The sequence below is a fragment of the Cupriavidus pampae genome (genome assembly GCF_914271485.1).
GTDB classification, from domain to species: domain Bacteria; phylum Pseudomonadota; class Gammaproteobacteria; order Burkholderiales; family Burkholderiaceae; genus Cupriavidus; species Cupriavidus pampae.
On record NZ_CAJZAG010000013.1, the window covers coordinates 115,344 to 171,563 of the forward strand.

54 protein-coding genes (2 of these 54 running past the window's edge) are annotated in these 56,220 nt (G+C 64.3%); 33 read left to right on the top strand and 21 right to left on the bottom strand.

Features of this window, described 5'->3' with window-relative positions:
* Positions 1–498, top strand: partial view of a gamma-glutamyltransferase family protein gene (locus tag LDO41_RS28810; RefSeq protein ID WP_223994508.1) — the final stretch only. The gene continues 1,104 nt to the left of window position 1, outside the view; the window shows 498 of its 1,602 coding nt (coding positions 1,105–1,602); the start codon falls outside the window, past its left edge; the stop codon is at positions 496–498.
* A 20-nt stretch (positions 499–518) separates the two neighbouring features.
* Here LDO41_RS28810 and LDO41_RS28815 read toward each other — a convergent pair whose 3' ends face one another.
* Complete coding sequence (locus LDO41_RS28815) at positions 519–989, bottom strand: Lrp/AsnC family transcriptional regulator (protein WP_223994510.1); 471 nt, start codon at positions 987–989, stop codon at positions 519–521.
* A 160-nt stretch (positions 990–1,149) separates the two neighbouring features.
* On the opposite strand from LDO41_RS28815, the gene LDO41_RS28820 reads away from it, so the two are divergent.
* The gene (locus tag LDO41_RS28820; RefSeq protein ID WP_223994512.1) at positions 1,150–2,073 is read left to right on the top strand and encodes a DMT family transporter; all 924 of its coding nucleotides are present in this window, start codon (positions 1,150–1,152) and stop codon (positions 2,071–2,073) included.
* 27 nt (positions 2,074–2,100) lie between these two features.
* On the opposite strand, the gene LDO41_RS28825 is transcribed toward LDO41_RS28820, so the two are convergent.
* Entirely contained in the window at positions 2,101–3,699 is a 1,599-nt protein-coding gene (locus tag LDO41_RS28825; protein WP_223994513.1) for a GDSL-type esterase/lipase family protein, read from the bottom strand.
* A 191-nt stretch (positions 3,700–3,890) separates the two neighbouring features.
* On the bottom strand, positions 3,891–5,699 hold the full coding sequence (locus LDO41_RS28830) for a phospholipid carrier-dependent glycosyltransferase (RefSeq protein ID WP_455423744.1): 1,809 nt from the start codon (positions 5,697–5,699) through the stop codon (positions 3,891–3,893).
* Positions 5,700–5,860: 161 nt separating this feature from the next.
* Between LDO41_RS28830 and LDO41_RS28835 the strand changes: the two genes are divergently transcribed.
* Genes LDO41_RS28835 through LDO41_RS28845 form a run of 3 tightly spaced genes read left to right on the top strand, consistent with a single transcriptional unit; the run spans position 5,861 to position 8,627 of the window.
* On the top strand, positions 5,861–6,541 hold the full coding sequence (locus tag LDO41_RS28835; protein ID WP_223994515.1) for a response regulator: 681 nt from the start codon (positions 5,861–5,863) through the stop codon (positions 6,539–6,541).
* A complete protein-coding gene (locus tag LDO41_RS28840) occupies positions 6,538–7,959 on the top strand; it encodes an ATP-binding protein (RefSeq protein WP_223994517.1) in 1,422 nt (473 codons plus the stop codon). Before LDO41_RS28835 ends, LDO41_RS28840 begins: the two co-directional genes overlap by 4 nt.
* A gap of 17 nt (positions 7,960–7,976) precedes the next feature.
* Entirely contained in the window at positions 7,977–8,627 is a 651-nt protein-coding gene (locus LDO41_RS28845) for a DUF2459 domain-containing protein (RefSeq protein ID WP_223994519.1), read from the top strand.
* Here LDO41_RS28845 and LDO41_RS28850 read toward each other — a convergent pair.
* Both LDO41_RS28850 and LDO41_RS28855 read right to left on the bottom strand, forming a co-directional pair.
* Positions 8,624–8,776, bottom strand: coding sequence for a hypothetical protein (locus tag LDO41_RS28850; protein WP_223994521.1), 153 nt, complete (start codon positions 8,774–8,776; stop codon positions 8,624–8,626). The two genes, LDO41_RS28845 and LDO41_RS28850, sit on opposite strands and share 4 nt — an antisense overlap.
* Positions 8,777–9,020: 244 nt before the next feature.
* The gene (locus LDO41_RS28855; protein WP_223994522.1) at positions 9,021–10,085 is read right to left on the bottom strand and encodes a porin; all 1,065 of its coding nucleotides are present in this window, start codon (positions 10,083–10,085) and stop codon (positions 9,021–9,023) included.
* 423 nt (positions 10,086–10,508) lie between these two features.
* Here LDO41_RS28855 and LDO41_RS28860 point away from each other — a divergent pair, with 423 nt between their 5' ends.
* Positions 10,509–12,827, top strand: coding sequence for a penicillin-binding protein 1A (locus tag LDO41_RS28860; RefSeq protein WP_223994524.1), 2,319 nt, complete (start codon positions 10,509–10,511; stop codon positions 12,825–12,827).
* On the opposite strand, the gene LDO41_RS28865 is transcribed toward LDO41_RS28860, so the two are convergent.
* On the bottom strand, positions 12,828–13,655 hold the full coding sequence (locus LDO41_RS28865) for an EAL domain-containing protein (protein ID WP_223994525.1): 828 nt from the start codon (positions 13,653–13,655) through the stop codon (positions 12,828–12,830).
* Positions 13,656–14,132: 477 nt separating this feature from the next.
* Here LDO41_RS28865 and LDO41_RS28870 point away from each other — a divergent pair, with 477 nt between their 5' ends.
* The 10 genes from LDO41_RS28870 to LDO41_RS28915 all read left to right on the top strand — a co-directional run bounded on the left by LDO41_RS28870 (position 14,133) and on the right by LDO41_RS28915 (position 25,094).
* Positions 14,133–15,173 (top strand): substrate-binding domain-containing protein, encoded by a 1,041-nt coding sequence (locus tag LDO41_RS28870; RefSeq protein ID WP_223994526.1) that lies wholly within the window; start codon positions 14,133–14,135, stop codon positions 15,171–15,173.
* Positions 15,174–15,196: 23 nt separating this feature from the next.
* Positions 15,197–16,222 (top strand): ABC transporter substrate-binding protein, encoded by a 1,026-nt coding sequence (locus LDO41_RS28875; RefSeq protein WP_223994527.1) that lies wholly within the window; start codon positions 15,197–15,199, stop codon positions 16,220–16,222.
* A 79-nt stretch (positions 16,223–16,301) separates the two neighbouring features.
* Positions 16,302–17,120, top strand: a complete 819-nt coding sequence (locus LDO41_RS28880; RefSeq protein WP_223994528.1) for an ABC transporter permease — start codon at positions 16,302–16,304, stop codon at positions 17,118–17,120.
* Between the two features lie 11 nt (positions 17,121–17,131).
* The gene (locus LDO41_RS28885) at positions 17,132–18,055 is read left to right on the top strand and encodes an ABC transporter permease (RefSeq protein ID WP_223994529.1); all 924 of its coding nucleotides are present in this window, start codon (positions 17,132–17,134) and stop codon (positions 18,053–18,055) included.
* Positions 18,048–19,127, top strand: coding sequence for an ABC transporter ATP-binding protein (locus tag LDO41_RS28890; RefSeq protein WP_223994530.1), 1,080 nt, complete (start codon positions 18,048–18,050; stop codon positions 19,125–19,127). The genes LDO41_RS28885 and LDO41_RS28890 overlap by 8 nt, the downstream gene beginning before the upstream one ends.
* An 11-nt stretch (positions 19,128–19,138) precedes the next feature.
* A complete protein-coding gene (locus LDO41_RS28895) occupies positions 19,139–19,999 on the top strand; it encodes a phosphodiesterase (protein ID WP_223994532.1) in 861 nt (286 codons plus the stop codon).
* 117 nt (positions 20,000–20,116) lie between these two features.
* Complete coding sequence (pepE, locus tag LDO41_RS28900; RefSeq protein ID WP_223994534.1) at positions 20,117–20,812, top strand: dipeptidase PepE; 696 nt, start codon at positions 20,117–20,119, stop codon at positions 20,810–20,812.
* 288 nt (positions 20,813–21,100) lie between these two features.
* Complete coding sequence (locus LDO41_RS28905) at positions 21,101–21,733, top strand: response regulator transcription factor (protein WP_223994535.1); 633 nt, start codon at positions 21,101–21,103, stop codon at positions 21,731–21,733.
* A gap of 30 nt (positions 21,734–21,763) precedes the next feature.
* The gene (locus tag LDO41_RS28910) at positions 21,764–23,545 is read left to right on the top strand and encodes an ATP-binding response regulator (RefSeq protein WP_223994536.1); all 1,782 of its coding nucleotides are present in this window, start codon (positions 21,764–21,766) and stop codon (positions 23,543–23,545) included.
* Between the two features lie 109 nt (positions 23,546–23,654).
* Complete coding sequence (locus LDO41_RS28915; RefSeq protein WP_223994537.1) at positions 23,655–25,094, top strand: aldehyde dehydrogenase family protein; 1,440 nt, start codon at positions 23,655–23,657, stop codon at positions 25,092–25,094.
* Positions 25,095–25,164: 70 nt separating this feature from the next.
* Here the strand turns inward: LDO41_RS28915 and LDO41_RS28920 are convergent, their stop codons facing one another.
* From LDO41_RS28920 to LDO41_RS28935, 4 genes are all read right to left on the bottom strand, one after another.
* Positions 25,165–25,332 carry a hypothetical protein gene (locus LDO41_RS28920; RefSeq protein ID WP_223994538.1) on the bottom strand — a complete coding sequence of 56 codons (168 nt, stop codon included), beginning with the start codon at positions 25,330–25,332 and terminating at the stop codon, positions 25,165–25,167.
* Positions 25,333–25,759: 427 nt separating this feature from the next.
* Positions 25,760–26,875 carry an NADH:flavin oxidoreductase/NADH oxidase gene (locus LDO41_RS28925; protein ID WP_223994539.1) on the bottom strand — a complete coding sequence of 372 codons (1,116 nt, stop codon included), beginning with the start codon at positions 26,873–26,875 and terminating at the stop codon, positions 25,760–25,762.
* 109 nt (positions 26,876–26,984) lie between these two features.
* Positions 26,985–28,226 carry a YbfB/YjiJ family MFS transporter gene (locus LDO41_RS28930; RefSeq protein ID WP_223994540.1) on the bottom strand — a complete coding sequence of 414 codons (1,242 nt, stop codon included), beginning with the start codon at positions 28,224–28,226 and terminating at the stop codon, positions 26,985–26,987.
* Between the two features lie 116 nt (positions 28,227–28,342).
* Positions 28,343–28,942, bottom strand: coding sequence for a TetR/AcrR family transcriptional regulator (locus LDO41_RS28935; protein ID WP_223994541.1), 600 nt, complete (start codon positions 28,940–28,942; stop codon positions 28,343–28,345).
* Between the two features lie 301 nt (positions 28,943–29,243).
* Between LDO41_RS28935 and LDO41_RS28940 the strand changes: the two genes are divergently transcribed.
* Positions 29,244–30,968, top strand: coding sequence for a glycoside hydrolase family 19 protein (locus LDO41_RS28940; protein WP_290370926.1), 1,725 nt, complete (start codon positions 29,244–29,246; stop codon positions 30,966–30,968).
* A 31-nt stretch (positions 30,969–30,999) separates the two neighbouring features.
* Here the strand turns inward: LDO41_RS28940 and LDO41_RS28945 are convergent, their stop codons facing one another.
* Entirely contained in the window at positions 31,000–31,614 is a 615-nt protein-coding gene (locus LDO41_RS28945) for a YceI family protein (protein WP_223994542.1), read from the bottom strand.
* 84 nt (positions 31,615–31,698) lie between these two features.
* Positions 31,699–32,259, bottom strand: a complete 561-nt coding sequence (locus tag LDO41_RS28950) for a TetR/AcrR family transcriptional regulator (protein ID WP_223994544.1) — start codon at positions 32,257–32,259, stop codon at positions 31,699–31,701.
* A gap of 104 nt (positions 32,260–32,363) precedes the next feature.
* Between LDO41_RS28950 and LDO41_RS28955 the strand changes: the two genes are divergently transcribed.
* A complete protein-coding gene (locus tag LDO41_RS28955) occupies positions 32,364–33,290 on the top strand; it encodes an MBL fold metallo-hydrolase (RefSeq protein ID WP_223994547.1) in 927 nt (308 codons plus the stop codon).
* 167 nt (positions 33,291–33,457) lie between these two features.
* The gene (locus tag LDO41_RS28960; RefSeq protein WP_223994549.1) at positions 33,458–34,165 is read left to right on the top strand and encodes a PTS sugar transporter subunit IIA; all 708 of its coding nucleotides are present in this window, start codon (positions 33,458–33,460) and stop codon (positions 34,163–34,165) included.
* Between the two features lie 18 nt (positions 34,166–34,183).
* Here the strand turns inward: LDO41_RS28960 and LDO41_RS28965 are convergent, their stop codons facing one another.
* Positions 34,184–34,759: a TetR/AcrR family transcriptional regulator gene (locus LDO41_RS28965; protein WP_223994550.1), complete on the bottom strand. Its 576-nt coding sequence runs from the start codon at positions 34,757–34,759 to the stop codon at positions 34,184–34,186.
* 130 nt (positions 34,760–34,889) lie between these two features.
* Between LDO41_RS28965 and LDO41_RS28970 the strand changes: the two genes are divergently transcribed.
* The 4 genes from LDO41_RS28970 (at position 34,890) to LDO41_RS28985 (ending at position 38,922) form a co-directional block, all read left to right on the top strand.
* Positions 34,890–36,368 carry an amidase gene (locus LDO41_RS28970; RefSeq protein ID WP_223994551.1) on the top strand — a complete coding sequence of 493 codons (1,479 nt, stop codon included), beginning with the start codon at positions 34,890–34,892 and terminating at the stop codon, positions 36,366–36,368.
* Between the two features lie 70 nt (positions 36,369–36,438).
* Positions 36,439–37,470 (top strand): alpha/beta fold hydrolase, encoded by a 1,032-nt coding sequence (locus LDO41_RS28975; RefSeq protein WP_223994552.1) that lies wholly within the window; start codon positions 36,439–36,441, stop codon positions 37,468–37,470.
* 111 nt (positions 37,471–37,581) lie between these two features.
* On the top strand, positions 37,582–37,977 hold the full coding sequence (locus LDO41_RS28980) for a hypothetical protein (protein WP_223994553.1): 396 nt from the start codon (positions 37,582–37,584) through the stop codon (positions 37,975–37,977).
* Positions 37,978–38,016: 39 nt separating this feature from the next.
* Positions 38,017–38,922, top strand: coding sequence for a YihY/virulence factor BrkB family protein (locus tag LDO41_RS28985; protein ID WP_223994554.1), 906 nt, complete (start codon positions 38,017–38,019; stop codon positions 38,920–38,922).
* A gap of 40 nt (positions 38,923–38,962) precedes the next feature.
* Here LDO41_RS28985 and LDO41_RS28990 read toward each other — a convergent pair whose 3' ends face one another.
* Together LDO41_RS28990 and LDO41_RS28995 are read right to left on the bottom strand one after the other, a co-directional pair.
* Positions 38,963–39,742 (bottom strand): anti-sigma factor family protein, encoded by a 780-nt coding sequence (locus LDO41_RS28990; RefSeq protein WP_223994555.1) that lies wholly within the window; start codon positions 39,740–39,742, stop codon positions 38,963–38,965.
* Positions 39,729–40,328, bottom strand: coding sequence for an RNA polymerase sigma factor (locus LDO41_RS28995; protein ID WP_223994556.1), 600 nt, complete (start codon positions 40,326–40,328; stop codon positions 39,729–39,731). Before LDO41_RS28995 ends, LDO41_RS28990 begins: the two co-directional genes overlap by 14 nt.
* A 238-nt stretch (positions 40,329–40,566) precedes the next feature.
* Here LDO41_RS28995 and LDO41_RS29000 point away from each other — a divergent pair, with 238 nt between their 5' ends.
* Together LDO41_RS29000 and LDO41_RS29005 are read left to right on the top strand one after the other, a co-directional pair.
* On the top strand, positions 40,567–41,451 hold the full coding sequence (locus LDO41_RS29000) for a metallophosphoesterase family protein (protein WP_223994558.1): 885 nt from the start codon (positions 40,567–40,569) through the stop codon (positions 41,449–41,451).
* A gap of 11 nt (positions 41,452–41,462) precedes the next feature.
* A complete protein-coding gene (locus tag LDO41_RS29005; protein ID WP_377743776.1) occupies positions 41,463–41,843 on the top strand; it encodes a cupredoxin domain-containing protein in 381 nt (126 codons plus the stop codon).
* A 3-nt stretch (positions 41,844–41,846) separates the two neighbouring features.
* Here LDO41_RS29005 and LDO41_RS29010 read toward each other — a convergent pair whose 3' ends face one another.
* The gene (locus LDO41_RS29010; protein ID WP_223994560.1) at positions 41,847–42,746 is read right to left on the bottom strand and encodes a LysR family transcriptional regulator; all 900 of its coding nucleotides are present in this window, start codon (positions 42,744–42,746) and stop codon (positions 41,847–41,849) included.
* A gap of 102 nt (positions 42,747–42,848) precedes the next feature.
* On the opposite strand from LDO41_RS29010, the gene LDO41_RS29015 reads away from it, so the two are divergent.
* From LDO41_RS29015 to LDO41_RS29040, 6 genes are all read left to right on the top strand, one after another.
* Positions 42,849–43,262, top strand: a complete 414-nt coding sequence (locus LDO41_RS29015; RefSeq protein WP_223994562.1) for a DoxX family protein — start codon at positions 42,849–42,851, stop codon at positions 43,260–43,262.
* Positions 43,259–44,305, top strand: coding sequence for a porin (locus LDO41_RS29020; protein WP_223994564.1), 1,047 nt, complete (start codon positions 43,259–43,261; stop codon positions 44,303–44,305). Before LDO41_RS29015 ends, LDO41_RS29020 begins: the two co-directional genes overlap by 4 nt.
* A 54-nt stretch (positions 44,306–44,359) precedes the next feature.
* Positions 44,360–44,863: a hypothetical protein gene (locus tag LDO41_RS29025; RefSeq protein ID WP_223994566.1), complete on the top strand. Its 504-nt coding sequence runs from the start codon at positions 44,360–44,362 to the stop codon at positions 44,861–44,863.
* A 43-nt stretch (positions 44,864–44,906) separates the two neighbouring features.
* Entirely contained in the window at positions 44,907–46,571 is a 1,665-nt protein-coding gene (locus tag LDO41_RS29030; protein ID WP_223994568.1) for an ABC-F family ATP-binding cassette domain-containing protein, read from the top strand.
* Positions 46,572–46,749: 178 nt separating this feature from the next.
* Entirely contained in the window at positions 46,750–47,682 is a 933-nt protein-coding gene (locus LDO41_RS29035) for an MBL fold metallo-hydrolase (protein WP_223994570.1), read from the top strand.
* 51 nt (positions 47,683–47,733) lie between these two features.
* A complete protein-coding gene (locus LDO41_RS29040) occupies positions 47,734–49,230 on the top strand; it encodes an MFS transporter (protein ID WP_377743787.1) in 1,497 nt (498 codons plus the stop codon).
* Positions 49,231–49,242: 12 nt separating this feature from the next.
* On the opposite strand, the gene LDO41_RS29045 is transcribed toward LDO41_RS29040, so the two are convergent.
* Genes LDO41_RS29045 through LDO41_RS29065 form a run of 5 tightly spaced genes read right to left on the bottom strand, consistent with a single transcriptional unit; the run spans position 49,243 to position 54,283 of the window.
* Entirely contained in the window at positions 49,243–50,211 is a 969-nt protein-coding gene (locus tag LDO41_RS29045) for a tripartite tricarboxylate transporter substrate binding protein (RefSeq protein WP_223994574.1), read from the bottom strand.
* A 44-nt stretch (positions 50,212–50,255) separates the two neighbouring features.
* Positions 50,256–51,143, bottom strand: coding sequence for an amidohydrolase family protein (locus LDO41_RS29050; RefSeq protein WP_223994576.1), 888 nt, complete (start codon positions 51,141–51,143; stop codon positions 50,256–50,258).
* The gene (locus LDO41_RS29055; RefSeq protein WP_223994578.1) at positions 51,136–52,341 is read right to left on the bottom strand and encodes a CaiB/BaiF CoA transferase family protein; all 1,206 of its coding nucleotides are present in this window, start codon (positions 52,339–52,341) and stop codon (positions 51,136–51,138) included. Before LDO41_RS29055 ends, LDO41_RS29050 begins: the two co-directional genes overlap by 8 nt.
* A 23-nt stretch (positions 52,342–52,364) precedes the next feature.
* Positions 52,365–53,363 (bottom strand): tripartite tricarboxylate transporter substrate binding protein, encoded by a 999-nt coding sequence (locus LDO41_RS29060; RefSeq protein WP_223994580.1) that lies wholly within the window; start codon positions 53,361–53,363, stop codon positions 52,365–52,367.
* Between the two features lie 41 nt (positions 53,364–53,404).
* A complete protein-coding gene (locus LDO41_RS29065) occupies positions 53,405–54,283 on the bottom strand; it encodes an HpcH/HpaI aldolase/citrate lyase family protein (protein WP_223994581.1) in 879 nt (292 codons plus the stop codon).
* Between the two features lie 106 nt (positions 54,284–54,389).
* Between LDO41_RS29065 and LDO41_RS29070 the strand changes: the two genes are divergently transcribed.
* Positions 54,390–55,271: a LysR family transcriptional regulator gene (locus LDO41_RS29070; protein WP_223994583.1), complete on the top strand. Its 882-nt coding sequence runs from the start codon at positions 54,390–54,392 to the stop codon at positions 55,269–55,271.
* 11 nt (positions 55,272–55,282) lie between these two features.
* Positions 55,283–56,220, top strand: the 5' portion of a protein-coding gene (locus tag LDO41_RS29075) for a LysR family transcriptional regulator (protein ID WP_223994585.1). The gene runs 7 nt beyond the window's last position; only the first 938 of its 945 coding nucleotides appear in the window; the start codon lies at positions 55,283–55,285; its stop codon lies off the right edge, out of view.

Consider the following 56,220-nt stretch of genomic DNA (forward strand, 5'->3'; position numbering starts at 1 on the left):
CAGTCGAACTTCAAAGGCTTCGGCTCGGGCGTGGTGGTGCCGAATACCGGCATCGCGCTGCATAACCGTGGCTGGGGCTTCAACCTCACGCCGGGTCACGCCAATCAGGTGGCACCGGGCAAGCGACCGTTCCACACCATCATCCCGGGCTTCCTGACGCGCAACGGCGCGCCGCTCGCTTCGTTCGGCGTGATGGGCGGCTCGATGCAGGCACAGGGCCACGTGCAGATGACCAGCCGCTTCGCGGACTTCGGCCAGAATCCGCAGGCCGCCAACGACGCACCGCGCTGGCGCGTGCTCGACGACAACATCGGCGTATCGGTAGAAACCCATGTGCCGCGTGAAACGCTGGAAGGCCTGCGCGCGCGCGGCCATTCGGTCGAGACGGCCGCGGCCGACAGCCTCGACTTCGGCGGTGCCCAACTGGCGATGAAGATGGAACACGGCTATGCCGCCGCGTCCGACTATCGCAAGGATGGCTATCCGGTCGGGTTCTAAAGGGGCTACCGCGCTGCCGCTCAGCCGAGCGGCAGCGCGGTGCTGTACAACACCTGCTTGAGCGCAAAGCTCGAGCGGATATTCGACACGCCCGGAATCTTGGTGATGTGGTCGATGATCAAACGCTCCAGTGCCTCCACATCGGGCACGATCACACGCAGCAGATAGTCGGCGTCGCCCGACATCAGATAGCACTCCATTACCTGCGGCAGCGCCGCGACGCGCCGCTCGAACGCATCGAGCGTTTCGCGTCGCTGCTTGTCCAGCGAGATCTGGATAAACACCACCACCTTGAGTCCCAGCCGACGCGCATCCAGCAGCGTGACGCGCCGCGAGATCACGCCCTGCTTCTCGAGATTCTTCACGCGCGCGAGGCACGGTGACGGCGACAGGTTCACGCGGCTCGCCAGCTCCACGTTGGTCAGGCTGCCGTCGCGCTGCAGTTCGCCGAGAATCCGGATGTCAGTGGCGTCGAGGTCGATGTCCAGCATGTTGCGCTTCCGAAATGGGGTTGATCGGCATTCTATGCTGGAATCGCGGTTTTATGCGGCCCAATGCGGTCAATGCTGCGGTGCAAGGAACCATAGACTCTAGCTACGGGATTTCCCCTAGCGATGCCTTCACCAAGCACCATCGATCCGGAGCCGCATCATGTCCGCCCCCATCGCCTCCGCCGCTGCCGGCGCGGGTATCCGCAAGTTTCTGCCGCTGATTGGCGCCGTTATCGTCTGGGGTGGCAACTGGCCCGTGATGAAGTACGGGCTCTCGCACGTCAGCCCGCTGTGGTTCGCCACGGTGCGTTTCGGTTCGGCGGCGCTGCTGAGTGTGCTGGTGTTGGGGGCGCTCGGACGACTGCGCATGCCGACGCGTGCCGAATGGCCGCTGGTGCTTGGTGTGGGTCTGCTGCAGATGGCAGCCTTCACGGCGCTGGCACTGTGGGCATTGCAGTACGTCGCCCCCGGCCGCGCATCGGTGGTGGCCTATGCCACCGCGATCTGGGTCATCCCGCTGGCCTCGCTGGTGCTCGGCGAACGGCCATCACGGATGCAATGGGTGTCCACGGCGCTCAGCTATGCGGGCATCGCGGTGATCGTACTGCCGGCCGTCACGCATTGGGAATTGCATACCATCGTCGGGCTCGCAATGCTGCTCGGCGCATCACTGGCGTGGGCCGTCAGCATCATCCAGTTGCGCGCGCATCGCAACGTTCGCCTCGGTGCCGACATGATTCCATGGCAGACGGCGATCGCCACGGTACCGCTGCTGCTGCTCGCCCTGTTGCGCGATGGCATGCCCGAACTCAGCGCGTTCGTCGATATCTGGCCGGCCATCGCCTACACCGGCCCGCTCGCCACCGCGCTGACCTTTATCCTCGTGCTCAATATCACGCAGACGCTGCCGCCCGCCGCTACCTCGATCGCGATGCTTGGCGTGCCCGTGATCGGCCTCATGGTCTCGGCCGCGGTCTGGCATGAGCGCCTCTCGGGCGACCTGTCGATCGGCCTCGCGTTGATCGCGCTCGGCGTGGTCACGACCGCGCTGGCACCACGCTTCGAGCGCGCGTTGCGGGCCTGAGGCACTCATGCGCCTGTAGCGAGGCGCTTACCGGCAGCAGGTCCCCGTGTACCAGACCGGCGTGCCGGCCACGTTGTAGATGACCATATTCCCGTCGTTCTGCACGTAGAGATACGAGCCCGGTTGTCCCGACGTATTGCTCTGCCACACCGTGCGGCCGCTTGGATCGAACGCCACCAGATTGCCATCGCTCTGCAACAGCACCTGCACCGCGTTGGCCGTGACGGTGCCGGTCGACCAGATCGGCGTGCTGGGGCCGTCGTACAACACCAGATTGCCGTCCATTTGCATGTTCAGCGTAAAGCGTCCATCGCACGACACCAGCGTTTGGCCCCTCGTGAGCCCCATGCCCGGCGCGAACTGACCGCATTGCGTGGGTGCCTTGACAGGCGGCAGCGTATTGCCATTGAACTGCGTGAGATCGATGGCATTGGCAATCGCCTGCAACCCGGCCGTGTTCGGATGCAGATGGTCGCCGCTATCGAAGTCCGCGCGCAGCCTGGTCGGATTGGCCGGGTCATGCACGGCGGCATCTTGATCGACGATCGCGTCGCAGCCGCTGGTCGCGCCGCGAATGAAGCTGTTCACCTGCTGGCGAATGGTCTCCTGGGCTGCGGTCCACGCCGAGTACTTCTCGTACGGCGTGAGCGTGGAGCACAACACCTTGAGCCCCCCGTCATGCGCCTCGCGCACGATCTGCTGCAGTCCACCGGTCAGTTGCGCGGTCGAGGGTGGCGGCGTATGCGACGTCAGGTCATTGATCGGATCGTCGGAAATGATCACCCACTTGACGCCGGGTCGCTGCACCACGTCGCGCTGGAAGCGCGACACGCCCGCATTGCCGGAGCCGTCCGCCAGCAACTGGTTGCCAGTGATGCCGGTGTTGACCACGCCGATGGTCTTGCCGGCCTGCGCCAGACGCACCGCGAGGTCATTGGGCCAACGCGTGTTCGTATTCGCGGCAGAGGCCAGACCGTCCGTGATCGATGCACCAAAGGTCGCAATGGCACCGGTGGCCGAGGCGTTCTGCACATCGAGCCCGCTGACGAAGAAGTAGGTCTGCCCCGCCACCGGGTTGGTCTTGACGTTGGGCATGCTGAGGCTGCCGCTCACGTTGCCCGTCGATACGTAGTAGTCCTGCAGCGCAAAGCTGTGGCCGGCAGTGTCCGGCACCGAAGCGCCGGGCAGGTACACGCTGATGGCGACATCGGCGAGCGCGGGGATGGTCATGCTGACCGCATCGCTGATCACCTCCTGGCCCGGCGGCACGGTCACCGTGTTCACACCGTTGAAGGTCAGCGCGCGGTCGGTCCCGCTCGCGATGGTCGAGCCATTGGCGCGCAGCGCGATATGGGCGGCACCGATCACGAGCGGCTGCGTACTGTACAGATTCGAGAGATGCACGCGCGCGGCGGTCCCGCCAATACTCGTATGCAGGATCTGCCGGATCGTCTGGTTGTTGAAGCCCGGATTGTCGAGGCGCTGCGTGGCCACGCCCCAGGTACCGACCCACGAGGGGGCCGGATCGGCAGCGTGCGCGCCATGTCCGTGAATGGCAGCCGCCAGAGGCAGCACCAGCCCGATGCCGCGTAATGTGCGAACGAGGTTGTCAGCGAGATTCGTCACCGTTGTTGTCCTTGTAGATGGGAACGTGCGCCCCGGCCTGGCCGGAGCGCGCTAACGGTAAGCGAATTCGATACACGCGGGAGCCCGCGATACGTTCCGATACGTTCCTGACGTGCGAAAGCCCGTCGAATCGTGCCAAGTGAAAGCGCGATGTGGGTCTCGGCCCGGAACCTTTGCTGCCAGTCCTACTGCTAAGGCCGGTTGGACACCACGACGCGCTTGTAGTCGCGCGCCACCACATACATCGGCATCTTGCCCGCCAGCTGTTGATAGGTGTCGGGCGACATCACCGCGAGCGCGGGGCCGTCATCGTTCCAGGCGGCCTCGAACGCGGCAAGCGTCGGCATCCAGCGCGAGGGCTCCACCGACACGCCAAAGCCAAGTTCATCGGCTTCCGCCACCATGGTGAGCGGATGGCGCACGTAGAACGGTAGCGTATGGTCGAGCGTGCGCACGCCATACAGGGGCATTTCCGGCGTGAGCTTGCGTGCCACGACTGGCGCGATATCGGCGCCGGACAGCGGACGCCCGACCGTGTCATAACCGAGCAGCGCAACGGTAAAAGCCACGTACATGGCAAGCCCGTACGTGACCATGCTCGCGGTCAGCCGCTCACGCGCGGCGAGCCAGCGAGCGAGCACGACGCCCGCGAACATCAGCGCGAACGTGATCGCCACCCAGATCGCATACGTGCGATAGAACAGATTCGGAATATTGTTGGCGGTCAGCGAGCCGACGATCGGGCTCGCCATCAGGCAGAGCGCGGCAATCGCGCCGGCCACCGTCAGCTGGCGCCGCCATGCGCGCGCGTCCATGCGATCGAGCACCACGGCCGCAAGAATGGCCAGCGCTGGCACCACCGGCACGATATAGCCGGGCAGCTTCGAGCGCGAGATGCTGAAGAATACGAAGATGGCAATCGCCCAGACACCGGCAAGAAGTAGCGGGCGGAACGAATGGGGACGAGCCGAATTGGGACGAACCGAATGGGGACCAACCGATTGCGGGCCTGCCGTTTGAAACGACGTGCCCGTCGGGCCGGACCTCAACGCCCGCCACATGCGCGGAAACAGCCCCGCCCACGGCAGCATGCCGCCGACGATCAGCGGCACGAAATACAGCAGCGGCCCCGAGCGCGAGTGCACATTCGACGTATAGCGCTCCCAGTGCTCGTGGATAAAGAAGAAATGCAGAAATTCCGGGTTGCGCCGCGCGATCAGCCAGAACCACGGCACGGTGACGAGCAGTAGCACACACAAACCCGCGCCCCAGTGCAGCCGGCGCCAGAGTGTGCCATCGCGCGCCACCAGCGAGTAGCACACCAGCACGAGGCCCGGCAGCGCAATGCCGACCAGGCCCTTGGTCAGCACGGCCACACCCATGGTCGCCCAGCACGCCAGCATCCAGCGGCGGCGTTCCGCGACCGTCGCATCAGGATGCATCGCCATCAGCATGGTGGCCAGCGTGCAGGACATCGCGCCGGCCAGTGTCATATCCAGCGTGTTGAAATGCGCGGCCGTGCTCCACATCGGCGCGCCCAATAACACGATGGCCGCCAGCCAGCCCGCGCGCGCGCCAAACCAGCGCCACGTGGCCAGCATCGTCATGCCAATGCCGAGCAGACCCGACAACGCCACGCACAGCCGCGCCTGCCACTCACCCACGCCAAACATGGCATAGGCCACCGCCGTGACCCACATGTGGAACGGTGGTTTCTCGAAGTACTTGAGCGCGTTATAGCGTATTGTGACCCAATCGCCAGTGGCCAGCATCTCGCGCGAGATCTCGGCGTAACGGCCTTCGTCGGGACCGATCAGATGGCGCATGGCCAGCGTGCCGAACCACACCACGAGCACCGCCGCCACCGCCGTGGCGATCCACCACAGGGTGCGCCGATCGACGCGCTCCCACGGCCGCGCGGCCGGAACCGACAGCGGGACGGGGTGCGACAGCAGATCGGCTGACTGGGCCGGGTCCGAAGTTGATGCCGGATGCGCCATGAAAATGCTCGTAGAGGCATCCGCTTGCGATGTGCGTGCGCACGGATGCGATGATTGCGAGAGCGCAGCATAGGAGCCTAACCTTAGCGACACATTAAGCGCGATCAAACTGGTAGGCTTACATCCGTTTGAAGTTGCAGTTCCTTACATTTATTGGAGAAATGAGAATCCTCATCGTCGAAGACGACCCCATGCTCGGGGACGGCCTGCAACGCGGTCTGAAACTGACCGGGCATGTCGTCGACTGGTTCAGCACCGCGGCCGCCGCCGACCACGCGGTCGGGGTCATGGAGTACGACGCCATCGTGCTGGACCTCGGGCTCGACGAGGATGACGGCGGCACGCTGCTGGCGCGCTGGCGTGCCAGCCACCGGACGACGCCCGTCATCGTGCTGACCGCGCGCGATGCGGTGGAGAGCCGCATCGATCTGCTCGACACCGGCGCCGACGACTACCTCGTCAAGCCCGTGTCGATCGACGAACTGGCGGCGCGCCTGCGCGCGGTCACACGGCGCGCGGCCGGCCAGGCGGAACCGGTCTGGCGGCACGGCCCGCTCGAGTTCCACCCGGCCTCGCGCCAGGCCACCTGGAACGGTGAGCCCATCGAGTTGACTAGCCGCGAAGCGTTGCTGCTCGAACTGCTGCTGGCCCATCCCAATCGCGTGCTGACGCGCGACTTCCTGCGCGACAAGCTCTACGCCTGGGACAAGTCCGCGGAGAGCAATACGCTCGAGGTCCATATCCACCATCTGCGCCGCAAGCTACATCCCGCCATCGTGCGCACGCTGCGCGGGGCCGGCTATTCACTGGGCTCGCTCGAGGCGATCGGGGCCGACGCATGACGCTGCAGCGCCGGCTGATTCTGTCGGTAATGCTTGCGGCGACGCTCGCCTGGGTGCTGACTAGCGCGATCATCTACGTCAGCGCGCGCGACGAGATCAACGAGCTCTACGACACCGACATGGTGCGCATGGCGCAGCAGATGCAGGCCGTGCTGCCGATCGTCAATATCGAGGCGCTGCCGCGCCCCGCGCCACCCTCCCCGACGCCCGGCGACGAAGACCTTGGCGACCTCGGCAGTGCGGGCCTCGGCGAACTCGCCATCGCGGCATGGCGGCCTGGTGGCGAGCCGCTGCATATCGACCCCGACGGCGATCGCCTGCCGCGCGCGCCAAACGTGAAGGGCTTTACCGAGGCCACCATCGATGGCGTGCTCTGGCGGCTGTACTACCTCAACGACGGCACGGTCGGCTGGCGCGTGTGCGTGGGGCAGGTGCTCGCCGAACGCGAGGAACTGATCTTCACGTATATCCAGGCGCAGGTGCTGCCGTGGGTGTTGGGCATACCGTTGCTCACGCTGCTGCTGGTATGGGCCGTGCGACGCGCGCTGCTGCCAGTGCGCACACTGTCGTCGCAACTGGCCACGCGCGCGCCTGACGATCCGACTCCGCTCGACATGTCGCCAGTGCCGGGCGAACTGGTGCCGCTGGTCGCGGCGATGAACCAGCTGCTCTCGCGCGTCACCGCGCTGCTCGAGCACGAGCGACGGCTGACTGCCGACGCCGCGCACGAACTACGCACGCCGCTCGCTGCGCTCAAGGCGCAATGGGACGTCGCGCGCCGCTCGCCCGACGATGCCGAGCGGACGCAGGCCAGCACCAAGGTCGAAGCAGGCATCGATCGACTGACGCGGCTTGTGAATCAGTTGCTGACCTTGAGCCGGCTCGAGGAGACGACGCAATTGAGCGTGGCGCCGGGCCATGCACTGCCGGCGCGCTGGCCCGAGATCGCCAATCAGGCGCTCTCGGACTGTCTGGCGCTGGCGGGCAGCCGCGATGTCGACGTCGAGCTGACGTGGCCGACCGAGCCTGCGGCGCCGTTGCCCGTGATCGGAGACCCCGCGCTGCTCGGTATCATGCTGCGCAATCTGCTCGATAACGCGATGCGCTACAGCCCGCCCCATACGCTCGTGACGGTCGCGTTTCTGCCGGACCGTATCGAAGTCATGGACCATGGGCCCGGGGTATCTGCCGAGATCCTGCCGCGCCTCGGCGATCGGTTCTTCCGCGAGGCGGGACGACGCGAGCAAGGCACCGGCCTCGGCATCTCGATCGCGCGACGCGTGGCCGCGCTGCATGGCCTGCGCATCGAGTTCGCCAATCGTCGGGCGCTGGGCCGGGGACCGACCGGACTGATTGCCACGGTGCGCGGCGACGAGGCGACCCAACCTCGCGCTCAGCCTCGTCCACGTTCAGGTTGAGCGAGGTGAACAGCGGCATGGCACGGGCTCTTCATTTCGTTGTCGCCAGCGGGCTGGTGGCCGCGATCGCGGGCTGCGCGGGTGCCCCCGCGGCGGCACCGCAGGGCCCGGTCACGACCACCATCGATGTGGTCGAGCGCGACTGGCATACCGATATCTGCGTGCGCACCGACGATGCGGGACCCGCCATCGTGGCGTTTGCGGCCGGCTACGATGGCTCGCGTTTCCTGTGCTTCGGCTTTGGCGATCGGCGCTATGTCCTATCGCGCCAACGCGATGCGTGGACTTTGCTGTCCGCCCTGATTCCGGGCGACGGTGCGATCCTGCTGACGGTATTGCGGGACACCCCCGCCGCGGCATTCGGCGCCGACAACGTGGTGCGATTGGGCATCGATAACGACGGACTCCAGCGGCTGCGCGCGTTCCTCGTCAAGTCGGTGCAGACGGACGCCGCCGGCGCGCCCATCAAACTCGGCGAAGGTCCGTACGAAGGCGGATTGTTCCTGGGCGCGACGGCCACCTACGCAGGCTTCTATACCTGCAACACGTGGACGGCGGAAGGCCTGCGCACGGCGGGCGTGCCGGTCTACGGGCCCGTGCTGTTCGCCAGCGGCGTCATGAAACAAGTGCGCGCCCTGGCGGACAGTGCCGCCACGGCATCACGCTAGCAAGGTCCGGGGCTGCAAACCGTGGTGCTGCTGCCCGCTGGCGGCGTGACGACAGTCGTGCGATTGGGCGGTTGCGGATCGCTGCTGCTGAAGGACACGCAGCCGGCAAGTGCAACGGGGACCAGCAACAGCACTAGAAATCTGGACATGGTTTCGCTCCCACAGGGTTCGGTTGTCGGCAAGCGGCGCTCATCGGCGTCTTTGTAGAAAGTATAGGCAGGCGACTTTTGGTTCCGCCATCGGCCCTTCTCCTACAAACGCCACGCCACATACACCGCCCCCCACAACGAAACAAGCCGCCTAGGGGCGGCTTGAGTGCGGCTTGAGTGCGGCTTGTTTGCGATGCCAACACGCGCGGGTGCGGACGTTGCCGCCGCCCCCGCGCGCCTGTCATCAGAAGCGGTGACGCAGACCCACCAGCACGCCGGTCTGGTTCGCACCCGCCACAGCGGTACCCGCGCCGGACAGACCCAGGCTCGAGCCGTCCTTGTTCTTGGTGTAACCCACGTTCACGTACGCATCGGTACGCTTCGAGAACGCGTAGTCGGCCGACAGCACGAACATCCACGGATCCGCACCGCTGTTGTGGGTGTCGGTGTAGTACGCCGAGCCGGTCAGCGACAGCGCCGGCGAAATGCGATACAGACCGCCGAGCCAGTACACGTTGTTACGCGTGGTCGCGGCCGTTGCGCTCGCGGTGCCGTCGTCACGCATCCAGCGATAGCCGGCGAACACCTTGGCCACCGTGAAGTCGTACGAAGCGCCAACTGCCAGGCGCTTGGCCGAGCGGTCGGACAGCGCGGCGGTCGCGCCCTGGAACTGGTCGTAGGCGATGCCCACCGACGCCGGACCCGTGGCGTAGGACAGGCCAGCGCCGAAATTGCGCGCGGCCTTGGGGCTGCCCGGGATTTCGCCGTTGTTGTCGCGGCCCGTGCTGTAGAAGCCCGTGCCGGTCAGGCCGCCGAACTTGCCCGTGTACTTGATAGCGTTGTCGGCACGGCCGTTGAACTGCGAGTCAACCGAGTTCAGCGAGTAGCGCGGGCCCACGCCCATCGGGTCATAAGCACCGAACAGGTCGTACAGCGCGTTCTGCTGGCGGCCGAGCGTAACGGCGCCGAACGTGCCTTGCAGGCCGACGAAAGCCTGACGGCCGAACAGACGGCCACCCTGGCCCGACACGCCGGTGTCGATATCGAAGCCGGACTCGAGCTGGAAGATGGCCTTCAGACCACCGCCCAGATCTTCGGTACCGCGCAGACCCCAGCGCGAGCCCGACATGTTGCCGGAGGTCACACGGGCCACGGTCTTGCCATTGCCGCCGGGCACGTGGGTCGCGACTTCCACGCCTGCATCGGCAATGCCGTACAACGTCACATTGGTGGCCGACTGTGCCAGGGCACCACCGGAAATGGCGCAGGTACCCGCTGCGGCCGTCAGAGCAAGGAGAGCTTTCTTCACTGGATTTCTCATTCTGTTAATACGAGGAGTGACCCTGGGTCCGGGTCCTGCACGCGGGGCTCGCAGCGGCCGAAGCCGGTGCCCGCGCGGGACCACATGTATGAGGGACGGGCGGATTGTTACAAACGTTTGTGAAAGCGATGTGTCGATGAAGGCGCCGGATTACCCCCCAAACGAGGCATATGCGACACAAACTGCGCTGGAAACTCCTAATTGCGATAAATCGTGACCGGCGATTTGGTAGGATTCGGGGTTTTCTTTTCGGCGGCATGATGCGAGCGGGGGTTTTCCACGCGCGCGGGCGCCAGCCAGCACATGCGCCTGGATCAGTTCAAGACCGTTGCTTTGTCCCGCTTTGCGTTCCTTCAGCGCCTGCGTCTTCCCGCAGTTGGGCTCCATTTCCGCCCCACCCGGCGTGGCATCATGCTCGCCGGTGCAGCAGTGCCGGCGGCATTCCTGCTCTATGTGCTGGTGCTCCTTCCGTTTACGCCGGGAATCAGCGACATCCGCAAGGCCAAGTCCGAGCAGCCCGCGCGCGTGTTGTCCGAGGATGGCAAGGAGATTGCCGTCTACCGCTGGGCCAATCGGGACTGGGTCAAGCTGGCCGATATCTCGCCCAATGTCGTCAATGCGCTGATCGCTACCGAGGACCATCGCTTCTACGACCATCACGGGCTCGATTGGCGGCGCACGGCTTCGGCCGCGCTGCATACCTTCTCCGGCGATCGCCAGGGCGGATCCACCATCACGCAGCAGCTCGCGCGCAATCGCTACCCCGATGAGATCGGCCGTGCGCCGACGATGACGCGCAAGCTCAAGGAAGCGATTACCGCGTTCAAGATCGAGGCGCTCTATTCGAAGGACGAAATCCTGGAAACGTACCTGAACACGGTGCCGTTTCTGTACAACGCCTTCGGCATCGAAATGGCCGCGCGTACGTACTTCGACAAACCGGCGGGCAAGCTCGATGTACTCGAGGCCGCCACGCTGATCGGCATGCTCAAGGGCAACAGCTATTACAACCCGGTGCTGAATCCCGAGCGCGCGCTCGACCGCCGCAATATCGTGCTGGCACAGATGGTCAAGCGTGGACGGCTCGAGGCGTCGAAGCTCGATGCGCTCAAGCGACGGCCGTTGCGGATCGACTTCGAGCGTCAGATCGAAGCACCCGGGCCCGCGCCACACTTTGCACAGCAACTGCGCAAATGGCTGATCGCATGGGCCGATCGCAACGACTACAACCTGTATACGGACGGACTCGTCGTCCATACGACGATCGATGCGCGGCTGCAGACGCTGGCCACGCAGGCGGTGGCGCATCAGGGCAATCAACTGCAATCGATCGCCAATGCCGCGTGGGGACCGCGCGCGGGCTGGGGCGAGAATCGCGCGCTGGTGCAATCGTTCGTGCGGGAGTCGACCGAGTTCCGCACGGCCGTGGCAGCGGGCCAGCCCGAGGATGCGGTGCTCAAGCGCCTGCTCGCGGACAACGCATTCATGCAGGCGTTACGCCAGCAAAAGACGCGTGTGCAGGCCGGGTTTCTGGCGATCGAGCCGAATACTGGTGCGATTCGCGCGTGGGTGGGCAGCCGCGACTTTACGGTCGATGCATTCGATCACGTGCAGCAGGCGCGGCGACAGCCGGGCTCCACGTTCAAGCCGTTTGTCTACGGCGCGGCGTTTGCCGCCGGCGAGACGCCCGACGATACGCTCGTGGACCAGCCGGTGGAGATGACGCTGGCCGGTGGCGAGATCTGGCGGCCGACCGACGAGTCGGCGCCGACGGGCCGGCCGATGAGCCTGCGCGATGGGCTGGTGTACTCGAAGAACACGATTACGGCGCAACTGGTGCAACGGGTGGGACCGGATCGCGTGGCCCGCCTCGCTCGCGCGATGGGCGTGCGTGACAGTCATCTGGATGCGGTGCCCTCGCTGGCGCTGGGCACGAGTCCGGTGACGCTCAAGGAGATGGTCAGCGCGTACGGCACCATCGCCAATGGCGGCCAATACGTGGCGCCGTCGATGGTCACGCGTATCGAGGACAGCGAGGGCAACGTGCTTGCGCAATTCCGCGCTCCACGCCCCGAACGCGCGCTGTCGGCCACCGCTACGGCTACGCTGCTCGACGTGATGCGTGACGTGATCGACCGTGGTACCGGCACGGCGATTCGGACGCGCTACGGCATTCGCGCCGATGTGGCCGGCAAGACTGGCACCACACAGGACAATGCGGATGGCTGGTTCATCCTGATGCATCCGCAACTGGTGGCGGGGGCATGGGTGGGCTTCAACGATAGCCGCGTAACGCTGCGCAGCGATTACTGGGGTCAGGGCGCGCGCAGCGCGCTGCCGATCGTCGGGGATTTCTACCAGCGCGCCCTACGCGCCCGCGCCATCGACGGGCGCGCGCGCTTTGCCGAGCCTGAGGACACGGGCTGGTTCTCGTCGATGACCGGACAGGTGCGTGGGTGGTTCCAACGCTTGTTCGCGTCGCGGTCTGGTACGAAGGAAGACACGCCGCAGGCGCCGCGCCCCAGCCCACGGCGGCCGGTGCTGCCGGACACCGAAGCCGACGCGATGCCACCGCCCGCCCCGGCCTCCAACGTCGCGGTGGACCCGCCGAGCGCGCCGGACATCAGCGAGGTGGTTGAAGCCGTGCCCGCCTCGGACACCGCACCGACGCCACCGGCCGCTGCACCGACAGAAGCCGCCTCGCACCCAGAAGGCGCCGCCAGCCTCTGATCAACCCGTCCGCGCCCGGCAAGGCGCCGACGGCGGCTCGGGGACCGCTTCGCCGGGCAACACCGCAATCGGGCGCAACCGCAGCGCCCGCAGCGACGCCTCGGACAACGTCAACGGTGGCTCATCGGTAGGCCGCGCCAGCAGATAACCCTGCGCAAGATCGAATCCAATATCGCGGCAGGCGAGCAAATCGGCCTCGCTCTCGATCCCCTCCGCAATCAGCGCCGTATGGCTAAGCGTCGCCAGCCGCCGCAAGGCCCGCAGCGCCTCGAGCTTGAACGGCGATTCCGCGGCCCCATCCACGACCTCACGCGCCACCTTGATGTAATCGGGCTTCAGCGCAATCCACTGCCCAAGATTCGCGTGCCCCGTGCCATAGTCATCGAGCGCAAATTGCACCCCGCGGCTGCGAATACTCGCAATGGCGCTGGCCAGCGTGTCGAGCGGGCCCAATGGCGCCTGCTCGGTCAGCTCCACCACGATGCGCGTGGAGGGCATCCCCTGACTGTCCAGGAACGCCCGCACCTCATGACGGCTGGCATCGATCTCACGGATCGAATCGGCGCTGTAGTTGATGAATAGCTTGCCTGGCAACCGCGCCCGCATAAACGCGGCGATCGAAATGCGCGACGCCAGTCGTTCCAGCCGCACCAGGCAGCCAGCCCGCGCGGCTTCGCGAAATAGCGCCAACGGGCTCTCGAGCGGCGTACCGGCCGGGCCGCGAATCAACGCCTCATAGCCAAGCACCTCGCCGGTAGACAGCGAGCCGATCGGCTGAAATACGGGCCGCAGGCGTTGTTGTTCCAGACATTCCGCAATGCTGGGCATGAGGGCTCGCGAGAAGTCTTGCATCCGTACTGGACATGGATCGGCGGTGGACAAATGCCACTCCCACTGTAGGCTATCGGCCTTCCGCCCACGCGACTTCATCCCTCGGGTGGGGGGTAAACCTGATTTCGTCACTCATATCGCGCATAAGCGCGGCACGAAGTTCGCACGATCGGCGCAGCGACACGCCCAAACCTTCCATGCGGCATCGCAACAAACACCCGGTGGCGGCCTCGCCAGCCGTCATAGCACTGTCACATAACGCCACCACAATCCGCTTCAACCAGAAAACAGGCGCAGGGCCGAGCCGCGATTTACGCATTGCAGCACAGGAATTCCTTGACGCCTGATTTTTCGGGGCTTGAATGAAAACGATTTCATTGGCATCGGACCCACGTGACCACTGACCCCACGCAACCTCCGTCGACCTCTGCGTCCTCTGTGTCGCCCACGTCGCGCCCCGCAGGCGAAAGCCATGTGACGCTGGCCGACGTGGCCGAGGCCGCGCGGGTCTCGCTGGCCACCGCATCCCGCGTCTTCAGCCACCCGCAACTGGTGCGTGAGTCCACCGCCCGACGCGTGCGCGAGGCCGCGCAGCGCCTGAGTTTCCGCCCCAACCTGCTCGGCGCCAAGCTGCGCTCGCAACAGACCCGCATCCTCGGCGTGATGTTGCCCACGCTGGAAAACGCCGTGTTCGCCGAATGCTGGCATGGCATCGAGCAAGCTGCCATGGCCGAAGGCTACTCGCTGATGCTGGTCACCAGCGGCTACGAAGCCGAGCGCGAACGCGAGCGCGTCGAATATCTGCTGCGCCATCGCGTCGACGGCCTTGTGCTGACCGTGGCCGACGCCACGCGCAGCGCGGTGCTCGATCAGCTCGACGCGGAAGGTGTGCCCTACGTGCTGGCCTATAACCAGGCCGCCGAAGATGGCATGCGCCACTCGGTTTCCGTCGACAACCGCACCAGCGCCAGCGAGGGCGTGCGCGCGCTGATCGCGGCCGGACACCAGCGCATTGCCGTGGTCTCGGGCGCATTCATGGCCTCCGACCGCGCGCGGCAGCGCTATGCCGGCTACGAGGACGCGATGCATGCGCATGGTCTGCAACCGCTGCCAGCGGTCAACCTGCCCTCGCATATCGCCAGCCCCGCCGTGCATGCCGGCGCGCAGATTGGCGCCCTGATGCGCGCGCCGGCAGCGCCCACCGCGTTCTTCTGCACCAATGATCTGCTGGCCATCGGCCTGATCTCCGAACTCAAACGGCTGGGCCTGCGCGTGCCGCGCGATGTCTCGGTGCTCGGCTACGACGGCATCGCGCTCGGCGCGCTCGTCGAACCGCCGCTGGCCACCGTCGTGCAGCCCAACGCCGATATCGGCACGCAGGCGGTCAAGCACCTGCTGGCCCGCCTGCATACCGTCGCCGGCCGCACGGCCGCCCCCGTCACGCTGCTGCCCCATGGCCTGCGCGTGACCGGCACCGTGGCCGCCCCCCCAGACACCACGACCAACCTGCCCTAACCACTCAACCGAGGGAGCTTCCCATGTCTACCAAGTCCTCCTGGCAACGCCCGCTGCGCTGGCTCGCCATGGCGCTGACCGCCGCCGCCTTCAGCCAGGGCGTCGCCGCGCAGACGGCCATCTGCTACAACTGCCCGCCCGAATGGGCCGACTGGGCCGCGCAAATTCGCGCCATCAAGGAAAAGACCGGCGTCACGGTCCCGCTCGACAACAAGAACTCGGGCCAGTCGCTGGCTCAGCTCGTCGCGGAAAAGGCCAGCCCGGTCGCCGATGTGACCTACCTCGGCGTGACCTTCGGCATCCAGGCCAAGGCTGCCGGCGTAACCGCGCCGTACAAGCCCGCGCACTGGGAAGACATCCCCGACGGCCTCAAGGATCCGCAGGGCAACTGGTTCGCGATCCATTCGGGCACGCTCGGCTTCATGGTCAACGTCGACGCGCTGCGCGGCAAGCCCGTACCGCAGTCGTGGGCGGATCTGCTCAAGCCCGAGTACAAGGGCCTGATCGGTTATCTCGACCCGGCCAGCGCGTTCGTCGGCTACGTCGGTGCCGTCGCGGTGAACCAGGCCATGGGCGGCACGCTCGACAACTTCGGTCCCGCGTTCAAGTTCTTCAAGGACCTGCAGAAGAACCAGCCGATCGTGCCGAAGCAGACCGCGTATGCGCGCGTGCTGTCGGGTGAGATCCCCATCCTGCTGGACTACGACTTCAACGCCTACCGCGCCCGCTACAAGGATCAGGCCAACGTCGCCTTCGTGATTCCGAAGGAAGGCACGCTCGTGGTGCCGTACGTGATGAGCCTGGTCAACAAGGCACCGCATGAAGCCGAAGGCAAGAAGGTGCTGGACTTCGTGCTGTCCGACGCCGGCCAGGCACTGTGGGCCAACGCGTATCTGCGCCCGGTACGCGCCAGCGCCGCGGTGCCCAAGGACGTCGCCGCGCGCTTCCTGCCCGCCGCCGACTACGCGCGCGCCAAGCCGGTCGACTTCGGCAAGATGGCCGACGTGCAGAAGGCATTCAGCGAGCAGTACCTGAAGGAAGTTCGATAAGCCCCACCCCCGCGCCTTACCTCACGCTTTATCCCGCGCCTCTCTCCTTGTCGGGGAGAGGCGCCCCAAAGTCACTGCCATGACTCAGCGTTCCCGTACCTTATTCCTGTTCGCGATGCCGGCCCTCGTGGTCTTCCTCGCGTTCTTCTGCCTGCCGATGGCGCGACTGATCGCGGTCAGTCTCACCGGCCAGGACGGCGCCTCGGTCTACTGGATCGTGCTGACCAGCCCGCGCTATCTGCATAGCCTGATGGTGACCGTGCTGCTGTCCGCCTCCGTGACCCTCGTCACGCTCGCGATCGCCGGCGTGGCCGGCACCTTTCTGCAGCGCCACACCGTGCCCGGCAAAGCCATCCTCGTCGCCATGCTGACGTTCCCGCTCGCGTTCCCCGGTGTCGTGATCGGCTTTATGGTAATCATGCTCGGCGGCCGCAATGGCCTGCTCGCCACCATCGGCGACGCGCTGGCGGGCGAACGCTGGACCTTTGCCTATGGCCTCGCCGGCCTGTTCGTCGGCTACCTGTATTTCTCGATTCCGCGCGTGATTCTGACGGTGATGGCCGCGGTCGAAAAACTCGACGCCTCGCTCGAAGAAGCCGCGCGCTCGCTCGGCGCGGGCCCATGGCGCGTGGTGCGTGACGTGATGCTGCCCGCGCTGATGCCCGCCATGCTGTCGAGCGGCGCCATCTGCTTCGCCACCAGCATGGGCGCGTTCGGCACCGCGTTCACACTGGCCACGCAGCTCGACGTGCTGCCGCTGACGATCTACAACGAGTTCACCAACTACGCCAACTTCGGCATGGCCGCCGCGCTGTCGATCGTGCTGGGCGTGGTCACGTGGGCGCTGCTCACGGTGGCGCGCTGGTTCTCCGGCGACGCGGTCGCCGCCACGGCCTGAGGAGACGACCCATGGCAACCCCCCGTCGCTCCACGCAATACTGGATGCAACTCGCGCTGACGCTCGTGTTGTGCCTGTTCATGACGATTCCCGTCGTGATGTCGGTCCTCGCGGGCCTGACCAACAATATCTTTATCGGGCTCTCGAGCGGCCTTACCACACGCTGGCTGGTCGAAGTCTGGTCGCTCTATCGCGACACCATCTTCCTCTCGCTCGGTATCGCGCTGGTCTGCCTGGCCTGCACACTCGTGCTCGGCGTACCCGCCGCGTACTACATGGCCCTGCGGCGCAATCGCCTGACGCGCGTGATCGAGGAACTGCTGATGCTGCCGGTCGCGGTGCCGGGCCTGGCCACCGCGCTCGGGCTCATCCTGCTCTATGGCGGCTGGCAGGGACTGCGCACGAGCTGGGTGTTCATCCTGATCGGGCACGTACTGTTCACGCTGCCGTTCATGGTGCGCTCGGTGCTGGCGATCCTCTCGGCGATCGATATCCGCACGCTCGAAGATGCGGCCGCCAGCCTCGGCGCTACCCGCCTGCAACGCTTCTTCACGGTGGTGCTGCCGAACTGCCGCCAGGGCATTCTCGCGGGCGCCCTGATGGTCGTCACGCTCTCGGTCGGTGAATTCAACCTGACCTGGATGCTGCATACCCCGACCACCAAGACATTGCCGGTAGGCCTTGCCGACAGCTACGCCTCGATGCGCCTCGAGATCGGTTCGGCCTACACCATCATCTTCTTCGGCATGATCATTCCGCTGCTGGTCGTCATGCAGATGATGAGCGCGGCCGGCGCCCGCGCGCGCCGTCATCTTGCCGAACCCGCTACCGAACCTGTGACCGCATCCGCCGCCATGACACCGCTTGCGACGAGCGCGGTGAACCATCACGCGAACCATAACGCGGACGAAAACGCTGAGACCCGCCATGCATGAACCCACGACCATCCGCCTGCGCCAGTGCGCCAAGACCTTTGCCGACGGCACGCGCGCGCTGCATCCGCTCGACCTCGATATCGGCGCGGCCGAAACCGTGGTGCTGCTTGGGCCCTCGGGCTGCGGCAAAACGACGACGCTGCGCATCATTGCCGGGTTGGAACAACCCGATGCCGGCGGCGAGGTCTGGTTTGGCGACCATCGCGTGACCGACCTGCCGATCGAACGCCGCGGCGTCGGCATGGTGTTCCAGAGTTACGCGCTGTTTCCGAACATGACCGTCGCCGGGAACATCGGCTACGGCCTCCGTGTACGCAAGATCGACTCCGCCACGCGTAAACGCCGCATCGACGACATGCTCGGGATGATGCATCTGGAGGCCCTGGCCGATCGTCGCATCGACCAACTGTCGGGTGGCCAGCGCCAGCGTGTGGCACTTGCACGCGCCATCGCCGTGCAACCGCGTGTGCTGCTGCTCGACGAACCGCTCACCGCGCTCGACGCCAAGCTGCGCGACGCGTTGCGCGCCGATATCAATCAATTGCTGCGCAGCCTCCATATCACCGCGATCTACGTCACGCACGATCAGGCAGAGGCGATGGCGCTCGGCGATCGCATCATCGTGATGGACAAGGGTTGCATCGCCCAGTCGGGCACGCCGCAGGATATCTATCGCGCGCCCGCCAACGCGTTTGTCGCGGACTTTATCGGCACCATGAACCATCTGCCTGCCGCAGCCGAGGGCAACCTCTGGCGCGTGCCGGGCGGTGCGGTGCCGATGGCGGCTTCTGACACCGCCGCCAACATACCCTCCAACATATCCTCCAACAGCAGGGCCGATCTGATGTTCCGCCCCGAGGACATCGCGCTCGTGCATCCCGACGATGCCCACCTGCAGGGCAGCGTGATCACCGCGCTGTTCCTCGGCAACCACACGCGCCTGCTCGTCGACGTGGGCGCCGGTGCGCCGCTGATCGCCGATACCTCGCGCCGCGATGGCTGGCAACCCGGCCAGCGCGTCGGCCTGCGCATCGATACCAGTCACCTGATTGCCCTGCCCAAGGCAGCGTAAAAGAACCCCGCATGTCCGCATCTCTCAACCAAGCCGCGCCGTACTTGCTGGCGCAGATCACCGACCTCCATATCAAGGCCGGCGGCAAGCTGTCCTATCGCATGGTCGACACCGCCGGGGCGCTCCACCGCTGCATCGATTCGCTGCTGGCGGCGCCGCAGCGCGCCGACGCGGTGGTCATCACCGGCGATCTCGTCGACTTCGGCAGCGAGGACGAATACCGCTTTCTGCGTGACATCCTCGCGCGCCTGCCCATGCCGTACTGGCTGATGCCCGGCAATCACGATCATCGCGCCACGCTGCGCCGCGTGTTTGCCGACCACGACTACCTGAACATGCATGGCAACGGCGATGCGCCCGTGCACTTCACCGCCGACGCCGGCCCGCTGCGGCTGGTCTCGTTCGACTGCACGGTTCCGTACAAGCCGCACGGCCGCGTGCTGCCCGAAGGCGCGGCCTGGCTCGATCGCACGCTCGCGGCGCAGCCCGGACGACCGACGCTGGTGATGCTTCACCATCCGCCGTTCCATACCGGCATCGGCCATATGGATGCGCAAGGGCTCGAGAACAGCGACCTGCTGGAAGCCGTCATCGCGCGCCATCCACAGGTGGAACGCGTGATCTGCGGCCATCTGCATCGCCATATCGCGCGCCGCTTCGGCGGCACCATCGCGATGACCGCGCCAGGCCCCGCGCATCAGGTCGCGCTCGATCTGGACCCGGATGCGGCCTCGCGCTTCCGCATGGAACCGCCGGGCTATCTGCTGCACTGGTGGCACCCGCTGCACGGGCTGGTCACACATGCGGCCGCCAGCGGCGACTTTGGCGCGCTGCATCCGTTCTTCGATGCCGATGGCAAGCTGATCGACTGAGTCCGCCCACGCCGCACGCCCGTCGAGCGGCCTTTGCGATAACATCTCGGGCTTGTTCAAGCATCCTGGCTACAGACCGTGATTCCGCATGACGGAACGCGGAGCCCGCCTCTTTTCATGGAACTCCTGCTCCTCAGCAACTCGACCAGCGACGACGGCTACCTCGTCCCCGCTCTCGACGCCATTCTCGAACTGGCCGACGGCCGCCAGGACGCGCTGTTCGTGCCCTATGCCGGCGTGACGCGCGACTGGGACGACTACACCGCGCAGGTCCGCGATGCGCTTGCTCCCGTGGGTATCGCGGTGCGCGGGCTGCATCGCGAAGCCGATGCGCGCGCGGCCATCGACGCGGCCACGCTGATCATCGTCGGCGGCGGCAACACGTTCCGTCTGCTCAAATGCCTGCGCGAACAACAGCTGCTGGAACCGATCGCACAGCGCGTGCGCGCGGGTGCCACCCGCTACGTCGGCTGGAGCGCTGGTTCGGTCATCACCTCGCCGACCATCCGCACCACCAACGACATGCCGATCGTCGATCCGGGCGGCCTGGACTCGCTTGGCCTGATGCCGTTCCAGTTCAACTGCCATTACTTCAACCTGGTGGTGGCGGGCTTCCGCGGCGAAACGCGCGATCAGCGCCTGGCCGAGTTCACGGTGCTCTCACCGGAGATGCCGGTGCTGGGTCTACCCGAAGGCGACTGGGTACGCGTGTCCGGCGAACGCCGCACGTTGCATGGCGAACATGCCGCGCGCTGGTTCCTCGGCGAGCGGACGTGGGACATCACCGCGGGCGCACTCGAGGTGCCGCGCTAAACGGGTGTATGCAATGGGAAGCGAATCGGAGAGAATGGGAGGCGAAAGCGAGCGAACCTAAAACGAAAGCAAAACGACATGCTCGCCCAAAAAAATACCCACAGCCGGGTGGAGTGGGTATTTGAAGTGGTATGGACAAGTCGCGGAATTCGTCCACGGCCGCATCGTGACACTTTGGCCCCTCATCGCCAATAATCTTTCCGGACTAGCCTGAAGACTCGCCGGTGTTCGCATGGACTTTCCGGCGGGAATGAAGTCAAATCTGGTGTCAGCCTCTCTGCACTTCTCATGCCGCGCGCCCGCCTACTGCTTATCGATGACCACACGCTGTTCCGCACGGGACTGCGGTTGCTGCTCGCCGATAGTCCGCACGTGGCGTCGATCCTCGAGTCCGGCTCGGTGATGGACGCCGTGCAGCAGCATGCCGATCAGGACATCGACATCCTGTTGCTCGATGTCCAGATGCCGGGCCTCAACGGGATCGAAGGCATCAAGGTGCTGCGCCGACATTTCCTCTCGGCACGCATCCTGATCGTCTCCGGTACCTCCGGCCTCGAGACCATTCCGCAGGAAGTCCGCAAGGACATCGCAGGCTTTCTGCCGAAGTCCGCCGACGCGCGCGAGATCGAGGAAGCGATCGGTTGCTGCCTGTCCGGCGGCACGCATTTTCATCCCACCGGCGGTTGCCCCGATACGGATGGCCCCACGTACAAGCAGAGCCCGCTGACGGCACGCCAGCTCGAGGTCCTGAGCCAGCTCAATATGGGCCGGTCCAACAAGGTCATCGCGCATCATCTCGGCCTGTCGGAGAACACGGTGCGCGTGCACGTGGCCGCGATACTGGATCACCTCGGCGTGGTCAGCCGCGTCGAGGCCATCCTCGAGGCCCAGCGCCGCGGACTCGTGCAGGCGCAGCGCTAGTCGCCGCCGCACCGGCCACGGGTCACCTCGATGCCAACCCTGCGCTCCCTGCTCCCGCACTTCGACGAACCTCGACTGCTGGCCGCGCAGATGGAGCTGATCGACCAGAGCTTTGGCATCGCGATGCTCGGTTGTTCGCTGGCCGCGATTTTCCTCGCCAGCGGTCTGACGATTACCGGTGGCCATCCGGGAGCGTTGCCGTGGGCTGGCCTGATGGTCCTGCTCTGCACCATCACCTATTTCGGCCGCTATGCGATTCCGCATCGACTCAGCGAGAGCAATGCGCGCACCTATGCGCGCTGCCTCACCGCGATGCTGGTCGTGATCGGCGGGTTATGGGGCCTGGTGGCCTGGCTGTACCTCGATATCCGCTCCCCCGCCGTCGTGATCTGCGTGCTGTCGCTGATCGCGGGCATGAGCGCGGCCGCGCTCGCGGTGTTCTCCGCGTGCCTGCCCGCGGCGATGGCCTTCTTCGTGCCGGCCATCCTGCCGGTATGGATCGTGTTCCTGATGACCGGCGATGTGGCGTATCTGCCGATGTTCCTGGCCACGCCGCTGTACCTGATCGTGTTGATCATCTTCGCGCGCAACTACGCGCGCGTGGCACGCCATGCGATTGCGCTGCGCTTCGAGAACGTCGAGCTGATCGCGCAACTGCGCGAGCAGACCTCGCGCGCGGGCCAGTTGCAACGCGATGCCGAGCAGGCCAATCGTGCGAAGTCGGTATTCCTCGCCTCGGCCAGTCATGATCTGCGCCAGCCGCTGCATGCGCTGGGCCTGTTCCTGATTTCGCTGGCACGCACGTCGCTCGACGATCATCAGCGTCAGTTGCTCGCGCATATCGAGGCCTCGTCCGGTGCCGCGCGCGAGATGCTGAACACGCTGCTCGACTTCTCCAAGCTCGAGGCCGGCGTGATCACGCCGCGGCCGCGGCCGTTTCGGCTGCAACCTCTGCTGCATAAGCTCGAGAACGAATTCGCGCCACAGGCCGACGAACGCGGGCTGGTCTATCGCACGCGTGACACCACGGCCACGCTGTTCGGCGATCCGACGCTGATCGAACTGATCCTGCGCAACCTGATCGCCAACGCCATCCGCTACACGCGCACCGGTGGTGTGCTCGTGGTCTGTCGCACGCGCCGTTTCCATGCTTCGATCGAAATCTGGGATACCGGCATCGGCATTCCAATGGCGCAGCATCGCGAGATCTTTCGCGAATTCCACCAACTGGGCAATCCCGAGCGCGATCAACGCAAGGGGCTCGGTCTCGGCCTGGCGATTGTCGATGGTCTCGCGCGCGCGATGCAAACGCGCGTATCGATGTCGTCGCGGCCGCATCGCGGTTCAGTGTTCCGTCTGCGCCTGCCGCTTGCGTGGATCGCGCCCGAGGATAGCGCCACGCCGAAGTCGGCCATGCGACTCGACGGCCTGCGCGTGCTAGTCATCGACGATGACGCCGCGATTCGCGAAGCGATGTCCGGGTTGCTCGGCGTCTGGCATTGCGCGTGCCATACCGCCGAGTCCGAGGAAGAGGCGCTGGCCGCGCTCGATCGTTTTACGCCAGACCTGATCCTCGCCGATTACCGTTTGCGCGGCCATCGCACAGGTCAGGAAGCGCTCGAGGCGATTCGCATGCGCCTGGGGCAATCGCTGCCGGCGATCATCATCACCGGCGATACCGCCGCCGACCGGCTGCGCCATGCCCATGCCGCCGGCACCGCGCTGCTGCACAAGCCGGTGGTCCCTGGCGAACTCCACGCGGCGATGAGCACGCTGCTACGCGAGTCTGAATGGATCGGCACGGAACAATAAGGATCAGCACGATCCATGCGTTCAACTTATTAATTGATCGCTTATATTAATTGGACTTAGGTCAGGTCTCGGACGGACACTGCAACCACTTGCAGCGAGGAGACTGACCATGGATCTGCCCAAGCACGATCTGCTGATCGACGGCAAGCGCGTGCCGCCGGGCGGTGGTGACTATTCCACCGATATCAATCCCGCCGATGAAACGCCAATTGCCCGCGTGGCACAGGGCACCGCCGAAGACGTGGAGCGCGCGGTGCAAGCCGCGCGGCGCGCGCTCAAGGGGTGGAGCGGCATGCGGGCCGCCACACGTGGCCGCATCCTCTATCGTTTTGCGGATCTGCTCGAAGCCCACACCGAAGAGCTGATTGCGCTGGAGAGCCTCGACGGCGGCAAGCCGCTCGCGAGCGTACGCCGGCAGGACGTGCCGGCCGTGATCGACACCGTGCGTTATTACGCGGGCTGGTGCGACAAGATCAACGGACAGGTCGTACCCACGCGCCCCGACGCGCTGACGTACACCGTGCGCGAACCGGTGGGCGTGGTGGCGGCGATCGTGCCGTGGAATTTCCCGCTGATGATCGGCATGTGGAAGATGGCGCCGGCGCTGGCGTGCGGTTGCACGCTGATCGTCAAGCCGGCCGAGATCACCCCGCTGAGCGCATTGCGTATTGGCGAACTGGCGCTTGAGGCGGGCGTGCCGCCGGGTGTGCTCAATATCGTCACGGGCAAGGGCAGCGTGGTGGGCAACGCGCTGGTTGCGCATCCGGGCATCGACAAGGTGACCTTCACCGGCTCGCCGAGCGTCGGCCGCGGCATCATGCAGGGCGCGGCGGCCAACTTCAAACGCGTCACGCTCGAGCTCGGCGGCAAATCGGCCAACGTCATCTTTGCCGATGCCGACATCGAAGCTGCGACGCGCGCGGCGGCGTCGGGCATCTTCTTCAATGCGGGACAGGTGTGCTCGGCGGGCTCGCGCATTCTGGTGCAGCGTCCGGTCTACGACGAAGTGGTCGATCGACTCACCGCGCGTGCCAAAGCGATTCGTGTCGGTGACCCCGCCGCGCCTGGAACGACCATGGGTCCGGTGGTGTCCGCCGCGCAGATGAAGACAGTGCTCGACTATGTGGAGATCGGCAAGCGCGAAGGCGCGAGCGCGGTGGCGGGCGGCACCCGCATCGGCGAGCGCGGCTTCTATGTCGCGCCGACCGTGTTCGCCAACGTCGAGCATGAGATGCGCATCTCGCAGGAAGAGATCTTCGGCCCGGTGGCGAGCGTGATTCCGTTCGACGACGAGGACGACGCGGTGCGCATTGCCAACGGCACCGCGTTCAGTCTGGCGGCGGGCGTGTGGAGCCGCGATATCGGCCGCGTGCACAAGATCGCGGGCGAGTTGCGCGCGGGCACGGTATGGATCAATACCTACGGCTATACGGACGTGCGCCTGCCATGGGGCGGCTCGGGCGACTCGGGCCTGGGGCGCGAGCACGGAGACGCCGCCATCGAGAACTTCACGGAACCGAAGGCGATCTGGCTCTCGCTACGTTCGTAGCGAGCGTAGCGTCAAGTGGCAGCGATTCAAAATCGGGCCGGCCTCCCTGGTCGGCCCTTTTCGATTGGTGTCAGCCAATCATGCGCATTGGCAGCAGCGCATATACGACCGTCAGCACTCCCACAATCGCGGGCGAGCCATATTTGAGCGCCGTGCTTTGTGCCTGCACGCCCAGATAGGCGTACATGCAGACCAGCACCATGGCGCACGCAAAGACGAGGCCGTCATAGACTTGCATGGATGTCTCCCAGAGTTCGTTCTTGCGACTACTTCTGTGATGCAGCGGGCTTATTGGGGATGCCCGTCTTACTGCCAAATGCGATGTCTATGACTTCATGGTGGTCACTTCAACGGACCAAAGCAATCATGGAAATCCCTTCGTTTTAAGTGCGCACTGAATGGTGCGATGCGGTAAATCGGGGGGGGGGTTTGACGTGCGTCTCTCCGTGAAGGGAGAGGGAAAGGACAACGCGAGCGCATCGCCAACGTCTTGCTCCCCTCTGCCGGAAGGGAGAGGGAAAGGCAACGCGAGCGCATCGCATGCCAACGTCTTGCTCCCCTCTCCCTGAAGGGAGAGGGGCCGGGGGAGAGGGTGAAAGCTTAAATAACCAATTGTTTTCTCCCCTCTCCCTCGGGGAGAGGGGCCCGGGGGTGAGGGCCCGCCCTTACCTTTGCCCGAAATGGGCATCCTTGAACAAATCCCCAAGCCCCCGCGGCTGACACCGCCAGTACTGCTTGGGCGCGCTGACCTTGGCCCCCAGCTTCGCCGCCGCATGCCACGGCCAGCGCGGGTCGTACAACATCGCGCGCGCGATCGAAATCACGTCGGCCTCGTCGTTGCCAATAATCGCCTCCGCCTGCTCAGGCTCGGTAATCAGCCCCACCGCCATGACCGGCAGCCCGACCTCGGCCTTTACCCGCTGGGCATACGGCACCTGATACCCAGGTCCGAGCTTGATCGCCTGCTGCGGCGACACCCCACCCGTGCTCACGTGCACCGCAGCACAACCACGTTCCTTCAGCGCGCGCGAGAAGGCAATCGTGCCGTCGATATCCCAACCGTCAGGCACCCAATCGGTCGCCGACACCCGCACCCAGACCGGCTTGTCCGCCGGAAACGCTGCCCGCACCGCGTCAAACACCTCGAGCGGAAAGCGCATGCGATTCTCGAGCGAGCCGCCATACTCGTCGGTCCGCTTGTTGGCAATCGGCGAAAGAAACTGATGCAGCAGGTAGCCATGCGCCGCGTGAATCTCGATGCCATCGAGCCCCAACCGCGCCGCGCGCCTGGCCGCCGCGACAAAATCGTCTCGTACCTTGGCCAGCCCAGCACGATCGAGCTCGATCGGTGCGGCCTCGCCCTCGGCATGCGGCACTGCCGACGGTGCCAGCGTCTGCCACCCGCGTGGCTGGTCGGGGCGAATCTGCGCTCCACCGTCCCACGGCGCGTGGCTGGAAGCCTTGCGTCCCGCGTGCGAGATCTGCACCGCCACCGCGATCGGCGAATACGCGCGAATCGCCTTCAGCACGCGCGCCAGCGCGGCTTCGTTGTCATCGTTGTAAAGCCCAAGGTCATCAGGCGAGATCCGTCCTTCAGGAGAAATCGAGGTCGCCTCGATAATCATGAGGCCGGCGCCCGATAGCGCCAGATGCCCCAGATGAATCATGTGCCAGTCGGTAGCATTACCTTCCTCCGCCGAGTACTGGCACATTGGCGCAATCGCTATGCGATTGGCGAGCTGCAGGTTGCCGATCGCGTAGGCGTCGAAGAGATGGCTCATGGAATCGATTCCTTAAGATGTCGTCGCACCGATTGTAGTGATGCACGGAAATCTCTGCAGAACCTCACGTCGGTATGCAGCCGTATATGTCGACGTCCAGCGATATACATCAGGCGATAGCCGGCTCCCGCACCAGAAAGTCCGCCGCAAACGCGACCACCATCGCCACCGCGCCGCAGGCAAAGATCAGCGCATAGTTCTCGTTCGTATGAGAGAACAGGTACGAGTAGCCATACCCCGCCGCAGCTTGAAACAACGCAAACGCCGTAGTGGTCCGGCTCCACGCCACGCGCTGCGCGTGCGCATCGTGCGGCATCATCGTCTGGATGCGGCCCAGCACGATCGGCACGACGCCGGGCGTGAACATCCCCAGCACCACGGTGGCCACCACCAGTGCCACCGTGTGGCCCGACACCGCCAGCAACGCGACACCAAAGGCCTGCGCCACCATCGAGACGCGATAGCCATTGCGATACCCGATCCGCTGCGCCAGCGCGGTACTGACCAGTGGCCCCGCAATCGCGGCCACGCCATACAGCACCCAGTAGTTCGCCCCCACCGCGGTGCCCTGCCCCAACCCACGCGCCACATAATCGACCAGCAACACCATCGCCGGCACCAGCCCCAGCGCATTCGCCGCGTACTGCACCGCGAGCACGCGCAGCGGCTGACGATATGTCGCCAGCGTGGCCACATGCGAAACCGGCGTACCTGCCGCCCCAGCAGGCTGCGCGGCACCGTGCGGAAGATCGGTCGCGGGCCAGCCGAACCAGCTGAACCCCGTCAGCAGGAGGGACAGCGCGCCGAGCCCGAACCACGTCTGCACCAGCCCGAGCTTCAGCAACTGCGGCACCACCGTACCCGACGCGGCGATGCCAAGCCCGAGCCCAAGAAAGATCATGCCGCTGACAATCCCGCGGCGTTCCGGCGCCACGTGCGGCAACACCGCCGTCGCTACCAGCACCATGATCGCGCCACCCGACAATCCGGAGAGAAAACGCCAGCCAAAGAACCAGCTCACCGACAGCGGATACGCACAGGCAAAGAACGCGGCGGTCGCCATCAACATCAGCACTCGCAGCGACATCCGATTGCCAAACCGTGAAGCAATCGCGCGCCCATAGATCGCGCCCGCCAGATAGCCCGCAAAGTTCGCGGCGCCGAGCGCGACGGTGGCCGAAGCCGAGAACCAATGTTCGTGAATCAGCGTGGGAATCAATGGTGTATAGGCAAAGCGCGCGAGGCCAATGGCAACGAGGCTTGCGCACAGACCCGCGAGCGCCGCATATAGCGTGCGGGCATCGAGCGGTGACGGGCTCGTGCGTGCCATCGCGTTGGCATCTTGTGACATGGGAGGACTCCTGAGGATGCAGGCCGCCGCACCCGGGCAATCATTGCCGTGGGCGACCAGACTTCGATAAGGGAAAAATCGGAAAAGCGGACCGCGCTCAGCGGTTCACGCGGGCGTTATGAATCAGGCAACGTCAGCCCCAGCATGGCGAGCGCGGGGCTCAAGGTCGCGCGCAGCAGCACACCATCGGGCATCACACGCGCCAGCACCCGCATGCCGCAATGGCTCGCCAGCAGCTGCGCGGAGGCCTCCTCGGGAGCGAGCGCGGTCACCACCTCGCCGGACGCGATGCCTGCACGGATGCATCGTTCGAAAAACGCGCGCAGATGCCCCAGCTCGGTAGCGATCAACGCCTTGAACTCGGGATCGTCCTCGGACGCCTCGAGCGCGACGTTGATAAGCATGCACCCGCGATGCTGTGGATCGGCCAGCGAAAGCGAAATGCTCTCGGCGATATACGCGACGAGCGCCCGCCCCGGCGGCAACGACGACTCATGCCGCTGAATGCGCGCGCGCATCGTGCGATCGAGGTAGTCATCGAGCGAACGTAGAAACAGCGAGCGCTTGTCGCCAAACGCGTTGTACAGGCTGGGCTGCGTCAGCCCCATGGTCTGGGTCAACTCCCGCGTGGAAGTGGCCTGATACCCCTTGGCCCAAAACAGCTGCTGCGCCGCCATCAGGGCGGCCTGCTCATCGAATTGTCGCGGTCTGGCCATCGTGTTTTGTAGCAGTTGATACGAAACGAGGCTCGATTATAGATCGAGTGCTACAAAACGCAAGGGGAAGTTGCCTGGCCCCCGGACCCCGCAGACGGATCGCCGTGCTATTCGTAGATTTATTTAAATTAATTTATAGAATTTCCGTTTAATGATTATGACAACATAATTTGGCATTAAGTCTAGACTTCCAGCGATCACGATAGGAAATAAAGTTGCTGGGAGAATGCACATGCCACACCCCCATCGCTTGAGCGTCATCGCCTGCGTCACCGCGGGAGGCGTACTGTCACTGACTGCAATGCCAGTTTCCGCAGCTCCATGTCCGGCGGCATGGCAAAGCAATACGGTTTATCCAACTGCAGGCGCGACCGTTGGATATAACGGTCGTATTTATCAGAGCAAATGGTGGACGCAGGGCAATACGCCAGGCACGGAGCAATGGGGGCCGTGGGAAGACAAGGGTGAGTGCACGGGCGGCGGCGCCCCTGCTCCTTCGCCCGCTCCTACGCCCGCTCCTACGCCCGCTCCTGCTCCTGCTCCTGCTCCTGCTCCTGCTCCTGCTCCTGCTCCGGCTCCGGCTCCGACTCCCGCACCGACCCCAGCTCCCGCGCCAGTGCCCTCACCGATGCCTGCGCCGACCCCTGCCCCCACTCCCGCCCCGGCTCCGGCACCCACCCCCGTCCAGACCAAACCCGGCTGCTACGCCCCCTGGAGTGCCAACGCCATCTACAACGAGAACAACGTCGCCTCCTATCAGGCGAAGAACTACCGCGCAAAATGGTGGGCGCAAGGCACCACGCCGACCACCGGCGATCCATGGGCGGTCATCGAGGACTGCGACCCGGCCAAGGCCGCACCACCCGCGCCGACCCCGACACCGACGCCCGCTCCGGCCCCCACCCCCGTCCCGCCCAATGTCCCCGTGCCCACGCGTGCGCAAGCGGAGCAGGTGGAAAAGGATCTGACCAATACGCCAGCATTTGCGGCGATCAAGCAGATGATCCGCACCGCAGACAACGCCATCGTCGACGCGACCGATGCCGGCGTGGCCAGCAACCCGCCCAACGTCCAGCGCGTCGAGAAAATCATGAACGCGTCCAAGTGGGAATTCCTGTTCCCGCGCCGGAACGCTGCTTACACGTACCGCGCGTTCCTGCAAGCCATCGCGAAATTCCCCGCGGTCTGCGGGGACTACAAGGACGGCCGCGATGCGGAAGCCATCTGCCGCAAGACACTCGCGACCATGTTCGCGCATTTCGCGCAGGAAACCGGCGAACACGATATTCACTCGAGCACGCCCGAGTTCCGGCAAGGCCTGTACTGGGTCAGGGAAATGGGCTGCGCCGAGACCGGCGACGGTTGCGGCTACAACGCGGAGTGCGACCCCAATATCTGGCAGGGGCAACTCTATGTGTGCGGCAAGAATCCAGACGGGGCCTTCAAGAAGTACTATGGCCGCGGCGCCAAACAGCTCTCGTACAACTACAACTACGGACAGTTCTCGCAGGTGATGTACGGCAAGCCGACCACCCTGCTCGACGACCCCGACAGCGTCGCCAGCACCTGGCTGAACCTTGCCTCGGCGGTCTTCTTCTTCGTGTATCCGCAGCCGCCGAAACCATCGATGCAGGCGGTGATCGACGGCAGTTGGCAACCCAACGCCTCGGATCAGGCCAACGGGCTGGTGCCCGGCTTTGGCGTGACGACGATGATCATCAACGGCGGCGTGGAATGTGGCGGCGGCACCGAGGTCGCGCAATCGCTGAACCGCATCAAGTACTACAAATCGTTCGCGACCGAGCTAGGCGTGCCGGTGCCCGATAACGAGAAACTAGGATGCACCGGCATGAAGCAATTTGCCGACGGCGGCAGCGCGGCGGTCGACACCACGTTTGTCAAGGACTGGCACGAGAACATGGCGTACCGCTGCATGCTGGTGAACTATCAGGAAAAATTCAGCGCGCTGATTCCCGGCGACTATGTGAAGTGCGTGGAGAACGAATGGGGCGTCAAGCTGAAGTAGCGTGAAGCTGAACGAAGTGGGCGTGGTGGGTTCAGGGCCCCTGCGCAAACTCCACCTCTATGTTCACGTGGACCGCATCGCTGACTGCGGGGAACCAAGCTGAGACACCAAACTCGCGCCGGCTGACCTCGCCGGTCGCGGAGAAGGCCAGCAACCCCGCGCGCGGCGCGCTTCCCGCAACGTTGCTTTCCGTCACCTGAAAGCTGACCGGACGCATGACCCCGTGCATGGTCAGATCGCCGTATAGCCAGCCACCGCCCTCCCCGTTGCGCACAAAGCGCGTGCTGACAAAACGAATCTCCGGATAGCGGGCGACGTCGAGCATGCCGCTGCCCCGCACGATGGAAGACAGAAAACGTGGGCGCGTTTCCACGCTCGCGGCATCGATCGTCACTGTCACCTGACCGGACTCAATGCCGGCCGGGGTCGCCTCGAGTTGCGCATCCACCCGCCCAAAGCGCATCTTGAGCGGCGCGTGCGAGACATCCACGTCGAACGTAACGTTTGCACGCTGCAGGACGTATCCGTCGGGCGGTACGGCTTGCGCCCGATTGACGGCGCCGGCCAGCGATGTAAAGGTGACAAGCACAAATCCGGCAATCACGTGCCAACGGGCGGCACGGAACCAGGATGATGAATCGCACACGGCGCCTCCTCGGCGGAAGACCAACGTCCCACCTCGGTAAACACGTGGCCGACGGAAACTATTCCGTCCACATCGCCATTTACATCAATCGGGCTCCCACTCGCCCGTGAGCTTTCCAATCGAAGCACGCGTCTGCGTCAGGATCTCCTCGGCGAGCGTCGCATCGGTGCTGACCCGCGCCAAAACCATGGCACCGAACATGGCCGCCCAGCTGCCGATCGCATCCCGGCGGGCATGCGGGTCGTCGGCGTTGCGCATGCTTTTTTCCAGACGATCCAGCTGCGCGCGAATCATGGCCGTCATCGCCTCACGTGCCACCGGCCCCTGTCGCAGGGTATCGGGCGCCATGCCCGCGATGTCACAGCCATCCGCCCGGTTGGCCAGGTGGCGGCTGGACAGATAGTTCTCGACGTAGCGTTCCAGCTCCACGCGCGGACGCTCCCGCGCCGCCCGATGCGCAAGCGTCTGTTCGATCAAATCGTCCTTCGACTGGAAGTGACCATAGAAGCCGCCGTGCGTCATGCCGGCGGCCTGCATGACATCGGCCAGCTTGACGCTCTCGAATCCCCTGTCACGGAACAAGCGGCTCGCCTCCTCGAGGATCCGGAGCCTGTTGGCTGCAAATTGTTCGCGGCTGACCTTCATGGCAAATCCTGCGTCTGATGATGGTTGACATTTTACATGTTCTGAATAATGATTGTATTCATGTTTTTGAACATGATTAACCACCGTCACGCAGAGGCCACGAAATGAACCGTAGAAATGTGCTGAAACTGGGGGGACTGTCGCTGCTGTCCGCGTCGCCCTTGGTCGCCCACGCCCAGAGCAAAGGCGGCCTGAGCTATCAGGTGTTCACCGCCACCCGACCGGGCCTCAACCGGGAGGTGCCGCCCGGCAAGGAATCGCTGATGTGGGTGGCCAACTCATCCACGCTGATCTCCGGGAAGAACGATGCCGTGCTGGTCGATACGTTCCTGACCGTGGCGCAATGCGAGGAATTGGCGGACAAGATTGCACGCACAGGCAAGCGGCTTCGCACGATCTATGTCACGCATGCCCACGGCGATCATTTTCTGGGACTGAAGGTGCTGCTGGATCGCTTTCCCGATGCGCGCGCGTTGGCAACGCCGGACGTCGTGGCTACGATGCGTACGCAAACCACGCCCGAGAAGCTCGATGGCAGATGGCGCAAGCTGTTTCCCGGACAGATATCGGAAGTCATTGCGATCTGCGAGCCAATGACCAGCGACACGATCGAACTGGAGGGAGAAAAACTTACGGTGGTCAAAGTCGGCCATACCGATACGGACAACTCCACCTGCCTCCATGTCCCGTCGATCGGTTTGGTCGTCGCGGGCGATGCGGTCTACAACGGCATCCACCCCTTCCTGATCGAATCGACCCACAGCAATCGTCTGCAGTGGATCGCCGCACTGGACAAGATCGAAGCGCTCAAGCCGCAATACGTAGTCGCCGGCCACAAGGTGCCTACCCACGACGACAGCCCGCGAAATATCGAAGAGACCCGCCAGTACATCCGAGATTTCATCCGACTGGATGCCTCGACGACTTCCGCCCGGGATCTCTACGACCAGATGCTGGCGCTCTATCCCGACCGAGCGAATCCCGGCTCGCTGTGGAGTTCCGCGCAAGCGGCGAAAGCGCAGGGGAGCTAGTGGCTGCGGGCAATTTTCTCACCCACACGCTTTTTGCCTCCCCCCGCGTCTTTACGCGATTTATAGAGGCGGACGCCCTCGTTGATGCAGAAAAATTACGCCCGCCGCTATACCTTCGACTGGTCCCCATTCGAAGCCTTCATTTGATGATCACGAGCGGCACCATCATGCAGTTCGACATCGATGCGGAGCATGCCTGGCCGCTTCGGCACGCGCTGGCCAGAGATTTGCAAGGCAGTCTATGGTCGATGAGCCTGGCGCTGCTGCCGGGTAGCCGCCGAATGCGCCTGTCGCTGGCGCTCTCCGGCGCGGCGCTCGACAAAGCGCTCCCCGCAATCGACAAGCTTGCGCCCGGTACCGCGGTCAGCTATGTCCGCGAAAATCCCGGCGCCTCAACCGGTATGCCGACCGTGGCACGTCTTCTCGATGCCGAGCACGTTCTATTGAACCTGGACGTAGCGGACCAGAACGCATTGTTTGAGCACGTTGCATCGGTTGCGGCACAGCAATACGGCGTCGATGCCGAGACGGTCCTGACCCATCTCGCGCATCGCGAGTCGTCAGGCTCGACAGCGCTCGGGCAAGGGGTCGCTGTCCCTCACGCGCGCATTCCCGGCGTGCCTTGCGAGATGGTCTTCTATGCAAGGCTCAAAACGCCGCTGGCGTTCGGCGCCGCCGATGGCCGTCCCGTCACGGACGTGATCTGCCTGCTGTTGCCGGAGTGGGCCAGCAATATCCACCTGCATCTGCTGGCCAGCGTTGCCGAACTGTTCTGCGACCATCGTTTTCGCGAGCGCCTACGGCAATGCGACAACGCCCGCGCGGTCGTCCATCATTTCAAGCACGGCACCACGATCCAGGCGGTCGCCGCCTAGCGTGTAGCGCATGGCGCTTCATGCCGGCAACAGCCCGGCCGCCCGGTAGTTGTCGATCAAGGTGTCGAACAGCTTGATATCGTCGCGGCCGCGTGCCATCAGTTGCGCGCCCGCGATGGCCGCGAAGATCGCATGCGCGCGCTTCTTGGCGTCCTTGGGCGCAACGATCTCCGCCGCCACCAGCATCTTCGCCAGCCATGCGATGTTGATGTCCGAGAAGGTCTGGACTTCCTTCTTTACCACTTCCGGCAGATCGTCGAACTCGGCAGTCATGAAGCTGCAGAGGCAGATCCGGTTGTCGTTCTCCAGCGAGCGCCGGAACAGGCTCGGGTATTTGCGCAGGCGGTCGGACGCGTCCGGTGTCTTCTCCGACAGCGCTTCCAGCGCGATCGCGGTGTCTTCCCAGTAGCGCTTGGCCACTGCCGCGGCAAGGTCGGCCTTGCTCGGGAAATGGTGGTAGAGGCTGGCAGCCTTGATACCGACCTCTTCCGCGAGCGCACGGAGATTTAAGCCACTGTAGCCATGTGCCTGCGCAATCTTGGTCGCCACAGCCAGGATCCTGTCGCTGGAACTTGTGCTTGCCCGGTTTTCCACGAAGCGTCCTCGATGAAGTTTGACCGCGCCGGCGGCATCCGCGTCGGCGTGTCCCAAAGGTGTTGACGAGTCGAAGTATAACCGATTAATCTCCATACCTAACAAACGTTCGGTAGGGCCCATCGAACGTTTGTCGATCATCCTTTGTAGTCCCTCATCGAGCGCTTTAGGAGCCTGCCAAATGAGTACCGAACTGTTCTATCAAGACGCGACGACGCTCGCCCAACTCATCCGTACCAAGGAAGTTTCCCCTGTAGAGGTCGTACAGGCCCACCTCGACCGCATAAGTGCCGTGGATCCCGCGCTCAACGCGGTCGTCGCGATTGCCGACACCGCCCTCGCCGCAGCGAAGGCCGCCGAGGCGGCAGTACTGAACGGTGAAGACGTCGGCCCGCTGCATGGCGTGCCCTTCACCGTCAAAGACGCGATCGATACCGCCGGATTGCTGACCCAGCGCGGCTCGCCGATCTTCAAAGGGCGCGTGCCCGACACCGACGCGACCACCGTTGCGCGCATGAAGCAGGCAGGCGGCATCGTGCTGGCGAAGACCAATATTCCCGAGTTCTCATTCTGGATCGAGACCGACAACCTGCTGTCTGGACGCACTCTCAACCCCTGGAATCTGGATCGCACGCCGGGCGGCAGCAGCGGCGGGGAATCGGCAGCAATCGCGGCGGGCATGGCGCCGATCGGTCTGTCGACCGATGTCGCCATCTCGATCCGCGGTCCCGCGGCGCATACCGGCGTGATGGGCCTGAAAGCAACCCATGGCCGCATTCCAATGACCGGCGTGTGGCCGCGTGAACCGCGCCGCTTCTGGCATGTGGGTCCAATGGCGCGCACCATTCGCGACCTGGCGCTGACCTATTCAGTGCTGGCAGGGCCCGACGGTGCGGATGGTTATTCCACGAGCCCACTCGGACTGGACAGCGGGCGGACCAATACCGGCGGACGGGCGTTGCGCGTCGGTTGGCTGGTCGAGCCGGGTTTCGGCGCCATCGACCCTGAAGTCGCCGAGACCGTTCAGGTCGCGGCCGAAGCGCTGAAAAGCACGGGCGTCATTGTCGAGCCCGCGCGCATTCCGATTATCGAGGAGGTCAACGCGCTCGAACTGCTCTGGAAGATTCAAGCCATGGAAACCAAGCCCGCATTTCGCAAGGTGACGGCCGGACATGAAGACAAGATCTTCAAGCATGTGCAGGCGGTGTTCGACACGCCCGACACATCGATCGAGGATTTCGTCGCGGCCGAGCAGCAGATCGAACGGATACGCGACGGCTTCAGCCAGTATTTCCAGCGTTACGACGCGCTGCTGTGCCCGGTTACACCGGTGCCCGCGCACGGGCATGACGCCTCGGAGTTCGTGATCGGTGGCGAAACGGTATCGTCGCTGCACATCATGGATACCACCGCGCCCTTCAGCGTCACTGGCCTGCCGGCGCTGTCGATGCGGTTCGGCACCAGCTACGATGGCCTGCCGATCGGTGTGCAACTGGTATCGCCGTGGCTTGCGGAGTCCACGATCCTCCATCTCGGATCGCTGCTGGAGCAAGTGAGCCCGGTACGCGATCTTCACCCCGACCTGTCGCGCCTCGCCGTGCGTGCATAACCGTCTGTGTCTCATCGCGCTGCCGGCGAACAACCGGCAGCGCGTTTCCCTCGACAAGAATATCCAAGACATGTCGCTTCCCATCGATCAGCAACGCCGCCGCCTGTTGAGTCATTCCTCAGCGATGGCCGGACTCAGCATGTTCAGTCTCGCCGGCCTTGCAGCACCGCAGAATCCTTCACCCGGACGATCGGACTCGACCGATTCGCTTGGCCCAATCCGGCAGGTCAACGCCGGCAACCTGAACATTGGCTACGCGGAGGCCGGACCGGCGAACGGGCCAGTGGCCATCCTGTTGCACGGGTGGCCGCACGACATCCACAGCTTCGTCGATGTGGTCCCATTGCTGGCAGCTGCCGGTTACCGCGTGATCGTGCCCTATCTCCGAGGCTACGGTCCTACACGCTTTCTTTCGGCAGGCACGCCACGCAACGGCCAGCAGTCCGTGTTCGCGGTGGATGTCATCGCGCTGATGGACGCGTTGAAAATCGACAAGGCAGTGATCGCCGGGTTCGACTGGGGTGGGCGCGCCGCGGATATCGTGGCGGCGGTCTGGCCCGAGCGCTGTCGCGCACTGGTGTCGGTCAGTGGCTATCTGATCGGCAGTCAGGAGGCGAATCGGAAGCCCGTGCCGCCGCAGACGGAGCTGCTGGCGTGGTTCCAGTATTACTTCGCCACCGAGCGCGGCGCGCGAGGTTACGCCGAGTACCGCAACGCTTTCAATAAACTGATCTGGCAAAACGCCTCGCCGCAATTCAGGTTCGACGACGCCACGTTCCTGCGCACGGCCACGTCATTCGACAATCCGGACCACGTGGCCATCGTGATCCACAACTATCGATGGCGTTTGGGACTGGCGCAAGGCGAGTCACAATACGACGACCTCGAACAACGGCTGGCGCAGGCGCCGAAGATATCCGTGCCCACCATCACGCTGGAAGGCGACGCCAACGGTGCACCGCATCAATCGCCCGCGGCCTATGCCGCGCAGTTCATCGGTCCCTATCAACATCGGAACGTCGACGGCGGCATCGGTCACAACCTGCCGCAGGAAGCGCCCAAAGCGTTTGCCGACGCGGTGCTGGGGGTGGTGAAGTTGTGAGCAGCCGGCGCAGGCGGTTGGGGCGCGGTGGTATCAAATTGTCAGCGTCGTGGCTTCGGGCATCGTGTGTCCACTATGATGAGTGACGATATCGCTACGCCCGAAGACAAGATGAAACCCACTTACCTCCCTCTCGCCGCCCTGCTTGCAACGATGGTATTCGTCACCGGATGCTCGGACCGGAAGTCGGGCGCCGAAGCTCAGAATGCTCAGATTCCTGTCGCGAGAGCGCCGCTGGCCGATGATTGGCTGGGCAAATGGAACGGGCCCGAAGGCACGTTCCTGGAGGTTGCCGGTGGCAAGGGACGTTACGAGGTGACGGTGCAGAACCTCGATGGCCCGCGCACCTTCGAGGGCCGGGCCGTCGACTCCCGCATCGCATTCGAGCGCGATGGCGTCACGGAAATGATTCGCGCCACCAATGGCGCCGAGACCGGCATGAAGTGGCTCGCGGAAAAACAAAACTGCCTGACGGTTCGGTCCGGCGAGGGGTACTGCAGAGACTAAGTCGCATAATGCCCTGACGTGGTACCTCCGGAGCCCCCGATGCACCTGACCGATGTCCGCCCCCGCGATCTGCTGCGCAGCGCGTGGCGCTTCATTTGGCACACGTTGGTGCAATACCGCGCAAACCAGGGGCTGCTGCTGGCCGGTGCGGTGGGCTATTACGCGTTGCTGTCGATCGTGCCATTGCTGATCCTGACGGTGATCGCGCTCTCGCATGTCGTCGATCCGGATCTGCTGCTATCGACGGTCGCGCATTATCTGGAATGGGTGGTACCGGGCCAGTCCCGCGCGCTGATCGCCGAACTGGCTGCCTTCCTGCGCAACCGCGGCACCTCGGGATGGCTGTTGCTGGTCACCATGCTGTTCTTCAGCTCGCTCGCCTTCACTGTGCTGGAGAACGCCATGTCGGTGATCTTCGTGCATCGCGTGGCCATCCGCCGGCGGCATTTCCTCGTCTCCGCGGTGCTGCCGTACTGCTATATCGCCGTGATCAGTCTGGGCCTGCTGGTGGTCACGATCGTGTCCGGCCGCCTGCTGGCGATTGGCGAGCGACATCTGGACGTGTTGGGACACGAATGGTCGCTGGACCGGCTGTCGAGCGGGCTGCTCTATCTGCTGGGATTCTTCGGCGAGATCATGCTGCTCACATCGATCTACATGGTCATGCCGGTAGGACGCCTGTCGATACGCCGCGCGTTATGTGGCGCCGTTCTGGCCGCCGTCCTGTGGGAGATTTCGCGGCATCTGCTGGTGTGGTACTTCACCTCGCTGTCGCAGGTGAGCCGTGTATATGGCTCACTGACGACGGCGATCGTCGTCCTGCTGAGTCTCGAGATTGCGGCCGCGTTGTTGCTGCTGGGAGCGCAGGTGATTGCGGAACTGGAGCGTGGCGACTGGAAGAAAGACCGTCAGCTACCTGAGGAAGCCAAACCCTTCCGTACGTAGGGCAAAGCGCGGCACGCTCACCGCAGCCTGCTCAACTATCTCAACTATCCGCACGCTTCCACGCGGCCACGAAGGCGCGCAAGTCCTCGGCGGATGCATCGGTCACGGCCCAGTAGCGCATACCGCGCGCGGTCCAGCTTTCCATCTCATAGCCCTGCAGTGAGCGCGGGCCGCCATCCCCCTTGTCGGGCAGGACAAAGACTTCCAGCGGATGCTGGGCGCGTCGATACACAAGCACCGCAACGCGCCGTCCATCGACGTAATCGAGCCGTCCGCCCACGAGTGGAAAGCCCTGCCCGGCAAGGTCTCGCACTTCAGGCGCATAGTCGATGCGACCGTTGAACCAAGGCTTGACCGTGTGACGATCCGACGAGGCCACGTCGATCTCGCGGGTCGATAGCAGCGCGCGCACGTGGCTCGCGACGACGGCCTGCGCAGTCAGATCGGCCGGCGATTCGCGCATGGCATAGGTCGTCAGCCCGAGCCCCACCGCGGCCACGGTGACAGCGGCCATCGTCGCGTTGAGCGCGGGCGACCATGTGAACCAGCGCCGCCAGCCAGCATCCGCAACGGGTTCTACATCGGCCACTACCGGCTCGGTGGCGGGCAAGGCCGCCAACACGCGCGCGCGCAACGCCGGCGATGCACGGTGATAACCGGCGCCCTGGCGCACGGCTTTGCGCAGCGTCCTCAGTTCGCGAAGCGCGCTGACGCAACTGTTGCAGTCCTCGAGATGACGCTTCAGGCGAACGCCGTCCGCCGCGCCGATTTCACCGTCGGCGCACGCCTGCAGCAACGGACGGGCCTCATTGCAGTTCATGGCCGGTCTCCCCAATTGAGCGCTGCGCTTTCGACAACGCGGCCGACAAAGCAGCCGGTGTTTCGCGCAACACCACGATTTCCGCGGCAAGCATCTTCCTGCCTCGCGCCAGCCGCGACATCACGGTGCCGGCCGGGATATCGACGATGCGCGCGATATCGCGATAGTGCAGGTCTTCGAGCTCGCGCAGCACGATCACCTCTCGAAAGGCGACCGGCAGCCGTTCGAGCGCCGTGTGTACCAGTCGCGCATCCTCCTCGCGCAGCAGTGCCTGCTCGGGATCCTCCGGCATGCCATGCCATTCCGGCAACACCGCATCGGGAGCACTGTCGTCATAGCCGGTTTCGGCTGCGGATTTGCGTTGCTGGTGCATCGTGAACCATGTATTGCGCACGATCGCAAGCAGCCATGGACGCGGCCGCTCGCCACGAAAACTCGCGAACAGGCGAAACGCGCGCAGGAACGCTTCCTGCACCACGTCGTCGGCATCGCTCGTGCTGCCACACAGCCAGCGCGCGAGGTTGTACGCGGCGTCGAGGTGCGGCAGCACCAACGCATCGAAGCGGTGGCGTTCGCTGGGGTTCACCTCAGGCCTCGCGGTGCCATCTGGCAGTGGGGGTGGGGACGAAGGAGCAATCGGAGCAATCGGAACAATCGGTCCGCGGTCGAATCATGCGTGGATCTCCCTTGCTTTACCGACGCGACACCGAGTTTATTCCCGTCATCGCATGTTTTTGGTGAATTTTTTTATTCGCGCGCCGATCGGGAATTTCTGGGCACACGCGCCGGTATGACAGGCAGGATCATCCAGCAAAGGAGCGACCATGACCCCATCCTGCAAGCGGCGCGACTTCCTGCGCCTGGCCGGCGCCGGTGCCGGCGCGGTGTTCGCCTCGGGCCTGCCCGGTTGGGCCGCCGCGCGCGACGACGATTTCTTCTTTGTGCAGCTATCCGATGCGCACTGGGGTTACCAGGGGGCCGCCAACCCCGACGCGCGCGGCACACTGCCCCGCGCCGTGGCGGCGGTCAATGCGCTGCCGCGCCAGCCGGACTTCATCATGTTCACCGGCGACCTGACCCATAGCACCGACGATGCGGCCGAGCGGCGCAAGCGCATGCGTGAGTTCCAGACCGTGATCGCTCCGCTCAAGGCCGGCAAGATCTACCTGATGCCGGGCGAGCACGATGCCAGCCTCGATAACGGTGAGGTCTACCGCGAACTGTTCGGCCCCACGCACTACACGTTCGATCACAAGGGCCTGCATGCGATCGTGCTCGACAATGTGTCCGATCCCCGCGGACAGGTGGGTGACGCGCAGCGCGAGTGGCTGGCCGCCGATCTGGCGAAGCAGTCGCCCGATGCCCGCATCGTGGTGTTCACGCACCGGCCGCTCTTCAATCTCTATCCGCAGTGGGACTGGGCGACGGGCGATGGCGATCGCGTGGTGGAGTTGTTGATGCCCTATCGCAACGTGGCCGTCTTCTATGGACATATCCATCAGGAGCATCACCACCTCACAGGTCATATCGAACACCATGCGGCGCGTTCGCTGATGTTCCCCCTACCGCCACCCGGCTCGCAGCCGCGCCGCGAGCCACTGCCGTGGGACGCCGCGCAACCGTATCGCGGGCTGGGCTGGCGCGAGATCACCGCCATGCGGCAGCCGGCCGGCTATCGGCTGGCCGAGCGTCCCGTGGCCGACGCATAGGGAGGCCGACCATGACAATCGCCAGATATCCGAGCGCGGGTCGCCGGACGATGCTTGCATGGACCTTGGCCCTGCTTGCCACGCCGCTGGTCGCGCGGCGCGGAGACGCCGCCGCGCCGCGCGTCATCGCCATCCGCGCGCGACGCTTCGTGTTCACGCCCGACAAGATCGCGCTCAAGGCGGGCGAGCCTGTGGTCCTCGAACTCACCGCCGAGGACGTCGTGATGGGCTTCAGCGCCCCCGACCTGGGCGTCCGTGCCGACATGCCACCAGGTCAGACCGTACGCGTCACGTTGAAGCCCGCAAAGGCGGGCAGCTACGTGTTCCTGTGCGACCTCTTCTGCGGATCGGGGCATGAAAACATGAGCGGTGTGATCGAGGTTTCGGCCTAGCGCTTAGTCGTCCCAGTGGGTATCCGCGAACTGCGCAACCAGGAAATTGATCAGCGCCCGCACCTTGGGCGCAAGATGCTTGCGCGATGGATATACGGCATAAATGCCGAGTTCGAACGAGCGGTAAGCCGGACAGACTTCCACCAGATCGCCGCGTCGTAAATCCCCGTGCACCAGAAAGCTCGGCTGGAAGATGATGCCGCCCCCGGATAGGCCAATCGCCCGACACGTGTCTCCGTTATTGCAGCGCACGGACGACACGGTCGGCACCGTCACGTCTCCCTCCGCGCCGGTGAAGGTCCACTCATTGCGCGACGCAAGGTGGCTATAGGCGATCACCTTATGCGCAAGCAGATCGGCCGGCCGCTCCACGGCGGGGTGTCGCGACAGATAGTCCGGCGATGCGCATGCCCGCATGCGGGTTCTGGCAAATTGGCGTCCCACCAGCGACGAGCTGTCCATGCGGGCGATCCGCACGGCGACATCGAAACCCTCTTCCACCAGATCGACCAGTCGATCGTTGAGCATGACGTCGAGCTCGATCCTCGGATGCGCCTTCATGAACGTGGCCCAGAGCGGCGCCAGATGCTGGATGCCGAAACTCAGTGGTGCGTTCACGCGTAGCACCCCCGCCGGTTCTTCAGAGCCAGAGGCGGCCGCACCTTCCGCGGCATCCATCAGCGACAGCACCTCGCGCGCCTGCTGATAGAAGACCCGCCCCTCCTCCGTCAGAGAAAGTCGCCGCGTCGTGCGGTGCAACAGCCGCACGCCAAGTCTTGATTCCAGCGCACCGACATGGCGGGACACCGCCGCCTTCGACATGTCGAGTGGTTCAACGGCCGCAATAAAGCTGCCTTTGTCCACCACGGTGCAGAACACCAGCATTTCCAGCGCGCGGTCCATTTGTCTCACTAAGCGAGATGAATAAGCTCATTGACCCATCTTTATCCCTGCAATCGATTCTATACACTCCATGCAAACCTGATCTCTGAGAGCAACCGCATCATGAAATACCTGTCCCTCGACAATCAAAAGGACGAAGTCCTTCTAGTCGCCCGCATTCTGCTGGTGGTCCTCTATGTACTTTTTGGCTGGCAAAAGATGGTCGGCTTCTCCGGCACCATCGGATACATGACGTCCGTCGGCGTGCCTCTTCCGGCGGTGGCCGCCCTTGTCGCGGTCGTGGTAGAGCTGGTGTTCGGCGTGCTTCTTCTGATCGGCTTCTATACCCGCCCGCTGGCACTATTGCTTGCCGTCTATACGCTTGTGACGGGATTCATCGGTCATCCCTACTGGACATTAAGCGGAATGGATCAATACATGGCCATGATCAATTTCTACAAGAACGTCAGCATCACCGGCGGGTTCCTGCTATTGGCGTTGAATGGGCCTGGCCGCTATTCCATCGACCGCAAGTGATCGACTTTCTGACGATATCGGGCCTGATCGATGGCGGCGTTACCTACGTCTCCAATCGACACGGCCCATCGGTAGCGCTGTTCGACAGTGGCGTGCTGGCGCCCAACATGCTGACCTTCAAGGGTGCCGAGGATCTGGGCGGCGGCAACAAAGCGCTGTTCGAACTTACCTCGCAGTTCGACCTCGACAGCGGCTCCGTCATCCCAGGCGCTGGGCAGATCTTCAATCGCACGGCTCTGGTCGGCGTTTCCAGCCAGCGCTACGGCACGCTCACGCTGGGCACGCAGTATGACTTCATGTACGAGTCATTGACGCTCGGCAAATTCGACGGCGCGTTTCTGTTTGGCGGGATCTACGACTTCCGTCAGGGGCCATTCGCGGCACTGGGCATACCGAACAATCCGACGGGTGCATTCGATTTCGATCGCCTCGCGGGAGGCACGCGTGTCCCGAAATCAATCAAGTACCGCAGCCCCGAGATCGGCGGCTTCACACTTGGAGCGCTGTATGGTTTTGGTGGCGTAGCGGGGTCCTTCTCCTCGAGCGCGACCCAGAGCTTTGGCGTCAATTACGTGAACGGTCCGCTGGCGCTGGGCGCTGCGTACGTTGACGTCAGATACCCGCAGCTCGGCGATGGCCACGATGGCATCCGCAATTTTGGCTTCGGCGCGCACTATCAGTTCGCGCACGTACTGGCGATGCTGTTGTACACCAACACGCGCAACACCGACACCGGTGCGGCGATCGATGTCTACAAGACTGGCGCCGCGTGGGATATCGCTCCGGCGTGGACGTTGGGCCTCGACTACGCCTACATGCGTGGGAACGAGGCGTTGCAGAACAATCGCGCCCAGCAGGTAACAGGCGCAATCCAGTATCACTTGTCCAAACGCACCACGGCCTATGTGGAAGCCATCTATCAACACGCCAGCGGCGATGGCCCGGCGACACAGGCATGGATCAATAGCCTGCCCGCGACCGCTGGCGCGGCCAGTAGTCACGTGCAAACGCTGATGCGCATCGGGCTGGCGACGCGGTTCTAACTCTTCTACGCTTGCAGCACTGCCTAAGTTGAACCTACATCAGGAGCGCAAGCGATGAATGCACAAGGACCATCCGGCAATCTCCCGGAAGACCCTGCTGCCCCGTGGGCAGACCCATGGGCCGTGTGGCGAAACTGGGCAGCGCCGAATCTCGCCGACCAGCACAACCCATTTTCCGGCGATGTGACGCAATGGATTCGCGCGTGGAGCGAGGCTGTTGGACAGGTCGGCCTGCTCAACATCAACTACGGCGGCTCCTCCGACCCGCAGGCCGAGCGGCGTATCACCGGTCGTTACAGCTATGGGCGCCAGTTGGGCCGCCTGATGGAAGTGCTGGTCCCGTATGTGCGGAAGCACGAAGGCGAATTCAAGGAAGCCTCGGACGCACGGGCAGTCAAGGAATTCCTCGATATGGCGCGCGACATCGAGGCAATGAAGCACGGCAGCGTCAGCGATCTACTCGAGAAAGCCAGTAAATGGCGCAAGGATCCGGACTTCAAAACCAAGCTGGCCGAGCTGCGACGTGGGTTGGACGAACTGGAGAAATCGTTGAAGTAACGCCATTGGGCTATCATGCCACTCCCCTCCGAAGTAGCTCCCAATGATTTCCATCCGTAATGTCACGCTGCGCCGCGGCGTCAATGTCGTGCTCGATCAGGCGTCCGCCTCCTTCAACCCTGGCGAGAAAATTGGTCTTGTCGGCCGCAATGGCGCCGGAAAATCGTCCTTCTTCGGTCTACTGAACGGTACGTTGCACGAAGACAGCGGGGAATTCTCGATTCCCGCCGCGTGGAAAATGGGCCAGGTCGCCCAGGATATGCCGGAAACCGAGCAGAGCGCGACGGACTTCGTGGTCGAGGGGGACACCGGGCTGCTGGCCGCGCAGGCCGAAGTCGACGCCGCCGAGGCCAGCGATGACGGTATGCGCATGGCGCACGCCTACATGGCCCTGCACGATGCCGGTGCGCACGATGCCCCCGCACGGGCGCAGGCGCTGATCCTCGGCCTCGGTTTCAGTGCCGCGCAGCTTACGCAGCCGGTGAACAGCTTCTCCGGCGGCTGGCGCATGCGGCTGCAACTCGCACGCGCGCTGATGTGCCCGTCAGACCTGTTACTGCTCGACGAACCGACCAATCACCTGGACCTCGACGCATTGGTCTGGCTGGAAGCGTGGCTCAAGCGCTATCAGGGCACCCTCGTCGTGATCAGCCACGATCGCGAATTCCTCGATGCGGTCACGCAGGTAACGGTGCACGTCGACAACGCCAAGCTCGTGCGCTACGGCGGTAACTACAGCAAGTTCGAAGACATGCGCGCCGAGCAACTCTTGTTGCAGCAGGCCGCGGTGGCCAGGCAAGCGGACAAGATCGCCCACCTGCAGAAGTTTATCGACCGCTTCAAGGCCAAGGCTTCGAAGGCCAAGCAGGCGCAGAGCCGCGTCAAGGCACTCGAACGCATGGAGAAGATCGCGCCGGTGCTGGCCGATGCGGAGTTCACCTTCGAGTTCAAGGAGCCGCTCAACGTCCCGAATCCGCTGCTGTCGATGCTGGATACGAGCTTCGGCTATCCGGCACCTGCCGACGCGCCGGCGGGCACGCCGCCCACGGTCATCGTGAAGGGTATCAACCGTTCCGTGCTGGCCGGGCAGCGCATCGGCATTCTCGGCGCCAACGGTCAAGGCAAGTCGACGCTGGTCAAGACGGTGGCGCACGCGCTGGCGCCGATCGCCGGCGAGATCAGCGAAGGCAAGGGCCTGAATATCGGGTACTTCGCGCAGCAGGAACTCGACGTGCTGCGCCCGCACGATACGCCGATGGAACACATGATCCGTCTGGCCAAGGACACGCCGCCGCATATGCGCGCGCCCGGCCAGAGTGGCACCGAGCAATCGCTGCGCACGTTCCTCGGCACCTTCAGCTTCAGCGGCGACATGGTCCATCAGGCGGTCCACACCATGAGCGGCGGCGAGAAGGCGCGTCTCGTGTTGTGCATGATCGTATGGCAGCGCCCCAACCTGCTGCTGCTCGATGAGCCGACCAACCACCTGGACCTCGCCACGCGCGAGGCACTCGGCATGGCGCTCAACGAATTCGAAGGCACCGTGATGCTAGTCAGTCATGACCGCGCGCTGCTGCGTGCCGTGTGCGACGAGTTCTGGCTGGTTACGAAAGGCGGCGTCGAGCCCTTCGATGGCGATCTGGACGACTACCAGCAGTTCCTGCGCGACGAAGCGCGTCGCCTGCGCGAAGAGGCCGCAGCGGCATAACAACGCCGCGCTCCGGCAACGCCCCCTGCTCAGGGGGCGTTTTTCATTCCGCCTTCGATTGTCGCTTCTGGGACAACGTGTTGCGTCCCTTCGCACGCCTACTGGTCCGCGCTTCGCCTTCATACACTCTGTCATACGCCCAGTGCGTCTTCCCCACACATGACAGGACTTATCAAAGATGAGCGCAACCACCCGCAATACGCAGCCGGTCACGACCCCCATTGGCAAGGAAGCCGCTGGCGAGCTCGTGTCGTCCCGCTACGCCGTTCGCATCGGTGATGTCGACGTCGTGCTGATCAGCGATGGCATTCTGCCGCTGCCGACCTCCACCATGTCCACCAATGTCAGCGAACCGGATCGCAACGAATGGTTCGATGGCCGCTTTCTGCAACGTGACATGTTCGACTGGGCGCTGAATATCGCACTCGTGCGCAGCGGCGACCGTCTGATCCTGATCGACTCGGGCGTGGGCGACGGCTTCGAATATTTCACGCGCGCCGGTCGCTCGGTGATGCGTCTGGAATCGGCTGGCATCGACCTCGGCGCGATCACCGATATCGTGATTACGCATATGCATATGGACCACGTTGGCGGGCTCAACGTCAATGGCGTCAAAGCCAAGCTACGCCCGGACGTGCGCATTCACGTGGCGGCCGCCGAGGTCGAATTCTGGAAGAATCCGGACTTCAGCCAGACCGTCATGCCAGAAACCGTGCCGCCCGCGCTGCGCAAGGCCGCCGATACATTCGCAAAGCTATATAGCGAAAACATCGTGCAGTTCGATCAAACGGTGAACGTCGCACCGGGCGTATCGGCCCGCGTGACGGGTGGACACACGCCGGGCCACTGCGTGGTGGACGTGGCATCGAAGGGTGAGAAGCTGACGTTCGTTGGCGACGCGATCTTCGAAGTCGGCTTCGACCATCCGGAATGGCAGAATGGCTTCGAGCATGAGCCGGAAGTGGCGACGGACGTGCGCATCGCGCTGCTCAACGAAGCCGCCGAAACCGGCTCGCTGCTGGCCGCCGCGCACGTCGCGTTCCCGTCGATCGGTCATATCGCAAAGAACGGAGACGCGTACCGCTTCGTGCCGGTACAGTGGGACTACTGATCGATTGCATTGAAGTTTGTCAGCAGCGCAAAAGTTGGCCACAATCGGAATGTGGCCACCCCCGATTTTCGCGTGAGCAATCCTGACACGACACACACTGCCGCATCGCAGGCCTGCCCCTGCGATGCGCTCGTCATTCGCGCGCAACCCACCGTGGTGGATCGCCCGTGCCGGCGCAAGCCGTACGCGCTCGCTGCGACGATTCTTGGCTCGAGCATGGCGTTTATCGACGGTTCCGTCGTCAATGTCGCGCTGCCTGCCATGCAAAGCGAGTTTGGCGCAAGCGTTGCCGCCATGCAGTGGATCGTCAACGCCTATCTGCTGTTTCTCGGGTCACTGGTACTGGTGGGCGGAGCCATGGGCGACAAGCTCGGCCGGCGCACCGTCTTTATCGCCGGCATCGTGGTGTTTACGCTGGCGTCGATCGCGTGCGGGCTCGCGCCCAACGAGGGCGCGCTGATTGCCGCGCGCGCGGCGCAGGGCTTTGGCGCGGCGTTCTTCGTGCCCAGTAGTCTCGCGATCATCGGCGCCATCTATGAGGGCGCAGCGCGTGGGCGGGCCATTGGCACCTGGTCCGCGGTCGGGGCCATCACCCTGGCGGTGGGACCCGTGGCCGGTGGCTGGCTGGTCGATACATTCTCGTGGCGCGCGATATTTCTACTCAACGTGCCGCTGGCGGTGGCGACGATCGCGCTGGCGATATGGGCCGTTCCGAATAGCCACAAGCTCGATGCATCCCAACGACTGGACTGGCCCGGCGCGATCAGTGCGACAGCGGGGCTCGCCGCCCTCGCCTATGGCCTGACCGAAGCGTCGTCGCGCGGCTTTGCCGATCCGCTCGTACTCGGCACGCTTGGTGCCGGCGTGCTCGTGCTGGCCCTGTTCGTGAGAATCGAGGCCAACAGCCCTTTCCCCATGATGCCGCTCGACGTGTTTCACTCGCGCGACTTCACGGGCGCCAATCTTGTGACCCTGCTGCTCTACTTCGGTCTGAGCGGCGCGCTGTTCTTCCTGCCCTACACCCTGATCCGCGCCCATGCCTATACCGCGACAGAGGCAGGCGCGGCGCTGCTGCCGTTGCCGGTCATCATGGGTGCGCTGTCGCGCTACACCGGCGGCTTATCCAGTCGCTTCGGCGCGCGGGTGCTGTTGAGTGCCGGACCATGCGTGGCTGGCCTCGGTTTCCTGATGCTCGCACTGCCATTCGTACACGGCGGCTATTGGACCGCCTTCTTCCCCGCACTGGCCGTGCTCGGCCTCGGCATGACGATCACCGTCGCACCTTTGACGACGACGGTGATGGAGTCGGTACCGGTCGACCACGCAGGCATTGCGTCCGGCATCAACAACGCGGTGGCGCGCGTGGCGGGACTGCTGGCCATTGCGGTGCTCGGCATCGTGTTCGTGCGGACCCATCAAGCCGCGCTATCTACGCAGAACGATGCCCTTGCCATCGCCGATGCCCTGCGCGCCGTCGCGCTGGTGTGCGCCGTGTGCGCGTTTGCGGGCGGTGGTCTTGCGCTGGCGACCATCCGGCGCCGCCAGTAGCAACGTCCTGAATCATTCCACGCGGATATTGCGCGCCTTGACGAGCTCATGCCACCGCGCCGATTCGGTCTGCAGAAACGCCTTGAACGCCTGGGGCGTGTTGCCGACGGGATCGAGCCCCGCCTGCTGCAGCTTGGCCTTCACGGCGGGGTCCGCCACTGCCTGCTGTACGGCATTGGCGATGGCCTGCACCCGGTCCGGCGGGGTGCCCTTCGGCAGAAATACGGCGTTCCACTCGAGCACCTCGTAGTTGGGCATGCCGCTCTCGGCCATGGTCGGCGTATTGGGTAAGGCGCCGACGCGATGCTTCGAGGTGACGGCCAGCGCGCGCAGTTTGCCTCCGGTCACGTATTGCAGCGTGGACGCCGAATTCCCGAAATACGTGGCCACCTGCCCGCCCATGACGTCCGTCAGCGCCGGCGCGCCGCCCTTGTAGGGCACATGCAGCAATTCGATCTTTGCCTGATCGTCGAACATCTCGGCCGCGAGATGCGAGCCGGTGCCCGCCCCTGCGGACGCGAAGGTGAGCTTGCCGGGCGCCTTCTTTGCCGCGGCAATCAGATCGGCAACCGTCTTGTATGGTGCGTTCGTGGCCACCACGAGGATCTGCGGCGCCGTCGCCACCAGCGAGACCGGAATGAAATCGCTGACCGGATTGAAAGGCAGCTTGCGTAGCGCGGCATTGACCGCAAAGGCCGATGCGTCGTAGAGCACCGTATAGCCGTCGGCCGGGGCCTTGGCCACGACATCCGCGCCGATCACACCGCCCGCGCCGGGCTTGTTATCGATGACGATCGTCGTGTTGAGAAGCTCGCCCATTTTCTGGGCCACGATACGCGCGGTGTTGTCGGCACCGCCGCCGGCCGAGTACGGCACGACCATGCGGATCGGTTTGTCCGGGAACGCGGCCATTGCGAGTGCCGGCGTGATGGCGGCGAGGATCGCCATGGCATTGCCAAGGCGTTGCAGGTATGTCTTCATGTCGTGTTGTCTCCGTGAGTCTTTTGTCTTGCTCGCCCGCCGGCTCAATCGTTGGCGAATCCGTACAACCGGGCGGGGTTGTCCACCAGAATTCGGTGCCGGACGGCATCATCGCCCGTCCAATGCGTGAGCAGGTCGAATAGCAGCGAATCGTCCGGCTTGTGATCGGGCTCCGTGAAGTGCGGCCAGTCGCTGCCCCACACGAGCCGCTCCGGTGCCGCGCGCACCCATGCCCTGGCAACGGGATCGATATCGGCATACCGCCCCGCCTCGCCGACGATCGAGTCCAGATACGCGCCGGACAGCTTGAGCCAGCTGTTGCCGCGCGCGAGCAGTTCGGACACCAGCGCGAATGCAGGATGTGCGATACCGCCAGGCAATGGCAGGCGCGCCATATGGTCAAACACGAGTGGCGTGGGCAGCCGCAGCAGCAGATCGCGATGCGCGACGAACTGATCCGCGGTCCAGTGCAATTGCAGGTGCCAACCCAGCTCGGCGATGCGACGCGCGAGCGTTTCCACCATATCGAAACCCACTGCCGCGTTCGCGTGTGTATATAGCGAGAAGCGAACGCCGCGAATGCCACCGGCATCCAGCTTCTGCAACGTGTCGTCGGTGACATCGGGGTGCAGTACAGCGATGCCGCGCGTAGTGGTCGCACCGAGTTGCGCGATGGCATCGAGCGTGGCGCTGTTATCGGTACCGTAGGTCCTCGGCTGCACGATCACCGCACGACGCGTACCGAGCAACGCCTGCACGCGCCGGTAGTCCGCTACCGTGGCATGCTCGACCGTCGGTGCGATCGCCTGGAAGCGTGGATCGTAGATATGCAGATGCGCGTCGCAGGCATGGGCAGGCGTCGTGCTGCGCGGCACCGTGTCCGCCGCGCTGTTTGGCACACGCAGCACCGGTGCAGCGCGCGCCTCAGACATCGTGCTTCATCCTGTCCGCGGCTTCGCGCACGAGTTCGCCGTGCTGATCCAGCGTGGGCGCGGCGAACGGATCGGGCCCCGGCGTCCGGCCAAACTTGATCGGGCGCGTAAAGCCGCGGTAGCGGCCGACAACCGGATGCTCGAACGTCGCGATCATCTCCTCGGCCGTCACCTGCGGGAAGTCGAACATGTCTTCGACACTGCGCGCCGCCGCACAGGGGACCGCTTCGCCAAAGATGGTCTCCCATTCCATGGCCGAGCGCTCGCGCAACGCCGCATGCAGTGCGGGCACGATCTCGTCGTGATGCTGGGCACGCTTGCGCACCGAATCGTAGCGATCGGTCTTGAGCAAATGCGCCAGGCCGGTTCTCTCGCACAATGCCTGCCAGAAGTGCGGCGTATTGGCGGAGATGTAGATATACCCTTCACGCGTCGGATGAATGCCGGTGATCCCGCCCGAACGCATATCGCGCCCGACTTCACGCGGCTCCGCATCGGCCCAGATCATACGGGCCGACTGCATCGTCAGTGCCGCGCGCAGCAGCGACACGCCGACGTATTGACCTTGTCCGCTCTTCTCACGCTCATAGAGGGCGGAGGCGACGGCACCGGAGACCAGCGATGCGGCGTAGTAGTCCACGATCGAGCCATACAGAATCTCCGGCGGCCCCTCCTTCTTGCCCTGCAGCGTACACATGCCGGTCATGGTCTGCAGCACCTGATCGTAGCCGGCCTTGTCCTTGAGCGGACCGGTTTCGCCATAGCCGCTCACAGCGCAGTAAATCAGGCGCGGATTGGATTGGCTCAGCTGTTCGTAAGCGATGCCGAGCCGTCCGGGCACGCTGGGCCGGAAGTTATGCACCAGCACGTCGGCCTGGTTCGCGAGTGCACGCAGGCGCTCGAGGTCTTCGGGCTGCTTCAGATCCAGCACCACGCCAAGCTTGCTACGATTGACGCCCAGAAAGGCCCGACTCTCCGTCTCCAGCGTCGAGGGATACTTGCGCAGATTGTCACCAGCGGGCGGCTCCACCTTGATGACGATGGCCCCCTGATCGGCCAGCAGCGAACAGCCATAAGGCCCTGCGATATAGGCGCTCAGATCCAGCACCTTGACCCCGCTGAGCGGGCCGGTGCTGCCCGTACGCGCGGCGCCAAAAGCGTGTTCGCCGGTGGTGGCTTTGGTGGCGTTGGTATCCATGCAATGCTCCTGAATCAATCTCGTCAATCGGCAACGATGTTCTGCTGCTTCGCCAGCGCCTTCCATCGGCCCACATCGGTGGCAATCGTTTCGGCGAACTGTTTCGGCGTCACGGGCCTGGCCTCTGCGCCCTCTTTGAGAATCGCGTTCTTGATCGCCGGCTTATCCAGCGCGTGGTTCACGGCAGCGTTGAGTTGCGCCACGATGGCCGGCGGCGTGCCCGCCGGCGCGAGGAAACCCCACCAGAGTTCGAACTCGTAGCCTGGGACCGCGTTCGCCATCGGCGTCAGGTCCGGCGCAATCGGGCTCGGCTTGGCGCTGGTGATGCCCACGGCCCGCACTTTCCCCGCACGCACCATCGGCAGCAGCGAGGGGCCGCTCGAGATCAGCAACTGCGTCTGATTGCCGATCAGATCGGTAATGGCGGGACCCATGCCCTTGTACGGCACGTGCTGGATCTGCAGCTTGCCGGCCTTCGCCTTGAGCAGCTCGGTGCCGAACTCGTTGACGCTGCCCGGGCCGGATGACGCGTAGTTGTACTTGCCGGGATTCTTACGGATCAGATCGATCAGTTCCTGCGGGGTCTTCGCGGGCAACTCATTGCTCACCGCCACGATAAACGGGCCCTGCGCCACCATGGCCACCGGCGCGAAGCTCTTCACCGCGTCGTAGGTCAGCTTGGTCTGGACCGCGGCATTCGTCGTCATGCTCGATGACACGGCCACGAGCGTATAACCATCCGGCGCCGCCTTCGCGGCCATCGAGGTACCGGTGTTGCCGCTCGCGCCAGGACGGTTATCGATGATCACCGGCTGCTTCAGCTCCTCGCCAATCTCCTTGGCCACGATGCGCGCGAAGATATCGTTGGAGCCGCCGGGCGGGTACGGCACGATGATCGTGATGGGCTTCGACGGATAGGCGCTGTCGGCAGCCAGCGCCGGCAGGCTCAGCGTGGCGGCCGCGGTCGCGCACGCAAGGTACGCGAGGAATGCAATGGGGTGGCGCGACGGAATGGTCGTCATGATGTTGTCTCCGAATGTATTTTTATAGGTGCGGTACAGAATCAGGCGGCAATCAATCCAAGCCGCCTGCCAATCTCGACGATCGCCTGTGCGCGTTGCACGAACGGCGGATCGATCATCTTGCCGTCTACGACGTAAGCACCGATGCCCTCGGCCTCTGCCCGCGCGGCTGCATCGACAACGCGCAGCGCATGCGCGATTTCCTCGTCGGAGGGGCGATAGACATCATTGGCCAGCGCGATCTGCGTCGGGTGAATGCAGCTCTTGCCGAGGAAGCCCATCTGACGGGAAATTTCCGCTTCCGCGCGAAAGCCTTCCGTGTCACGGATATTCGCGAAAACCGTGTCGTACGCGTAGACGTTGCCTTCCGCGGCGGCCATCCTCACCGCGAACATCGCAGCGGTAATCGCCGCCAGATTGCGTCGATGGATACCAGCCGGCTCGAACAGGTCGCCCAGGCCGAGCTGCAGACCGGCCACGCGCGGATGTGCCGTGGCCAGTTCCGCGGCTCGGCGCAATGCCACCGGCGATTCGATATTCAGCAGCAGTCGGACCTTCTCGTCCTTGTCGGTAAAGCCATTGGCGCGCTCGGCCCGCTCGATGGCATCGGCCACGCGTCGTACATCGTCGGCGCTCTCTGGCTTCGGCAGATTGATGACATCCAGTCCGGGCACGACCACCGCGGCGATATCTGCCTCGAAATGCGGGGTACTCAAGCCATTGACGCGCACGATCAGCGTCTTGGCGGAGGTCTGCGCCAGATCGGAGCGCAGCATTTCCGATATCAGTTTGCGCGCCTCGGCCTTGCGGTCCTCCGCCACGGCGTCCTCGAGGTCGAAGGACAGCGCATCCGCCTCGCTGGCGAATGCCTTGGGAAAGAACTCGGGCCGCGAACCGGGAACGAACAACTTGCTTCTCATGCCAACACCCCCTCACAGTGGATAGCGGGGAGTTTGCCCAATCCGATCAACAAGATAAACTATACTTTCCTACCTTCACACCATAGAGATTCTATGGAAACCGCTTATGGAAACCGCTTACCTCCGTGCTTTCGCGCTTGTGGTTGAAACTGGCACGTTGGCAGAGGCCGCGAGACGCCTCAATGTCACGCCCGCGGCCATTTCCCAGCAAATTCAGGTATTGGAGCGGCAGCTCGGTACAACACTGCTCGGTCGCGCAGGCCGTACGGTAGCGCCGACGGAGTCCGGAAGACGTCTGGCGGAGCGCAGTGTGTTGCTGCTGCGTGAGGTAGATGAACTGCGTAGCTGGATCAATCAGGCCGAGGAAATGCATGAGCTACGCATCGGCACGATCAATACCGCGCTGCACAGCCTGTTGCCCGATGCGCTGTCGCGCTTTACCAATGCGCATCCGGACGTGTCTGTCCATATCCGGTCGGCGTTGTCGGGAGAGCTGTTTGAAGCAGTCAAGCAGCTGGAACTCGATGCCGCGGTTTGCCTGCATCCGCCGTTTGCCCTGCCCAAGACATTCGCTTGGGAGTTGCTACGGCAGGAACCGCTGGTGGTGCTGGCCAGAGCCCGGGACCGGCAGATGGATCCGCATGAGTTGCTCCGAACCAAACCGCTGATTCGTTACGATCGAAGTCTCGGCGGCGGCAAGCAGGCCGATGACTACATGCGCAAGAACGGCATCACGCCCGCGCTGGAACGCTTCGAGCTAAGCTCGTTGCTCGCCATTGCGATGATGGTGGATCGCGGGCTTGGCGTATCGCTGATTCCGGATATCGCCTCGCCGCTGACGACCCGGCTACAGGTAGCCAAGCTGCCGCTGCCGATCCCCTCGGAACCCCGTCGGTTTGGCGTACTGTGGCGACGCGCATCGCCATGCGCGGGCCTGATCAAGTCGTTCCTCGAACATGCCCGCGCTGCGGCTCAACTATCTCTGTGATCTCCACATCGATGACGTCATCCAACCTTGCTCGCGCCTCGCGGCTTCATTTTGATCTGACCACGGTGCAGCTGTTTATCGCCGTGGCCGATATGGGCAGCATTACCCGTGGCGCGGAGCGGCTGCATCTGGCGCCGGCGGCCGCCTCCCGCCGCATCCTGGAGCTGGAATCCCAATTGGGCGTGTCGTTGTTCGAGCGACTCCCACATGGGATGGCGGTTACCGAAGCCGGCGGCGCGCTGCTTGCCCACGCACGCGGCATCAGCCATACCGTGCAGCGCATGCAGGACGATGCGGCCTCGTATGTGGGCGGCGTGCTCGGTGTGGTGCGGATCGCCGCGCCGAAGTCCGCGGTCATTCAGTTTCTGCCGTCGGACATCCAGCGGTGCGCAGTGGAATGTCCGGGCATTCGCATCGATCTGCAGGAGATGAACAGCGAAGAGGTTCAGCAATCGCTGCGTCGTGGCATGGCCGATCTGGGCATCTACGACGGCAATCTAGGTGTGGTGGACCTTCCCACCGCGCCCTATCGGTCCGACCGGCTCTCGCTGGTAGTCGCCCGCGACCATGCCCTCGCACGCCGCAAGCGGGTTACGCAGGACGATGTCTTCAATTGCGACCTGATCGTGCTCAGCGCGAGCTCGGCCATTTCGATCATGCTGGAACGCCTTGCCGCCGAAGCGGGAAGAACGCCGCACATGCGGATGCGCGTGCAGGGCTTCGATAGCATCGCCGCGCTGGTCTCGGAGAATCTGGGCGCGGGCGTGATGCCGGAAGCCATCGCGCAAAAAGTCGCCGCGGGCACCCGCTTCGTCCGGATACCGATCGCCGAGCCGTGGGCAGACCGGCGCTTCGTCCTGTGCCACCGGCCCCATGGCGAGCTGTCTTCGGCCGCCCATGCGGTTCTCCGGGTGCTTGCGCAAAAGGCGAAACCAGACTCCCCCAAACA

What these genes read in the sequence shown, in the direction of transcription:
- LDO41_RS28860 (WP_223994524.1), top strand. Translation starts at nt 10,509, where the DNA reads ATGCTCGCCGGTGCAGCAGTGCCGGCGGCATTCCTGCTCTATGTGCTG.
- LDO41_RS28835 (WP_223994515.1), top strand. Translation starts at nt 5,861, where the DNA reads ATGAGAATCCTCATCGTCGAAGACGACCCCATGCTCGGGGACGGCCTG.
- LDO41_RS28845 (WP_223994519.1), top strand. Translation starts at nt 7,977, where the DNA reads ATGGCACGGGCTCTTCATTTCGTTGTCGCCAGCGGGCTGGTGGCCGCG.
- LDO41_RS28985 (WP_223994554.1), top strand. Translation starts at nt 38,017, where the DNA reads ATGCACCTGACCGATGTCCGCCCCCGCGATCTGCTGCGCAGCGCGTGG.
- LDO41_RS28925 (WP_223994539.1), bottom strand. Translation starts at nt 26,875, where the DNA reads ATGAGCCATCTCTTCGACGCCTACGCGATCGGCAACCTGCAGCTCGCC.
- LDO41_RS28895 (WP_223994532.1), top strand. Translation starts at nt 19,139, where the DNA reads ATGTCCGCATCTCTCAACCAAGCCGCGCCGTACTTGCTGGCGCAGATC.
- LDO41_RS29065 (WP_223994581.1), bottom strand. Translation starts at nt 54,283, where the DNA reads ATGAGAAGCAAGTTGTTCGTTCCCGGTTCGCGGCCCGAGTTCTTTCCC.
- LDO41_RS28990 (WP_223994555.1), bottom strand. Translation starts at nt 39,742, where the DNA reads ATGAACTGCAATGAGGCCCGTCCGTTGCTGCAGGCGTGCGCCGACGGT.
- LDO41_RS29015 (WP_223994562.1), top strand. Translation starts at nt 42,849, where the DNA reads ATGAAATACCTGTCCCTCGACAATCAAAAGGACGAAGTCCTTCTAGTC.
- LDO41_RS28975 (WP_223994552.1), top strand. Translation starts at nt 36,439, where the DNA reads ATGTCGCTTCCCATCGATCAGCAACGCCGCCGCCTGTTGAGTCATTCC.
- LDO41_RS29005 (WP_377743776.1), top strand. Translation starts at nt 41,463, where the DNA reads ATGACAATCGCCAGATATCCGAGCGCGGGTCGCCGGACGATGCTTGCA.
- pepE (WP_223994534.1), top strand. Translation starts at nt 20,117, where the DNA reads ATGGAACTCCTGCTCCTCAGCAACTCGACCAGCGACGACGGCTACCTC.
- LDO41_RS28940 (WP_290370926.1), top strand. Translation starts at nt 29,244, where the DNA reads ATGCCAGTTTCCGCAGCTCCATGTCCGGCGGCATGGCAAAGCAATACG.
- LDO41_RS28850 (WP_223994521.1), bottom strand. Translation starts at nt 8,776, where the DNA reads ATGTCCAGATTTCTAGTGCTGTTGCTGGTCCCCGTTGCACTTGCCGGC.
- LDO41_RS29070 (WP_223994583.1), top strand. Translation starts at nt 54,390, where the DNA reads ATGGAAACCGCTTACCTCCGTGCTTTCGCGCTTGTGGTTGAAACTGGC.
- LDO41_RS28820 (WP_223994512.1), top strand. Translation starts at nt 1,150, where the DNA reads ATGTCCGCCCCCATCGCCTCCGCCGCTGCCGGCGCGGGTATCCGCAAG.
- LDO41_RS28815 (WP_223994510.1), bottom strand. Translation starts at nt 989, where the DNA reads ATGCTGGACATCGACCTCGACGCCACTGACATCCGGATTCTCGGCGAA.
- LDO41_RS28960 (WP_223994549.1), top strand. Translation starts at nt 33,458, where the DNA reads ATGCAGTTCGACATCGATGCGGAGCATGCCTGGCCGCTTCGGCACGCG.
- LDO41_RS29060 (WP_223994580.1), bottom strand. Translation starts at nt 53,363, where the DNA reads ATGACGACCATTCCGTCGCGCCACCCCATTGCATTCCTCGCGTACCTT.
- LDO41_RS28865 (WP_223994525.1), bottom strand. Translation starts at nt 13,655, where the DNA reads ATGCCCAGCATTGCGGAATGTCTGGAACAACAACGCCTGCGGCCCGTA.
- LDO41_RS28905 (WP_223994535.1), top strand. Translation starts at nt 21,101, where the DNA reads ATGCCGCGCGCCCGCCTACTGCTTATCGATGACCACACGCTGTTCCGC.
- LDO41_RS28935 (WP_223994541.1), bottom strand. Translation starts at nt 28,942, where the DNA reads ATGGCCAGACCGCGACAATTCGATGAGCAGGCCGCCCTGATGGCGGCG.
- LDO41_RS29030 (WP_223994568.1), top strand. Translation starts at nt 44,907, where the DNA reads ATGATTTCCATCCGTAATGTCACGCTGCGCCGCGGCGTCAATGTCGTG.
- LDO41_RS29000 (WP_223994558.1), top strand. Translation starts at nt 40,567, where the DNA reads ATGACCCCATCCTGCAAGCGGCGCGACTTCCTGCGCCTGGCCGGCGCC.
- LDO41_RS28885 (WP_223994529.1), top strand. Translation starts at nt 17,132, where the DNA reads ATGGCAACCCCCCGTCGCTCCACGCAATACTGGATGCAACTCGCGCTG.
- LDO41_RS28915 (WP_223994537.1), top strand. Translation starts at nt 23,655, where the DNA reads ATGGATCTGCCCAAGCACGATCTGCTGATCGACGGCAAGCGCGTGCCG.
- LDO41_RS29055 (WP_223994578.1), bottom strand. Translation starts at nt 52,341, where the DNA reads ATGGATACCAACGCCACCAAAGCCACCACCGGCGAACACGCTTTTGGC.
- LDO41_RS28910 (WP_223994536.1), top strand. Translation starts at nt 21,764, where the DNA reads ATGCCAACCCTGCGCTCCCTGCTCCCGCACTTCGACGAACCTCGACTG.
- LDO41_RS29045 (WP_223994574.1), bottom strand. Translation starts at nt 50,211, where the DNA reads ATGAAGACATACCTGCAACGCCTTGGCAATGCCATGGCGATCCTCGCC.
- LDO41_RS28890 (WP_223994530.1), top strand. Translation starts at nt 18,048, where the DNA reads ATGCATGAACCCACGACCATCCGCCTGCGCCAGTGCGCCAAGACCTTT.
- LDO41_RS28840 (WP_223994517.1), top strand. Translation starts at nt 6,538, where the DNA reads ATGACGCTGCAGCGCCGGCTGATTCTGTCGGTAATGCTTGCGGCGACG.
- LDO41_RS28875 (WP_223994527.1), top strand. Translation starts at nt 15,197, where the DNA reads ATGTCTACCAAGTCCTCCTGGCAACGCCCGCTGCGCTGGCTCGCCATG.
- LDO41_RS28830 (WP_455423744.1), bottom strand. Translation starts at nt 5,699, where the DNA reads ATGGCGCATCCGGCATCAACTTCGGACCCGGCCCAGTCAGCCGATCTG.
- LDO41_RS28955 (WP_223994547.1), top strand. Translation starts at nt 32,364, where the DNA reads ATGAACCGTAGAAATGTGCTGAAACTGGGGGGACTGTCGCTGCTGTCC.
- LDO41_RS28920 (WP_223994538.1), bottom strand. Translation starts at nt 25,332, where the DNA reads ATGCAAGTCTATGACGGCCTCGTCTTTGCGTGCGCCATGGTGCTGGTC.
- LDO41_RS29050 (WP_223994576.1), bottom strand. Translation starts at nt 51,143, where the DNA reads ATGTCTGAGGCGCGCGCTGCACCGGTGCTGCGTGTGCCAAACAGCGCG.
- LDO41_RS28930 (WP_223994540.1), bottom strand. Translation starts at nt 28,226, where the DNA reads ATGTCACAAGATGCCAACGCGATGGCACGCACGAGCCCGTCACCGCTC.
- LDO41_RS29025 (WP_223994566.1), top strand. Translation starts at nt 44,360, where the DNA reads ATGAATGCACAAGGACCATCCGGCAATCTCCCGGAAGACCCTGCTGCC.
- LDO41_RS28880 (WP_223994528.1), top strand. Translation starts at nt 16,302, where the DNA reads ATGACTCAGCGTTCCCGTACCTTATTCCTGTTCGCGATGCCGGCCCTC.
- LDO41_RS29035 (WP_223994570.1), top strand. Translation starts at nt 46,750, where the DNA reads ATGAGCGCAACCACCCGCAATACGCAGCCGGTCACGACCCCCATTGGC.
- LDO41_RS28950 (WP_223994544.1), bottom strand. Translation starts at nt 32,259, where the DNA reads ATGAAGGTCAGCCGCGAACAATTTGCAGCCAACAGGCTCCGGATCCTC.
- LDO41_RS29010 (WP_223994560.1), bottom strand. Translation starts at nt 42,746, where the DNA reads ATGGACCGCGCGCTGGAAATGCTGGTGTTCTGCACCGTGGTGGACAAA.
- LDO41_RS28980 (WP_223994553.1), top strand. Translation starts at nt 37,582, where the DNA reads ATGAAACCCACTTACCTCCCTCTCGCCGCCCTGCTTGCAACGATGGTA.